The sequence below is a fragment of the uncultured Planktomarina sp. genome (assembly GCA_943788425.1).
GTDB lineage: Bacteria > Pseudomonadota > Alphaproteobacteria > Rhodobacterales > Rhodobacteraceae > Planktomarina.
Window position 1 is genome coordinate 1 of record CALSQF010000001.1, and the last position, 56,625, is coordinate 56,625.

Annotated in this window: 53 protein-coding genes, 1 tRNA gene and 4 pseudogenes; 28 read left to right on the top strand and 30 right to left on the bottom strand. The window is 53.2% G+C overall.

Annotated features, from left to right (window positions below; all coding sequences use genetic code 11):
- The 4 genes from ABLW18_RS00005 to ABLW18_RS00020 form a co-directional block, all read right to left on the bottom strand.
- On the bottom strand, positions 1-491 hold a 491-nt coding region (locus ABLW18_RS00005; protein ID WP_347822861.1), incomplete at its 3' end, for a YeeE/YedE thiosulfate transporter family protein.
- 214 nt (positions 492-705) lie between these two features.
- Entirely contained in the window at positions 706-1,761 is a 1,056-nt protein-coding gene (locus ABLW18_RS00010; RefSeq protein ID WP_347822862.1) for a YeeE/YedE family protein, read from the bottom strand.
- Between the two features lie 9 nt (positions 1,762-1,770).
- Entirely contained in the window at positions 1,771-2,106 is a 336-nt protein-coding gene (locus tag ABLW18_RS00015) for a metalloregulator ArsR/SmtB family transcription factor (RefSeq protein ID WP_271857030.1), read from the bottom strand.
- Between the two features lie 77 nt (positions 2,107-2,183).
- Positions 2,184-2,543, bottom strand: a complete 360-nt coding sequence (locus ABLW18_RS00020; RefSeq protein WP_347822863.1) for a hypothetical protein — start codon at positions 2,541-2,543, stop codon at positions 2,184-2,186.
- 70 nt (positions 2,544-2,613) lie between these two features.
- Here ABLW18_RS00020 and ABLW18_RS00025 point away from each other — a divergent pair, with 70 nt between their 5' ends.
- The 12 genes and pseudogenes from ABLW18_RS00025 (at position 2,614) to hemA (ending at position 12,540) form a co-directional block, all read left to right on the top strand.
- On the top strand, positions 2,614-3,354 hold the full coding sequence (locus ABLW18_RS00025) for a cytochrome c biogenesis protein CcdA (RefSeq protein WP_347822864.1): 741 nt from the start codon (positions 2,614-2,616) through the stop codon (positions 3,352-3,354).
- A 60-nt stretch (positions 3,355-3,414) separates the two neighbouring features.
- Positions 3,415-3,924, top strand: coding sequence for a thioredoxin family protein (locus ABLW18_RS00030; protein ID WP_347822865.1), 510 nt, complete (start codon positions 3,415-3,417; stop codon positions 3,922-3,924).
- Positions 3,925-4,050: 126 nt separating this feature from the next.
- On the top strand, positions 4,051-4,500 hold the full coding sequence (gene soxX, locus ABLW18_RS00035; RefSeq protein ID WP_347822866.1) for a sulfur oxidation c-type cytochrome SoxX: 450 nt from the start codon (positions 4,051-4,053) through the stop codon (positions 4,498-4,500).
- Between the two features lie 29 nt (positions 4,501-4,529).
- Positions 4,530-4,952, top strand: coding sequence for a thiosulfate oxidation carrier protein SoxY (gene soxY, locus ABLW18_RS00040; RefSeq protein ID WP_347822867.1), 423 nt, complete (start codon positions 4,530-4,532; stop codon positions 4,950-4,952).
- A 25-nt stretch (positions 4,953-4,977) separates the two neighbouring features.
- Entirely contained in the window at positions 4,978-5,307 is a 330-nt protein-coding gene (soxZ, locus tag ABLW18_RS00045; RefSeq protein ID WP_347822868.1) for a thiosulfate oxidation carrier complex protein SoxZ, read from the top strand.
- A gap of 27 nt (positions 5,308-5,334) precedes the next feature.
- Entirely contained in the window at positions 5,335-6,171 is an 837-nt protein-coding gene (soxA, locus tag ABLW18_RS00050) for a sulfur oxidation c-type cytochrome SoxA (protein ID WP_347822869.1), read from the top strand.
- Between the two features lie 101 nt (positions 6,172-6,272).
- Positions 6,273-7,980: pseudogene (gene soxB / locus ABLW18_RS00055) on the top strand (thiosulfohydrolase SoxB).
- A gap of 30 nt (positions 7,981-8,010) precedes the next feature.
- Complete coding sequence (gene soxC, locus ABLW18_RS00060; RefSeq protein WP_347822870.1) at positions 8,011-9,279, top strand: sulfite dehydrogenase; 1,269 nt, start codon at positions 8,011-8,013, stop codon at positions 9,277-9,279.
- Entirely contained in the window at positions 9,263-10,291 is a 1,029-nt protein-coding gene (locus ABLW18_RS00065) for a c-type cytochrome (RefSeq protein WP_347822871.1), read from the top strand. Before soxC ends, ABLW18_RS00065 begins: the two co-directional genes overlap by 17 nt.
- 71 nt (positions 10,292-10,362) lie before the next feature.
- Entirely contained in the window at positions 10,363-10,809 is a 447-nt protein-coding gene (locus ABLW18_RS00070; protein WP_347822872.1) for a hypothetical protein, read from the top strand.
- A gap of 122 nt (positions 10,810-10,931) precedes the next feature.
- The gene (locus tag ABLW18_RS00075; RefSeq protein WP_347823230.1) at positions 10,932-11,315 is read left to right on the top strand and encodes a DUF302 domain-containing protein; all 384 of its coding nucleotides are present in this window, start codon (positions 10,932-10,934) and stop codon (positions 11,313-11,315) included.
- Position 11,316: 1 nt separating this feature from the next.
- A complete protein-coding gene (gene hemA, locus ABLW18_RS00080; RefSeq protein WP_347822873.1) occupies positions 11,317-12,540 on the top strand; it encodes a 5-aminolevulinate synthase in 1,224 nt (407 codons plus the stop codon).
- 9 nt (positions 12,541-12,549) lie between these two features.
- Here the strand turns inward: hemA and ABLW18_RS00085 are convergent, their stop codons facing one another.
- The 6 genes from ABLW18_RS00085 to tyrS all read right to left on the bottom strand — a co-directional run bounded on the left by ABLW18_RS00085 (position 12,550) and on the right by tyrS (position 20,393).
- On the bottom strand, positions 12,550-13,494 hold the full coding sequence (locus ABLW18_RS00085) for an MBL fold metallo-hydrolase (RefSeq protein WP_347822874.1): 945 nt from the start codon (positions 13,492-13,494) through the stop codon (positions 12,550-12,552).
- 3 nt (positions 13,495-13,497) lie between these two features.
- Positions 13,498-14,415: an MBL fold metallo-hydrolase gene (locus tag ABLW18_RS00090; RefSeq protein WP_347822875.1), complete on the bottom strand. Its 918-nt coding sequence runs from the start codon at positions 14,413-14,415 to the stop codon at positions 13,498-13,500.
- Positions 14,416-14,538: 123 nt separating this feature from the next.
- Complete coding sequence (gene trpE, locus ABLW18_RS00095; RefSeq protein ID WP_347822876.1) at positions 14,539-16,050, bottom strand: anthranilate synthase component I; 1,512 nt, start codon at positions 16,048-16,050, stop codon at positions 14,539-14,541.
- Between the two features lie 5 nt (positions 16,051-16,055).
- Positions 16,056-17,915, bottom strand: a complete 1,860-nt coding sequence (locus ABLW18_RS00100; protein ID WP_347822877.1) for a SurA N-terminal domain-containing protein — start codon at positions 17,913-17,915, stop codon at positions 16,056-16,058.
- Between the two features lie 64 nt (positions 17,916-17,979).
- A complete protein-coding gene (locus tag ABLW18_RS00105; protein WP_347822878.1) occupies positions 17,980-19,146 on the bottom strand; it encodes an aminotransferase in 1,167 nt (388 codons plus the stop codon).
- A complete protein-coding gene (gene tyrS / locus ABLW18_RS00110) occupies positions 19,143-20,393 on the bottom strand; it encodes a tyrosine--tRNA ligase (RefSeq protein ID WP_347822879.1) in 1,251 nt (416 codons plus the stop codon). The genes ABLW18_RS00105 and tyrS overlap by 4 nt, the downstream gene beginning before the upstream one ends.
- A gap of 66 nt (positions 20,394-20,459) precedes the next feature.
- On the opposite strand from tyrS, the gene ABLW18_RS00115 reads away from it, so the two are divergent.
- Positions 20,460-21,545 carry an anhydro-N-acetylmuramic acid kinase gene (locus ABLW18_RS00115; protein WP_347822880.1) on the top strand — a complete coding sequence of 362 codons (1,086 nt, stop codon included), beginning with the start codon at positions 20,460-20,462 and terminating at the stop codon, positions 21,543-21,545.
- A gap of 89 nt (positions 21,546-21,634) precedes the next feature.
- On the opposite strand, the gene eno is transcribed toward ABLW18_RS00115, so the two are convergent.
- The 7 genes from eno to fabI all read right to left on the bottom strand — a co-directional run bounded on the left by eno (position 21,635) and on the right by fabI (position 28,322).
- Positions 21,635-22,912, bottom strand: coding sequence for a phosphopyruvate hydratase (gene eno / locus ABLW18_RS00120; RefSeq protein ID WP_347822881.1), 1,278 nt, complete (start codon positions 22,910-22,912; stop codon positions 21,635-21,637).
- Between the two features lie 79 nt (positions 22,913-22,991).
- Positions 22,992-23,867, bottom strand: coding sequence for a DMT family transporter (locus tag ABLW18_RS00125; RefSeq protein WP_347822882.1), 876 nt, complete (start codon positions 23,865-23,867; stop codon positions 22,992-22,994).
- Positions 23,860-24,282, bottom strand: a complete 423-nt coding sequence (locus ABLW18_RS00130; RefSeq protein ID WP_347822883.1) for a Fur family transcriptional regulator — start codon at positions 24,280-24,282, stop codon at positions 23,860-23,862. The genes ABLW18_RS00125 and ABLW18_RS00130 overlap by 8 nt, the downstream gene beginning before the upstream one ends.
- 342 nt (positions 24,283-24,624) lie before the next feature.
- Positions 24,625-26,013 (bottom strand): protein adenylyltransferase SelO family protein, encoded by a 1,389-nt coding sequence (locus tag ABLW18_RS00135; RefSeq protein ID WP_347823231.1) that lies wholly within the window; start codon positions 26,011-26,013, stop codon positions 24,625-24,627.
- Positions 26,013-26,948 carry a nucleoside hydrolase gene (locus ABLW18_RS00140; protein ID WP_347822884.1) on the bottom strand — a complete coding sequence of 312 codons (936 nt, stop codon included), beginning with the start codon at positions 26,946-26,948 and terminating at the stop codon, positions 26,013-26,015. The genes ABLW18_RS00135 and ABLW18_RS00140 overlap by 1 nt, the downstream gene beginning before the upstream one ends.
- A gap of 48 nt (positions 26,949-26,996) precedes the next feature.
- A complete protein-coding gene (gpt, locus tag ABLW18_RS00145; protein ID WP_347822885.1) occupies positions 26,997-27,500 on the bottom strand; it encodes a xanthine phosphoribosyltransferase in 504 nt (167 codons plus the stop codon).
- Between the two features lie 33 nt (positions 27,501-27,533).
- Complete coding sequence (gene fabI / locus ABLW18_RS00150) at positions 27,534-28,322, bottom strand: enoyl-ACP reductase FabI (RefSeq protein WP_347822886.1); 789 nt, start codon at positions 28,320-28,322, stop codon at positions 27,534-27,536.
- Positions 28,323-28,403: 81 nt separating this feature from the next.
- On the opposite strand from fabI, the gene pdxH reads away from it, so the two are divergent.
- The 6 genes and pseudogenes from pdxH (at position 28,404) to ABLW18_RS00180 (ending at position 35,433) form a co-directional block, all read left to right on the top strand.
- Positions 28,404-29,009 (top strand): pyridoxamine 5'-phosphate oxidase, encoded by a 606-nt coding sequence (pdxH, locus tag ABLW18_RS00155; protein ID WP_347822887.1) that lies wholly within the window; start codon positions 28,404-28,406, stop codon positions 29,007-29,009.
- A 241-nt stretch (positions 29,010-29,250) separates the two neighbouring features.
- Positions 29,251-29,788: pseudogene (locus tag ABLW18_RS00160) on the top strand (cold shock domain-containing protein).
- The gene (locus tag ABLW18_RS00165) at positions 29,785-30,255 is read left to right on the top strand and encodes a DUF192 domain-containing protein (RefSeq protein ID WP_347822888.1); all 471 of its coding nucleotides are present in this window, start codon (positions 29,785-29,787) and stop codon (positions 30,253-30,255) included. The pseudogene ABLW18_RS00160 and the gene ABLW18_RS00165 overlap by 4 nt, the downstream one beginning before the upstream one ends.
- 47 nt (positions 30,256-30,302) lie before the next feature.
- A tRNA-Pro gene (locus tag ABLW18_RS00170) sits at positions 30,303-30,379 on the top strand.
- 423 nt (positions 30,380-30,802) lie between these two features.
- Positions 30,803-34,450 (top strand): vitamin B12-dependent ribonucleotide reductase, encoded by a 3,648-nt coding sequence (locus ABLW18_RS00175; RefSeq protein ID WP_347822889.1) that lies wholly within the window; start codon positions 30,803-30,805, stop codon positions 34,448-34,450.
- A gap of 161 nt (positions 34,451-34,611) precedes the next feature.
- On the top strand, positions 34,612-35,433 hold the full coding sequence (locus ABLW18_RS00180; RefSeq protein ID WP_347822890.1) for an arginyltransferase: 822 nt from the start codon (positions 34,612-34,614) through the stop codon (positions 35,431-35,433).
- A 77-nt stretch (positions 35,434-35,510) separates the two neighbouring features.
- Here the strand turns inward: ABLW18_RS00180 and ABLW18_RS00185 are convergent, their stop codons facing one another.
- From ABLW18_RS00185 to ABLW18_RS00205, 5 genes are all read right to left on the bottom strand, one after another.
- Positions 35,511-37,865, bottom strand: a complete 2,355-nt coding sequence (locus ABLW18_RS00185; protein ID WP_347822891.1) for a TRAP transporter large permease subunit — start codon at positions 37,863-37,865, stop codon at positions 35,511-35,513.
- Positions 37,866-37,876: 11 nt separating this feature from the next.
- Positions 37,877-38,734, bottom strand: a complete 858-nt coding sequence (locus tag ABLW18_RS00190) for a TRAP transporter small permease subunit (protein WP_347823232.1) — start codon at positions 38,732-38,734, stop codon at positions 37,877-37,879.
- A 122-nt stretch (positions 38,735-38,856) separates the two neighbouring features.
- Complete coding sequence (locus ABLW18_RS00195; RefSeq protein ID WP_347822892.1) at positions 38,857-39,948, bottom strand: TRAP transporter substrate-binding protein; 1,092 nt, start codon at positions 39,946-39,948, stop codon at positions 38,857-38,859.
- A 767-nt stretch (positions 39,949-40,715) separates the two neighbouring features.
- Positions 40,716-41,252 (bottom strand): hypothetical protein, encoded by a 537-nt coding sequence (locus ABLW18_RS00200; RefSeq protein WP_347822893.1) that lies wholly within the window; start codon positions 41,250-41,252, stop codon positions 40,716-40,718.
- 264 nt (positions 41,253-41,516) lie between these two features.
- Positions 41,517-41,645: a hypothetical protein gene (locus tag ABLW18_RS00205; RefSeq protein WP_347822894.1), complete on the bottom strand. Its 129-nt coding sequence runs from the start codon at positions 41,643-41,645 to the stop codon at positions 41,517-41,519.
- 68 nt (positions 41,646-41,713) lie between these two features.
- Between ABLW18_RS00205 and ABLW18_RS00210 the strand changes: the two genes are divergently transcribed.
- The 4 genes from ABLW18_RS00210 to ABLW18_RS00225 all read left to right on the top strand — a co-directional run bounded on the left by ABLW18_RS00210 (position 41,714) and on the right by ABLW18_RS00225 (position 45,533).
- A complete protein-coding gene (locus ABLW18_RS00210; protein ID WP_347822895.1) occupies positions 41,714-43,465 on the top strand; it encodes an acetolactate synthase 3 large subunit in 1,752 nt (583 codons plus the stop codon).
- Between the two features lie 11 nt (positions 43,466-43,476).
- Positions 43,477-44,034, top strand: a complete 558-nt coding sequence (gene ilvN / locus ABLW18_RS00215) for an acetolactate synthase small subunit (protein ID WP_347822896.1) — start codon at positions 43,477-43,479, stop codon at positions 44,032-44,034.
- A 133-nt stretch (positions 44,035-44,167) separates the two neighbouring features.
- A complete protein-coding gene (locus ABLW18_RS00220; protein WP_347822897.1) occupies positions 44,168-45,319 on the top strand; it encodes an aromatic ring-hydroxylating dioxygenase subunit alpha in 1,152 nt (383 codons plus the stop codon).
- Complete coding sequence (locus ABLW18_RS00225) at positions 45,312-45,533, top strand: hypothetical protein (RefSeq protein ID WP_347822898.1); 222 nt, start codon at positions 45,312-45,314, stop codon at positions 45,531-45,533. Before ABLW18_RS00220 ends, ABLW18_RS00225 begins: the two co-directional genes overlap by 8 nt.
- Before the next feature lie 118 nt (positions 45,534-45,651).
- Here ABLW18_RS00225 and ABLW18_RS00230 read toward each other — a convergent pair whose 3' ends face one another.
- The 3 genes from ABLW18_RS00230 to ABLW18_RS00240 form a co-directional block, all read right to left on the bottom strand.
- Complete coding sequence (locus ABLW18_RS00230; protein ID WP_347822899.1) at positions 45,652-45,792, bottom strand: hypothetical protein; 141 nt, start codon at positions 45,790-45,792, stop codon at positions 45,652-45,654.
- A gap of 352 nt (positions 45,793-46,144) precedes the next feature.
- Positions 46,145-46,495 (bottom strand): DUF2852 domain-containing protein, encoded by a 351-nt coding sequence (locus ABLW18_RS00235; RefSeq protein WP_347822900.1) that lies wholly within the window; start codon positions 46,493-46,495, stop codon positions 46,145-46,147.
- A 161-nt stretch (positions 46,496-46,656) separates the two neighbouring features.
- The gene (locus ABLW18_RS00240; RefSeq protein WP_347822901.1) at positions 46,657-47,130 is read right to left on the bottom strand and encodes a YbaK/EbsC family protein; all 474 of its coding nucleotides are present in this window, start codon (positions 47,128-47,130) and stop codon (positions 46,657-46,659) included.
- 45 nt (positions 47,131-47,175) lie between these two features.
- Between ABLW18_RS00240 and ABLW18_RS00245 the strand changes: the two genes are divergently transcribed.
- From ABLW18_RS00245 to ABLW18_RS00255, 3 genes are read left to right on the top strand one after another with little or no spacing between them, the layout of a single operon-like run.
- Positions 47,176-49,434: a glutamine-synthetase adenylyltransferase gene (locus tag ABLW18_RS00245; protein WP_347822902.1), complete on the top strand. Its 2,259-nt coding sequence runs from the start codon at positions 47,176-47,178 to the stop codon at positions 49,432-49,434.
- Positions 49,376-49,930: a hypothetical protein gene (locus ABLW18_RS00250; RefSeq protein WP_347822903.1), complete on the top strand. Its 555-nt coding sequence runs from the start codon at positions 49,376-49,378 to the stop codon at positions 49,928-49,930. The genes ABLW18_RS00245 and ABLW18_RS00250 overlap by 59 nt, the downstream gene beginning before the upstream one ends.
- On the top strand, positions 49,920-50,219 hold the full coding sequence (locus tag ABLW18_RS00255) for a hypothetical protein (protein WP_347822904.1): 300 nt from the start codon (positions 49,920-49,922) through the stop codon (positions 50,217-50,219). The genes ABLW18_RS00250 and ABLW18_RS00255 overlap by 11 nt, the downstream gene beginning before the upstream one ends.
- On the opposite strand, the gene eda is transcribed toward ABLW18_RS00255, so the two are convergent.
- Both eda and edd read right to left on the bottom strand, forming a co-directional pair.
- Positions 50,179-50,811 (bottom strand): bifunctional 4-hydroxy-2-oxoglutarate aldolase/2-dehydro-3-deoxy-phosphogluconate aldolase, encoded by a 633-nt coding sequence (gene eda / locus ABLW18_RS00260; RefSeq protein WP_347822905.1) that lies wholly within the window; start codon positions 50,809-50,811, stop codon positions 50,179-50,181. The genes ABLW18_RS00255 and eda overlap by 41 nt on opposite strands.
- Positions 50,812-50,820: 9 nt before the next feature.
- The gene (gene edd / locus ABLW18_RS00265; protein WP_347822906.1) at positions 50,821-52,626 is read right to left on the bottom strand and encodes a phosphogluconate dehydratase; all 1,806 of its coding nucleotides are present in this window, start codon (positions 52,624-52,626) and stop codon (positions 50,821-50,823) included.
- Between the two features lie 121 nt (positions 52,627-52,747).
- Between edd and ABLW18_RS00270 the strand changes: the two are divergent.
- Both ABLW18_RS00270 and ABLW18_RS00275 read left to right on the top strand, forming a co-directional pair.
- Positions 52,748-53,945: pseudogene (locus ABLW18_RS00270) on the top strand (class I SAM-dependent rRNA methyltransferase).
- Complete coding sequence (locus ABLW18_RS00275) at positions 53,945-54,478, top strand: PIN domain-containing protein (RefSeq protein WP_347822907.1); 534 nt, start codon at positions 53,945-53,947, stop codon at positions 54,476-54,478. The pseudogene ABLW18_RS00270 and the gene ABLW18_RS00275 overlap by 1 nt, the downstream one beginning before the upstream one ends.
- Here ABLW18_RS00275 and ABLW18_RS00280 read toward each other — a convergent pair.
- From ABLW18_RS00280 to ABLW18_RS00290, 3 genes and pseudogenes are all read right to left on the bottom strand, one after another.
- Positions 54,473-55,162: a M48 family metallopeptidase gene (locus tag ABLW18_RS00280; RefSeq protein WP_347822908.1), complete on the bottom strand. Its 690-nt coding sequence runs from the start codon at positions 55,160-55,162 to the stop codon at positions 54,473-54,475. The two genes, ABLW18_RS00275 and ABLW18_RS00280, sit on opposite strands and share 6 nt — an antisense overlap.
- A gap of 108 nt (positions 55,163-55,270) precedes the next feature.
- Positions 55,271-56,453, bottom strand: a pseudogene (locus ABLW18_RS00285) (VWA domain-containing protein).
- Between the two features lie 3 nt (positions 56,454-56,456).
- On the bottom strand, positions 56,457-56,618 hold the full coding sequence (locus ABLW18_RS00290; protein WP_347822909.1) for a hypothetical protein: 162 nt from the start codon (positions 56,616-56,618) through the stop codon (positions 56,457-56,459).
- Between the last annotated feature and the right edge of the window lie 7 nt (positions 56,619-56,625).

The window sequence follows — 56,625 nt, forward strand, 5'->3', positions numbered from 1 at the left end:
AGAGAGCTGACGCCGTTCACAGGCAGGGTGACAGAGCCGAGCCATATGCGCAGGGGCGCAAGAACGCCTTTAAGGGTCGCATGGGCGAGTACCGCAAAGACGATCAGAACGGTGAGCGCCCGAAGATTGCCAGAGCCTGTCAGCACCGTGAGGCGCGAGATGCACCCTCGGGTGAGCACCATACCCATACCGAACATCACACCTCCGGTGAGGATTGCCAGAATGGGAAGATCGCTGTCCATTAAACGGTGATCGGTAAAGGCGATATAACCTGTCAGGGTCAGCAACTGCGTGACCAGAACAGCCGTTCCTAAGGCGACAAACCAAAGACCGCGTGCATTTTGGCCTGCGTTACCTGCACCGACAACGGCGCTGCGAAAGCAAAACTTGAGATGATGCGCAATCGCGCCGAACAGCGCCCCAAGGACCAATGCCAGGATCATTGATGCCTGGGTAGGGTTAAGGTTTTCAAAGCCGAGTTGTTCAAACATATCAAACACCTTTTGTCGTTTGATGATCGTTTGCCCCCAAAAACACAGAGATGCAAATGCGGCTGAGGTGATGAAATTCTGGCGCGCGCGGGATACTAGGAATAGAGTTCTGCAGGCCGGCTCGACCCCAGAACCGAAGCAAAGTCAGGCAAGTGAGATGCAGAAATTTTGTCCTAATTGCGGTGGAGGGAGATATATTGCGGCAGCAACAGCTTCAATCGATTTGATGAAACCCTTGAATCAATTGGCGCAGCCCGATAGCCGCGCCAATCACGATGCAAATGAGGGTCACAGGTGCACTATAGGCGAGGGTAGAGAATGCGGATAATCCCTGTCCCACACTGCATCCGAAGGCCAAGACCGAGCCGACGCCCATAAGCGCCGCTCCAAAGATTTGCCGGCGCAACTCGCGCGCATCGTCACAGGCCTCCCAACGGAAGTGACCCTTGAATATGGAGCCGATAAATGCGCCAATTAAGACGCCTAAGACCGATCCTGTGGCAAAGCTGACAGAATTGCCGCTGGCACTCATCAAGTAGATCAGGCTTTCTCCAATAGGGGCAGAGAAGGTATGGGTGACGACAGGCAGCTCTTCAAAACCATGAGTGGCGATCCATTGTGTGCCAATCCACCCAGACACGATAGCCCCCGCAACCAGCGTGCCCCACATCAATGTTTTGGGATGTTGCCAAACAGGACGACTGGCCGCAGCGAAGGCAAAGATGACAATCCCGATGGCCATCCCGATCCACGTTAGGGACAGCCCGATTTGCTGGGACAGCGCGAAAGCAATGCTGGGCGGGGTAGGGGCGGCACTGCCGCCGCCGAAGATCCAAATGCGCATATAGGCCAAGGGGCCGGCAATTGTCATATAGGCGAAGATGCCCATGACCAGAACAATGATAAAGGCACGGATATCCCCGCCGCCAAGTCGGGCCAATGCGCCATAGCCACAATTTCCCGCAAGGGCCATACCGTAGCCGAAGGCGAGGCCGCCCGCTATGCTGGCCCATGGGTTCCAAGTTGCGGAGAGATAGATCGAATTGGTCAGATCGACCCAGCCAAGCGCTTGGGCGGCGAAACTGGCCGTAATCGACACGCCAATGGCAATGCCCCACATGCGCACGCGCTCAACACTGCCGCCATAAAAAAGATCTTCCAGAGCGCCGAGGGTGCAAAACCGGCCAATGCGGGCAGCGAGCCCAAGAACCACCCCACCAGCCAGGCCGATCCATGCGACAATTACCGGTTCTGACAGTATGTCCAGCATGTCATTACCCTAGGATCCGCGGCAAAATAGATCATAGACGACCTCCATGATCTGCGTGGAGCGTTTGTCGGTCAAGCTGTAATAAATCACCTTGCCTTCGCGGCGTGGGGTTACGAGCCCCTCCATCCGTAGGCGCGACAATTGCTGCGACACAGCAGCTTGGCGGGCCGAGAGCAGTTCTTCAAGATCCGTGACTGATTTTTCACCAGACGCGAGATAGCACAGGATCATCAACCGCCCTTCATGGCTGATCGCTTTGAGGAAGTTTGCAGCTCGAACCGCGTTACTTGCCATTTTGTCCATATCTTCAGGACAAATATTCTTATCAAAAACTGGCAAAGCCATGGTCGTGTTCTGCCTCATAAGTCATACTTTTTAAACTGTGTGACATATAAGACCCTCAAGGGTCAATAACACGAATTTCATGGGCGCGTGGGCTCATCGGCAGCGATCAGCATCTGACCCAGCAGGCCCCAAAAGAAATCTTCCCCAGGGTAACCTTCGATCCGGGAGGCTTCAACCCCATCCACCATCAGCACAAAGGTTGGCGTAAAATGCAGGCTGCGGGTAAATTGCAACTCTGCTGGCAGGGTCTCATGCAGATCCAAGCGCAAAAGCGGCGCGGCGCGGCCTTCCGGGGTTTTGGGATAAATTGGGCCAATTTCTTCATTCCAGAGGGCACACCACACACAGCCCTCTTCCTCGGCCATAATCAAGCGTGTCTCTGCCATAGCTGGTAGGGCAAGAATTGCAAGGGTGAGGCTCAGTGCTTTCGTCCACATTTGGAAATTGACCTTTCGTATTCACAAACTGTAATATGAAATTATCAAATTGCAATATAGGCGGCCCGCTATGTTCGACATTTCCATCGTTTCAGCATTTTTTGCGGGTCTTTTATCCTTTGTTTCTCCCTGTATTTTGCCAATTGTACCTTTCTATCTCAGTTATTTGGCTGGGGTTGGGATGAACCAAATCAACAGCGACTCACAGATCGAAGCGGCCACGCGGCGCCGTGCCGTGCTTGCGGCGATGTTTTTTGCCGCTGGGGTGATCACGATTTTCATGGGTTTGGGAGCGGCTGCGACCACCTTTGGGCAAGTGGTGCGAGAATATTTTGATATTCTACGTTTGGTGGCAGCCGCCATTATCATCACGATGGGCTTACATTTCCTTGGGTTGATCAAGATTGCTTTGCTTTATCGACAGGTGAGTTTTGATACCTCGAAAATGTCTCATCTCAGCCTGGCCGGTTCCTATGTGGTCGGTCTGGCCTTTGCTTTTGGCTGGACCCCCTGTGTCGGTCCGGTTCTTGCGGCGATTTTATTTACCGCGGCGGGTGCGGAAACCGCTTGGAATGGGGCGTTGCTGCTCTTGACCTATGGGCTGGGCATGACGTTACCCTTCATCATCGCGGCTTTGTTTATTGCCCCATTCATGCGCTGGATGGCGCGGTTTCGACGGCACTTGGCCTTGGTGGAAAGAGCCATGGGGGTGTTTTTGATTCTCTTTGGATTGCTTATCGCGACAAACTCTATGAACTATATTGCGCAATGGATGTTAGAACTTGTGCCCAGTTTTGGGCGCATCGGATAGGAAGGGACTGCCATGAAACGTTTAATTTTGATCGCCGCTGCTGTTTTCATGAGTGCGACCATGGGTTTTGCCGAAATGGGCGACGATGGTTTGCATAAAGCGCCATGGATGCGAGACACGTTTAAAGATCTGTCAGAGGATCTGGCCGATGCCAACGCCGAAGGCAAACGACTCATGGTCATCATTGAGCAAAGAGGCTGTATCTATTGCAAGAAAATGCATCAGGACGTTTTTCCCGTTGCCAAAATCGCCGATTACATCGAGGAAAATTTCTTTGTTGTGCAGATAAATATGTTCGGAGACGTCGAAGTCACGGACTTTGACGGCACCATATTGCCCGAAAAAGAGATGGTTCGCCGCTGGGGCGCATTGTTTACTCCGTCGATCATGTTTTTTCCTGAAGAGGTGGCCGAGGATGTTTCGGCCAATCAGGCTGCTGTAGCCACCATGCCCGGTGCTTTTACAAAACATACAACATTCAATATGTTAAATTGGATTATTGAACATGGCTACGCCGGCGACGAGAGTTTTCAAAAGTACCATGCCCGCAAATTTGCCGAGCAAAGTTAGCAGTTTTCGAGGCCCGTTTCGAGGCTCGTTGGAAATAATAAATTCATTAAAGTGAATTTGTGGTTGATTGATACCCTGTTGGTAGACTACCGTACACATAAATAAAAAAGTGTTTCGGGAGGACGCATGAGAAATATTTTTACAATCGCCGCCGTGTCGGTGTTGAGTGTCACAAGCGCTGTTGCGGAAACTGTTCCGAGTAATGTCGCGTTTGAGGATGGCTCTGTGATGGCCTCTTTGAGCGGTTCTGCTGGGGATGCTGCCGTAGGTCGGAAAACCTTTATGAACCGCAAATTGGGCAACTGCCTTGCCTGTCATACGAATGATGACATGCCCGAGCAGCAATTCCATGGTGAAGTCGGCCCGCCATTGACCGGCGTTGGTGATCGCTGGGAAGAAGCTGAATTGCGTGGGATAGTCGTCAACGCAAAGATGATGTTCGAGGGAACGATCATGCCGGCGTTTTACATCGACAGCGGCTATGAGCGCCCGCTCAAGAAGTTTGATGGCAAATCGATCCTGACAGCCCAACAAGTTGAAGATGTGGTGGCATATCTTTTGACCCTTAAAGACTAAAGATCTGAATAAGATCAGGGAGACACAACATGGAATTTACGAGACGAAACATTTTGGCCCTCGGATCCGGCGCTTTTGCGGCCGCGAGTTTCGCGGGTATGCCAGCCTTTGCATCGAAAACAGATGATGCGATTGCGGCCTTTACTGGCGGTGCCAGCGTCACAGAGGGCGGCATTGATCTGACTGCCCCAGAAATTGCAGAGAATGGCAATACTGTGCCGGTATCGGTCAGCGCACCCGGCGCGGTGTCCATCATGCTTTTGGCGACAGGCAACCCAACGCCAGCGGTCGCCACATTTAACTATGGTCCAATGGCGGGCACGCGCTCCGGTGCGACGCGCATTCGTTTGGCAAAGACCCAAGACGTGGTTGCTGTTGCAAAAATGGCAGACGGCTCATTCCGCACGGCGGGTGCAACTGTAAAAGTAACAATCGGCGGCTGCGGCGGCTAAACTCAGAATTTAAGGAGAAGTACTGATGGCGAAAGGTGTAAAACCACGCGTTAAGGTTCCAAAATCGGCCGCAGCAGGTGATGTGATCACGATCAAGACTTTGATCAGCCATAAGATGGAATCTGGTGTGCGCAAAGATGGCGATGGAAACATCATCCCGCGCTCAATCATCAATCGGTTTGTCGCCGATTTTAATGGACAAAATATCATCGACGTGACTTTGGAACCTGCTATTTCCACAAATCCATACTTCCAATTTGAAGCCATGGTGCCCGAAGCCGGTGAGTTCAAATTCACATGGTATGACGATGATGGTTCTGTCTATGAGACCTCAAAGAAAATAAAAATAGCCTAATATCTTGTGGTCTAGGGAGGACTGAAAATGAAATTCAAGACTTTACTAACGAGTGCGGCCATTGTGGCTTTGTCCGCTGGGTTTGCGTCTGCACAAGACGACTCAATATTGGCGGTGGATGGGGATGTTATCAAGACTCGCGCGGCTGCACCGGCCTTTGCTGAGAACCTTGATACGGTCTATTCTGGATGGCACTTTAGAATTGGCGAAACCCAGTCGCTGCAAATGGATGATTTTGAAAATCCTGCTTTCGTGTTTGTTGATCAAGGCATTGATTTGTTTGACAAGGTTGAAGGGTCTGAGGGCAAGGCCTGCGCAAGCTGTCATGAAGATGTGGCCGATTTTGCGGGCCTGCGCCCAACTCTGCCACGGGTTGAAAATGGTGAATTGGTCACCATGGAAAACCTGGTCAATGAGTGCCGCACAGAGCGCATGGGGGCGGAGCCTTGGAAGTATACCGGTGGTCAAATGACGGCTGTGACTGCTTTGATTGGTCTGCAATCGCGTGGCATGTCGATCAATGTTGCGGTTGATGGTGATGCGGCACCTTTCTTTGAAGAGGGTAAGGACCTCTATTACCAGCGTGTTGGTCAATTAGATATGTCCTGCTCAAATTGTCATGAAGACAATTATGGTGTCATGATCCGCGCCGATCACCTGAGCCAAGGTCAAATAAACGGCTTTCCAACCTATAGGTTGAAAAATGCTAAATTGAACTCGGCCCATGCGCGTTTCAAAGGCTGTATGTCCAACATTCGTGCAACACCGTTCAAAGTGGGCGGCGACGAGTTTAAGGCTCTTGAGCTCTATCTCGCAGCTCGCGGCAATGGTCTATCTGTTGAGACCCCATCGGTCCGCAACTAATATAAATTCCGGAGAACCCATGTCCTATGAGGGGCCATGGGTTCTTTCACAGTTAAACGAATTCAATATCGTGCATATGTAGCGCGGATGTGAGGACCGAAATGATATCTCGTCGTGATTTTTTGCAAACCAGTATGGCCGCCGCCGCGCTTTACGGTGGATCTGGCTTCGGCAACTGGGGGCGACTGGCTGCACAGCAGTCGCTGACGCAAAGCAAGTTGCTTGAATTTGAGCCCTTCGGCAATGTCTCTTTAATCCATGTCACAGATATTCATGCTCAGATGAAGCCGATTTTCTTCCGCGAACCGGAGATCAATATCGGTGTTGGCGCCAACCGCGGACAGGTGCCACATGTCACCGGGGCGGATTTTCGCAAGCTCTATGGAATTCATGACGGCAGCGCCTCGGCCTATGCGCTGACCTACGATGATTTTTCCGCTCTGGCCAAGGGCTATGGGCGCGTGGGTGGATTGGATCGTGTCGCCACTGTCATCAACCATATCCGCGCCGAGCGCCCGGATGCTTTGCTGCTGGATGGCGGGAGATACTTGGCATGGCTCTTACACCTGCCACAAGACCGCCGGGCCAGGATATGGTCAATGTCATGAATGCTTTGCGCCCCGATGCGATGACCTTCCACTGGGAGTTCACCCTGGGCAGCGAGCGGGTCAATGAGATTGTCGAAGGCCTGCCTTTCGCGGCTTTGGGCCAGAACATATCTTTGACAGCGAATGGGATGAGCCGACCGATATGTTCCCGCCCTATAAGTTCTTTGAAACCGGTGGGGTGAAGGTTGCTGTGATTGGTCAGGCTTTCCCCTATATGCCCATCGCCAATCCAGGGTGGATGTTCCCAGAATATGCCTTCGGTATCCGCGATGAGAACATGCAAATGATGGTGGATGAAGTGCGCGCCAAGGGGGCGGATTTGGTGGTCTGTTTAAGTCACAACGGCTTTGATGTGGATAAACAAATGGCCGGCATTGTGGCAGGAATTGATGTGATCCTGTCTGGCCATACGCATGACGCTTTGCCCGAGCCGCTTTTGGTGGGCAAAACCATCATCGTGGCGTCGGGCTCTAATGGTAAATTCGTCAGCCGTGTTGATCTGGATGTGCGCAACGGGCAGATGATGGGTTTCCGTCACAAGCTGATCCCGATCTTTTCAGATGTGATTGAGCCAGATGCAGAGGTTGCAAAAGTTATCGACGCACAGCGCGCCCCCTATGAGAGTGAGCTGCGTGAAGTCATTGGCCGCACTGCAGAAAATCAAACACTTTACCGCCGTGGAAATTTCAACGGTACATGGGATGATCTCATTTGCAACGCATTGATCGAAGAGCGGGACGCAGATATCGCCTTGTCGCCCGGCGTGCGCTGGGGGCCATCAATCTTACCGGGCCAAGATATTACCCGTGAAGATATTTGGAACGTTACTTCAATGTCTTATGGAGAGGCCTATCGTACAGAGATGACCGGTGAATTCCTGCATATTGTCTTGGAAGATGTCGCCGATAATTTGTTCAACCCGGATCCCTACTATCAGCAAGGCGGGGATATGGTGCGGGTGGGGGGCCTTGGCTATCGGATCGATATCAACAAACCCCAGGGTCAGCGGATCACTGAAATGACTTTGTTGAAAACAGGCGAGAAGATCGAGGCTGCGAAAACCTATACGATCGCCGGTTGGGCCAGCGTCAACGAAGGCACTGAGGGGCCACAAATTTGGGATGTGGTGGAAAACCATATCCGCAAGCAAGGGACGATCTTACTGGATCCGAACAACTCAGTTGAGGTTATCGGGGCCTAAGGCGGCCCTGTATGATTGAAGGAAATTACCATGTCGAACCATACCGTCAAACAGCCATCCCGCCGGGCGTTCTTAGGGGGCGCTGCTGCGATTGGGGCAGGGGTTGTGACCTCCTCCGCCGCGCAAGCGCAAGCCGCTGACCCTTTGATCGTCAATCCACAAGATTGGGCACAAAGCTTCGGTGATGGCGTGGATGCCACACCCTATGGATTGCCGATTGAATATGAGGCGGATGTCATTCGTCGTAACGTGGAATGGTTGACCGCCGATACGGTCAGTTCGATCAATTTTACGCCCATTCATGCACTCGACGGCACAATCACGCCGCAGGGCTGTGCCTTTGAGCGTCACCACTCTGGCGCGATTGATCTCAAGAAAAGCGATTACCGTTTGATGATTAACGGGCTGGTCGATACGCCCTTGGTGTTCACTTATGAAGATCTGGAGCGTTTTCCACGGGAAAATCATGTGTATTTCTGTGAGTGTGCGGCCAATACTGGCATGGAATGGGCCGGTGCGCAGCTTAACGGTGCACAGTTTACCCATGGCATGATCCATAACATGGAATATACCGGTGTGCCTCTGCGCCTGCTGTTGCAGGAGGCCGGTTATGACACCTCTGGCAAATGGGTCTTTGTGGAAGGCGCGGATGCGTCATCGAATGGTCGATCCATTCCGATGGAAAAGGCTCTGGATGATGTTTTGGTCGCCTTCAAGGCCAATGGCGAAGCCCTGCGCAAGGAGCATGGCTATCCGGTCCGCTTGGTGGTGCCCGGTTGGGAGGGCAATATGTGGGTCAAATGGATTCGCCGGATTGAAGTGACAAATGAGCCGGTAGAATCCCGTGAGGAAACATCAAAATATACCGACACGCTTGAAGACGGCACCAGTCGGAAATGGACATGGGCAATGGATGCAAAATCGGTTGTGACCTCTCCAAGCCCACAAGCCCCCATCACCCATGGCCAAGGGCCTTTGGTGATCACTGGGCTTGCTTGGTCTGGAAATGGGGCCATCACCCGTGTGGATGTGTCCAGAGATGGGGGCAAAACCTGGGAAACTGCGCGCTTGGCCAAGCCTGGCGAGAAAATGGCGCTCACCCGCTTTTATCTGGATGTGGATTGGGATGGTTCTGAAATGCTTTTGCAATCACGCGCCATGGATGAAACGGGCTATGTGCAGCCGACGAAAGCGCAGTTGCGAGAGGTCCGCGGTCTCAACTCAATCTATCACAACAATTGCATTCAAACTTGGTGGGTGCGTGAAAACGGGGAGGCAGAAAATGTCGAAGTATCTTAAGTCCTTAACCATCGCATTGGCCGCTTCCTGCCTGACCGCGCCTGTTATGGCTGAAAAATTTGGTCTTGGTCGAGCTGCTTTGCCTGCTGAAATTGCCGCCTGGGATTGGGACATCAATGCTACGGGCGATGGCCTGCCTGTGGGCTCCGGTGACGTGCTGGATGGTGAAGAAATTTTTGCCGAAAAATGTGCTGCTTGCCATGGAGATTTTGCCGAAGGAGTCGACAATTGGCCAAAATTGGCGGGGGGAGCAGATACGCTTGACCATGAGGATCCGTTGAAGACTGTGGGATCCTACTGGCCGCATTTGACGACCGCCTATGATTATATCAAACGCTCGATGCCCTATGGTAACGCGGGTACATTAAGCGATGATGAAGTCTATGCGATTGTCGCTTATATTTTGTATTCCAACGACTTGATCGAGGAAGATTTCGTGTTGTCGAATGAAAACTTCATGGAATTCAAGATGCCAAATGTGGGTGGTTTTATCGTGGATAACCGCGCTGAGGCGGAATATGCGATTTGGTCTGGCGAGCCTTGCATGACAGCTTGCAAAGACAGTGTTGCGATCACCATGCGCGCATTGGTCTTGGACGTGACCCCTGAGCTGGATGGAAATACAGCCACCACAGCGGTCAGTGCCACCGCCGCACCAGAACCTGCCCCGGAGCCCGCGGCTCCAACGATTGATATGGAGCTGGCGGCTGCCGGTAAGAAAGTGTTCAAGAAGTGCAAATCTTGCCATCAGGTCGGTGAGAAAGCCAAAAACCGCTCTGGCCCCGTTCTCAATGGGATTGTGGGCGCCGCCGCGGGATCTGTGGACGGATTTAAATATTCTAAGGCGCTGCGCGTTGCGGCTCAGGATGGGCTAATGTGGTCAGAAGTGGAATTGGCCGCCTTCTTGGCGAAACCAAAAGCCTATCTCAAGGGCACAAAAATGTCCTTCGCTGGGCTGCGTAAGGAGGCAGATCAAACGGCGGTGATCGAATACTTGAAAACCTTCGAGTAAGACGTAGGATGATATTGTGATTTTCAGTGGGCTTTTTCGCTGAAAATTATTTTTAATCAGGTGGATACGAGATGAAACTTATTCTGAAACTTTCAGCAGTTTTGCTGTCTTGCGTGATTGGGGCTGCGGCCATGGCGCAGGACGGGCTTGCCGATCATAAGCTGGCGCTGCAAATCAGCGACAATAACCCACAAAAAATGAACACCGTGTTGAATGTGGCCGCCAATGTGGTGCGCCATTATGAAGGGCTTGGTGAGACAATCGAGGTGCGTGTCGTGGCTTTTAACGCTGGGCTGCATATGCTGCGGGAAGACACATCGCCGGTTCTGGAACGACTCCAGAGCTTCAGCGCCTCGATGCCAAACGTGAGTTTTGCCGCCTGTGCCAATACGATTTCCGGCATGACGAAAAAAGAGGGCAAAGCGCCGCCAATTGTGGCCATGGCGGAGACGGTTCCAGCGGGTGTCGTAGATCTGATGACCCTTGATGAAGATGGTTGGACCTTGGTGCGCCCATAGGCAGGCCACCCAGAGCGAGGCAGGGAGAGATTATGCGCAACATATGTTTTGGGTTCGGACTGTCCCTCAATCTGTCTCGTCATCTGGCCGTCGCTTTGGCCCTCAGTTTTGCGGCACCCGTTATGGCACAATCTCAGGCGATCACCTATGCTTTTGATGGCTCTTTCGATGATGCGACCTTTAGTGTCGAGAGCGCGATTTTAGATGCGGGTTTGGTGATCGATTACGTCAGCCACACAGGTGAGATGCTTGAACGCACCGGTCAAGATCTTGGTCGTGAGGTTAAGATTTTTGATGCTGCGGATATCTTTTTGTTTTGTTCTGCGGTGTTGTCGCGCAGGATGATGGAAGCTGATCCAATGAATATAGCGCATTGTCCTTATTCGATTTTTGTTACTGATCGAGAAGGCCAAGTGTTGATTGGATATCGCAGATACCCCGATGGAATTATGCAAGAAGTTCAAGCGTTGCTCGACGCCTTGGTACAAGACGCGCTTGGAGATTGACATGAATTACGACGCATTTTTCAAAACATCCCTAGAGACATTGCGCGCAAGCGGTGACTATCGCGTGTTTGCCAATTTGGAGCGCCATAATGGCAATTTCCCTCATGCAACCTCGCTTGGGCAGGACAATCCGCAGGAGGTGACGATTTGGTGCTCCAACGATTATCTCGGCATGGGGCAGCATCCCGATGTGTTAGATGCCATGCATGCGGCGATTGACTCATGTGGCGCGGGGGCAGGCGGCACACGCAACATCTCTGGCACCACCGACTATCACGTTCAGCTTGAAGAAGAATTGGCGGATCTGCATGGCAAGCCTGCCGCACTATTATTTACCTCCGGTTATGTGTCAAACTGGGCGGCACTTGGCACTTTGGCGGCGCGTATTCCGGACTGCTTGGTGCTGTCCGATGCTCTGAATCACGCGTCGATGATTGAAGGCATTCGCCATTCGAAAGCGGAACGACAAATTTGGAAACATAATGATTTGGTCGATCTTGAGGCCAAATTGGCTGCGCAACCTTTGGATCGTCCGAAGCTGATTGCCTTTGAAAGCGTCTATTCCATGGATGGTGACATTGCTCCCATTGCTGAAATTTGTGATCTGGCTGAGAAATACAACGCAATGACCTATCTGGATGAGGTTCATGCAGTGGGGCTCTATGGTCCGCGGGGTGGGGGCATTGCCGAGCAAGAAGGCCTCATGCATCGCGTGACCGCTATTGAGGGCACTTTGGGTAAGGCGTTTGGGGTGGTTGGCGGCTATGTTGCGGCCTCTGCCGAGCTCTGCGACTTCCTCCGCAGTTTCGCCAGTGGTTTCATCTTTACAACGGCGCTGCCGCCGGCTGTTGCAGCGGGTGCAACGGCCTCTGTGCGACATCTAAAAGCGAGCCAGAAGGAGCGTCAGGCCCATGCCGAGCGTGTGGCTGAGGTGCGGGCGCGTTTTGACGCACTTGGTATTCCTCATGTTCAAAATCCGGGTCATATTATACCGGTGATCGTAGGGGATGCAATGAAATGCAAGTTCATATCCGATATCTTGATGAAGGATTATGGCATTTACATTCAACCGATCAACTACCCAACCGTTCCGCGCGGGACCGAGCGTTTGCGTATCACCCCGTCGCCGGTGCATTCTTCCGCCGATATCGACGCTTTGGTTGCGGCATTAAGTGATCTTTGGACACAATGCGAATTGGCTCGCAAACCCATGGCCGCGCAGTAGCGGCGGCCGCTATTCAAATTCCATTTGCTCAAAAACCCGCCCTGCGTTTCTCGTCGCCAATTCTTCAAATGTGTCGAGATGGGTGTAAGGGCTTTGGTCGACATAATAGGCGCCAGCTAAATCGCCGCCGGCGTCAAGATGTTCTCCGACCTTCTCGCGCAGATAGACAAGATAGTCACGGGTGTATCTGCGCACTTGCGCCATATTTGTTGGGTGTCCATGGCCGGGAATGACATAAGTGGCCGCAAGTCTTTCGAACTCTTCTTCCCAAGTCTCTAGCCAATCAATTGTGATGGTATCTTCGAAAATTGGCAGCATGCGCTCATGGAATGCGATGTCACCTGCAATCACCAGGCTTTGCTCAGGCATCCAGACCACGATATCACCCGGGCTATGCGAGGGACCCAGATGCAGTGCTTGGATGTTCATATCGCCAAACGGGACGCGATAAACATCTTCGAAGGTTTCATCCGGCAAAACCACCTGGCTGCCTTGCGCGCGATCTTGCAAACGGTTCTCCGCCCCGCTGAGGCTCTGTCCGCCGCGATCTTCAAACTCATGGGCCGCGTCGATATGGGCGACAATCTTAACTCCCTGATCTGCCCAATAGGAATTTCCGAGCATAGCATGCCCTTGGCCATTCTCATTGATCACAAGTCGCACGGGCTGATCTGTCAGGGTTTTAATCTCCGCATGCAGTGCTGCTGCGAGCAGATAAGAGCCACCAGCATTGATCACCACAACCCCGTCGCCGGTGAGGATGAAACTTAGATTGTTATTATGTCCGGCGTTTTCATAGGTCGAGGGCGCCGTGGCGCCGATCGCGGAAAAGACATGTGGGATCACCTCAACAGGTTTCGAATAGAGCAAAGAGGCGGGATATTGATCTGCGATATCTTCGCTGGCGAGAGCCGGGCTGGCCAGAAGGCTACACAAAACAATTTTTTTCAGCATGATTTAGATCTCCGCGATGAACCTATAACCCTCATTGGCTTTCTCAACTCTGCCAATGCCGCCCTGATTGATATGAAATCCAATGAGCGGCATCTGCTCTGTTGCAATTTGATCAAGCAGGCTGATCCTGCTGGCCGCGCCAGTCTCCCCATCTTGATCGGACCCTGAGATCCAAGCGGGGCGTGCCAGCGCCACATGATCGTTGCCTATGGCATCGCCGACGACCATGGCGGCTTTGCTGCCAGAGCGAATTTCAAAGGCCATATGTCCAGGGGTGTGACCGAAGCTGGCGCGCGCGGCCACTCCGGGTAAAATCTCTTCGCCATCTTTGAAAAATTCAATATTATCTTCAATGGCTTCGAGGCGTCGTTTGGCGCCCACCGCGAAAGGCACGCGGTCGCTGGAAATGTTGTCGACTGTATTGGGATCGATCCAATAGTCCCATTCGGTTTTGCCAATCAGATAGGAAGCTTCGGTAAACAATGGATCATCAAACTCATCGAGCAAGCCCCACAGATGATCTGGGTGCCCGTGGGTAAAGGCCACATCGGTGATGTCTTCGGGGGCCAAGCCAAGCGCGTCCAGCGAGTCGAGCAGCAGCCCGGCCGTAGGAGCGAAATCCGGCCCAGAGCCAACATCAAACAAGATATTGCGATCGCCGGTGCGCAGAAGTGTCACGTTACAAGGTGGGGTAAGCAGCTCGGGCGATTGATCATAGGCCTCCAAAATTGGGCCCAATTCGTCTTGTGGCATTGTGCCAAAGATAAAACTGCCTGGCAGGCGTAGGCTTCCATCGCTGAGCACATCGAGGCGCATATCTCCTAAAGTGAGCTGCGCATGCGCCGTTTGCGGCGCCCAAAGCCCAGCACTGGCGGCCAACGCGGCCCCTCCGCTGGATTTGAGAAAATCACGTCTTGTCATTGGCACAGCTTGGGTTCTCCACTTATTCCACAAATTGAATGTGATGCATGGTTCTTGTTTTTACAAGCCCTGATATCGCTTTCAACCAAACGTTTGTCTTAAGCGCCCGCCAAATACTGATCTCTATCCGTTGCCTTTGCCCGCGAAATTTGCAGCATCTGCCGCAGCGGTCCACACGGCTTTGGCCTTGTTCACAGTCTCTTGGTATTCTGCCTCGGGATCACTGTCATAGACAACGCCGCCGCCGGCCTGTGAATAGAGCTTGCCATCTTTGAGCACAGCTGTTCGCAGCGCGATACAGATGTCCATATCGCCACCAGCAGAGAAATATCCGCAACCGCCGCCGTAAACACCGCGTTTTTCCGGCTCCAACTCATCAATGATTTGCATGGCTCGAACTTTGGGCGCGCCCGAGAGCGTGCCGGCGGGAAGGCCCGCCAACAGTGCAGCCACGGCATCATGCGCCGGATCTAGCTCACCCACGACATTCGAGACGATATGCATCACATGGCTATAACGCTCCACAGTGAATTTTTCTGTCGGGCGCACCGTGCCAATTTTAGCAACCCTGCCAACGTCATTGCGCCCCAGATCTAAGAGCATGAGATGTTCAGCCAGCTCCTTCGGATCCGCCAAGAGGTCAGCTTCTAGGAATTTATCTTCTTCAGCATTGGCGCCGCGTTTTCGCGTGCCGGCGATGGGACGAATCGTAACTTCATTGTCCATCAACCGCACCAGAATCTCCGGGCTTGCGCCGATGATTTGGAAGTCGCCGTAATTAAAAAAGAACATAAATGGCGAGGGGTTCACGCGCCGCAACGCCCGATACATGGCGAAAGGCGGCAATGTGAAGTCTTGCGCCCAGCGTTGGGCCGGCACCACCTGGAAGATATCTCCGGCTTTGATGTAATCCTTCGCTTTTTCAACAGCCGCGAGGTAGCCCTCTTTGGTGAAATTTGACTCGGGCGCACCCACATGCGCCGCTCCGCTGAGTTCTCTATGGGTTGAGCTCACGGGCCGCTCGAGATCACGCAACGCATCCATAACCCGTTCGGCCGCTTGGGCGTAGGCTGCGCGGGCAGAGAGACCCGAGTTGACCCATGCCGGCGAGACAAGCGTCACCTCACCTTTGACGCCATCCAGCACGGCCACAACCGTTGGGCGGATCATGACCGCATCGGGCACGCCGATGGGATCTGGGTTGATATTCGGCAAATGCTCCACCAAGCGGATCATATCATAGCCGAGATAGCCAAAAAGGCCGGCCGCTGCAGCGGGTAAATCAGTCGGCATATCAATGCGGCATTCTGTAATTAATGCGCGCAGCTCATCCAGGGGATTGCCATCCTGTGGCGCAAAACTGTTGCCATCAAACCGGGCTTCACGGTTGAGTTCACTGGCCGTGCCCCGGCAGCGCCAAATCAAATCTGGCTTAAGCCCGACAATGGAATAACGGCCTCTGATTTCTCCGCCGGTGACACTCTCGAGGATAAAACTATCTTTCTGCGCCTCAGACAGTTTGAGCATGACCGAGACGGGCGTGTCGAGATCGGCGGCGAGGCGTGAATAAACCAGCTGATTTTCGCCCGCCTCATATTTGGCGGCAAATTCTTCGTAAGACGGTGTGAGTTCCATTGGGGTTACCCACCGCCCAGCAGGCTGTTGTTGATAGAGCGCAGGGTTGTTGGGTTGATCTCGACATCGACGGCACCGCGCGCAGCGTTGCTGAAGGCTTCGAAGACATCGCGCGCCAGGGTCGTGTCAATGCGATTGCCCAGTATTTTTTGCAGCGATTGCACTTGAGGGTCTTCAAAATCGGCGACATGGATGGCGCGCGGAATGACGATGATCACGCCGTCGCCCGCGTCCAGCACAGAGGCTTTACCCAGCCCTGTTTCAAAAGCCGTTATTACCAAAGCCGGCGGCGTTCCTTCTACGCTGTCACTGCGGTTCATATCGTCTTGTAGATTTTCTGTCAGGCCGAAGCTGGCCAGGGGCGCGGCGAGTGAGACCTGCGGCGCGATGCGGTCGGCCATCGCAAGCAATTGCTGCTGAATTTGTTGGGCTGTCCAGCTTTCGACGGCGGCGTCTTGGACGCTTGCGAGGGGCTGCAACTCTGCGGGCAATTCTCCATCAAGCCGCAGAGCAAAGATTCCAGTATCGCTCAAAGTTTTAAGAGCTGGAAAATCTTCTGCTGTGACAGCGGCCGCAGCGGTCTGAAACTCCTCATAATCAGAGATGTCACCTTCTGATTGCACATGCCAATTCACGGTGGCCAGTTGCAGATCTGTCTCTGCGGCCACATCTTCCAAGGTCGCGCCACCGGCCAAAAGATCATCGACCTGTTCAGCGATATCGGCGATTTGGCTCGTGGCCCGATCTAAAGCAACATCGAGATTCAATTGCGCGCGTACGGCGTCAAAGCTTTGCACATTTCCGTCCAAAATTGCATTAATGCGGAACAATGCAGGGCCCAAGTCCGTCTGCGCTGGACCAATCACACCAGGCTCTTGTACCGAGAACACTACGGGACCAGCTTCGCCCAGTTCTGCTTCTGTCATATCGCCAAGATCGACATCTTGCAGCGTCAAACCGCGGCTCTCGACCACCTCTTCAAAGGTGGTGGCTTGTTCAGTGATGGCCTTCATGGCGTTTGCAGCCATTTCTTGCGAGGGAAAAATCACCCGTTCGACCATCCGGCTCGGCAATTGGATAAATTCATCACTGCGGGCTTCATAGGCGGCGCGTAAGTAGCGCTCCTCAATTTCAATGGCATCTGCCAACATGGCTGGAGTCAGCCAAATATAGCTGATTGATTTGGCAGCTAAGGTTGTGAACTCGAGTGGATTTTCGCTGTGATAGGCGACCAAATCTTCTTCGCTAGGCTCGGGCACCGCACTGACCAATATGTCCTGCGTGAGGCGCGCCCAAGAGAAATCCCGCGTTTCGGCAAGATAGCCGACCAAAGCTTTCGCATAGGCTTGCGGCGCGGTGACCCCCGTGAGAACCGCCTCTTGCAAGATACGGCGCGCAGCGTCTTCGCGCAGGGAGGTTTCAAAATCCTCTTCTTTGAGATTGTTGCGTTGCAAGACTTCCGCGTAAGCTTCACGGTCAAACTCGCCATCAAGCCCTTGGAACGCGGGAATTTCAACCACTTGCTCGCGCACGCGCGCATCACCCGAAGACAGGCCAAGGTCGGTGACCAATTGGTCCAAAGCGCGCGTGCTGATCACCCGGTTCAATGCACGTTGATCGAGGCCAATGGCTTGCATTTCTTGTGGCGTTATAGTGCGGCCAATTTGCTCTTGAAATTGCGCCATTTCGCTTTGCAACGCGTTGCTATAGGAGGAAATGGACACGGTTTTATCGCCCACTTTTCCAAGGCTGCGCTGCGTGCCATTAATACCGGCCGCCCCAAATCCGATCATGCCAAACACCAATAGCCCTACGATAACCCAAACTGCGAGTTTGCTTGCACCAGATTTTTTCTTCGTAGCCATTGGGGCGATCCCTTTAATTTAGTTCCAAAATGCATAAGCCAACAACAGCAAAGCAGCAAGCCAGTTACTGGCTTACCTGCGCCATTCTGTCAAACAAAACAACGATCATTTCTGTGCTGATGTTTGCAAATGCGATACGCAGCTGACGTCGACCGTAGTCATCCCCTTCGGGCACGAACATAGATCCTGGGAGTGCAAGGACATCAGCCTCCTCGACGAGTTGCTTTGCGAGTTCCGTTGCGGAGACGTCAAACGGATGTTCCAGATACGCAAAATAAGCACCAAGCCCCAACAGACGCCACCCTTTCGCGGCCAAAGTGGGGAAGTGATCCACGATGGCTTGCCGGCGGGCAAAAATTTCCAGCCGCTCTTTAGCCAGCCAGTCGCCCAAATTTTGCAAGCCCCAGAGCGCTGCTTTTTGACCCAACTGACTTGGGCAAATGGTCACCGCGTCGAGAAATTTTTCAATCTCTGCCAGCCGCGTCTCACAGGTGACAATCGCCCCAACCCGATGGCCGGTCAGCCGATAGGCTTTGGAGAAAGAATAGAGCTGAATGAGTGTGTCTTGCCAATTTTCTTGTTCAAATAAGCGATGGGGCGGGCCGCTTTGACTGTGAAAATCGCGATAGGTTTCATCGATGATCAGTGCAAGTCCACGGGATTTGGCGAGATCATAAAAGGCTTGAATAACATCTGCTGGATATTCCACCCCGCAAGGGTTGTTGGGAGTAACCAGCACAATGGCCTTGGTGCGTTCGGTGATGCGCCGGGCTGCCTCAGCAGGATCAGGAATCATATCTCCTTGGCACGGCAAAGCGCAGCAGCGCACGCCGCTCATATCAAGCCACATTTTGTGATTAAAATAGAAAGGCGTGGGAAGAATGACCTCATCACCATCGCGGCATAGCGTTGCCACGACCGCGCTGAACGCTTGATTGCACCCTGATGTGATGGCCACCTGCTCGGTCGTGACCTGGCCTTGATACAGTGCGCTGCTGTGATGGGCCAGTTTTGCCCTTAAAGGCTCAAGCCCCAAAACGGCCCCGTACAGATGGGTGTCAACCTCTTCTATCACCTTGGCCATATGCGCCCTCAAGGGCGCCGGGGGCGGAGCCACGGGCGCGGCTTGACTGACATTTATCAACGCACGCTGCGAAAAATCCTTGCCTTCCAGCCAGCTATAGGCCTCCACCACCGGTGGGGCGAAGGTTTGAGCGGTGCGCCCCGTCATCCCAGCTGAACCAACGCATGTTTCTTTTTTCCTTTTGACAATTTGATCGGCTTGGTGAAATCATCTGCATTCAGGACCAGACTGGCGTCGTTAAGTGGCGCATCGTTTAGCTTTGCCCCTTCTTCAGCAATCAAGCGTTTCGCCTCTTTGCCGCTGCCGGCCAAGCCAGATTTCACCAAAAGTTGCACGATGGAAATACCATCTGCGAGATCGGAGACAGCCAGGGTCAGAGTGGGCAAATCATCACCAACACCGCCTTTTTCGAAGACGTCGCGCGCGGTGGCCTCTGCCGTCTTTGCGGCGTCCGGTCCATGCAGCAGAGTTGTCACCTCATTGGCCAAAATAATTTTTGCGCGGTTGATCTCTGAGCCCTCTAAGGCGCCAAGACGGTCGCATTCATTGATGGGCAACTCGGTGTAGAGTTTCAAAAACCGCCCAGTATCCGCATCCGTGGTGTTGCGCCAAAATTGCCAAAACTCGTAAGGTGAGAGCATATTGGCATTCAGCCAGACGGCGCCATTTTGGGATTTTCCCATCTTCTTGCCGTCGGATGTGGTCATCAACTGTGAGGTGAGGCCGTAGATCTCATGATTCAGAACCCGGCGGGTGAGGTCAATCCCATTGACGATATTGCCCCATTGATCAGAGCCACCCATTTGAAAGAGACACCCATATCGGCGGTTCAGCTCCAGAAAATCATAGGCTTGTAAAATCATGTAGTTGAACTCAAGAAAGCTTAAAGATTGTTCCCGGTCGATGCGCGATTTTACCGATTCAAAGCTCAGCATCCGATTGACCGAAAAATGCCGGCCGATGTCGCGCAGAAAATCCAAGTAATTTAGACTGTCGAGCCATTCGGCATTGTTGAGCATCAAGGCGCCGGTTGGGCCGTCGTCATAGCTGATATAGCTCTCGAATACTTTTTTGATTCCGGCGATGTTGCTGTCAATTTGCGCTTCGTTCAGCAAAGGGCGTTCATCGGCGCGGAATGACGGATCGCCCACCTTTGTTGTGCCTCCGCCCATGAGGGTGATGGGCTTGTGTCCCGTTTTTTGCAGCCAGCGCAGCATCATAATCTGGATCAAACTGCCGACATGCAGTGACTTCGCCGTGGCATCAAATCCGATATAGGCTGGTGTCACCCCGCGGCTCAAGGCGTCATCGAGGCCTTGATAATCTGTGCAATCGGCAAGAAAGCCACGTTGCATCATGACAGCCATGAATTCTGATTTAGGGTGATATGTCATTGATCTCTTGTTCCTCAAACGCCTTCGGGTCAGTGTATAGTCAAAGCCAATACATAGGGAAAGAGCATGGGCGGTAATAAGCCAATTTGGGTGACGGGTTTCATGTCTGGCACCTCGCTGGATGGGGTGGATGCGGCCTGCCTTTTGACAGATGGGGTGGATATTTGCGAATTCGGCCCCAGTGTCTATCGGCCCTACAGCGCAGCGGAGCGCCAGATGTTACAAGGCGTACTGGGAAAATGGCCCGGCGCGCCCGGGCTGGAGCCAGTATCGAAGTTAATTATGGCGGCGCATCTGGAGGCGTGGTCGCAATTGCCGCCGGCGGAGCTGATTGGGTTTCATGGACAAACACTGTGCCACGATCCACAAAATTCCCGTACGCACCAGCTGGGCAGTGGCTCAGAATTAGCGCGGCGCGCAGGCACGGCCGTTGCTTGGGATTTTCGCTCTGAGGATGTGGGCTGCGGTGGACAGGGTGCGCCCTTGGCGCCGATATTTCATTGGGCATTGGCTCGCTACAAGCAGATAGAAGAGCCTATGGCGATTGTGAATCTCGGTGGTGTCGGCAATCTCACCTGGATCGACGCCCGCTTGCCAGCCGAACAAGGCCTGCTGGCGTTTGATACGGGTCCGGCCAATGCGCCCTTGAATGACTTCATGATGAAAACTACTGGACACCCCTATGATGTGGGCGGTGCTTTGGCCGCTTCCGGTCGGGTGGATGAAGAGCTTGTCGCCCTCTTTTTGCAGCGGCCGTATTTTTCGCGTTCCGCACCGAAATCTTTGGATCGTGACAGTTTTAGCGACATGGTGGAGCTGGTGGCGCAGCTGGCCCCGGCGGATGCAGCCGCGACACTGACAGCCCTATGCGTCGCGGCAATAGAGGCAGCCCTGCCGCTCATACCGGTTCAACCCAAACAGGTTTGGATCAGTGGTGGAGGCCGAAAAAACATTGAAATAATGCGGCAATTGGCGATGAAATTGCCGATGAAGGTGTATGACATTGATGATATCGGGTTGGATGGCGATATGCTCGAAGCGCAGGCCTTCGCCTATCTCGCAGCCCGTGTTGCACGCGGTCTGGCAACGTCATTTCCCGCCACAACCGCGACCAAGGCGCCGCTCTGTGGAGGAAAAATCAGCCTTCCTTAAACACGCAGGAGAGCGGCCATTGCGGATTTGACCAAGGACGGGAATTGACAAGATCGCGGGCAAAACCCGCCCGTTTCAATGTTGCCGCCTCAAGATTTTAGGATCGAGCGACCCGCATAGATGGCGGTGTCTCCCAACTCTTCCTCAATACGGATCAGCTGGTTGTATTTGGCAAGCCGGTCTGACCGCGCCAGTGAGCCAGTTTTGATTTGCCCACAGTTGGTGGCAACGGCCAAATCAGCGATGGTCGCGTCTTCGGTCTCGCCAGAGCGATGGCTCATCACATTGGTAAAGCCCGCTCGATGTGCCATTTCTACGGCCCGCATGGTCTCGGTCAGCGATCCAATTTGGTTGACTTTTACCAGCATTGAGTTCGCGGACCCACGCTCAATGCCCATGGCCAAACGTTCCGGATTGGTTACAAAAAGATCGTCTCCGACCAATTGGCACCGATCACCTAGGGTCTCAGTCAAAAATTTCCAGCCGCCCCAATCATCTTCATCACAGCCATCTTCAATGCTGATAATTGGGTAATCTTCCACCAAGGCGGCCAGATAGGCGACATTTTCTGCCGAGTTGAGCGATTTACCTTCGCCTTTCATCTCATAGATGCCATTTTTGCAATATTCGCTGGCAGCGCAATCTAAGGCGAGGTAGATGTCTTCACCGGGCTTGTAGCCGGCCTTCTCAATGGCCTGCATGATGAAATCCAAGGCTGCCCGTGACGAAGAAATATTGGGGGCAAAACCGCCCTCATCGCCGATACCTGTTGAAAGGCCCGCGGCAGCGAGATCACCTTTGAGTGTATGAAAAACTTCTGCACCCATTCGAACCGCATCGCGGATGTTTTCAGCGGCAACTGGCATGATCATGAATTCTTGAATATCTATCGGGTTATCCGCATGCTCGCCGCCATTAAGAATATTCATCATGGGCACAGGCAAAACCCGTGCTGATGTGCCACCGATGTAGCGATAAAGCGGCTGACCACAATAGTCCGCAGCGGCTTTGGCGACGGCCAAGGAGACCCCCAAAATCGCATTGGCGCCCAAGCGCGCTTTATTGGACGTGCCGTCCATTTCTATCATGCCCTGATCAATTGCGACCTGTTCATCGGCTTCAAAGCCAACCAATGCATCTGAAATTTCTCCGTTCACATTTTCAATCGCTGTCAACACACCTTTGCCCATATAACGATTTTTATCGCCATCGCGCAGCTCAACGGCCTCATAAGCACCGGTTGAGGCTCCCGACGGGACGGCAGCGCGGCCGAGGGTGCCATCTTGTAAGATCACATCGACCTCAACCGTAGGGTTGCCCCGGCTGTCAAGAATTTCGCGGGCGTGTATATCGATAATCGTGGACATAGATGCAACTCCGGTAAAGCTCAGTTGCGTGCGCTTTAACAAGTGGGGGCTGCGAGCGAAAGAGCGTTTTGACGCAAATCTATCCCAGTAAGGATTCGCGCCACAGGGCGTAGAGGCCCGACAGGACGACAATGGCTGAGCCGACGAGTGTCCAGTGATCAAGCACCTCGCCAAAATACCAAACGCCGATGGCCACGCCAAATACCAAACGTGAATAACGAAAAGGCACCACAGCGGAGACCTCGCCGATGCGCATGGCGGCGATAATGCAATAATAGCCCCCAATGGCGATCAAAATGCTGACCACAATCAGTGAGGAGTCTGTTGGTGCGGGCACAACAAGGCGGGGATCGAAGATCAAAAGGATCAGCCCCGCTGGGATGGTCGCGCCAAAACCTAATGTCGCGAGTGCCAAACTGGGTGTAGATTTGGCAATGCGCCTGGTCGCCACATCGCGTGCAGACAGGCCAACCACCCCCATGAGTGCCAAAAGTGCGGAGGCCTCAAAAGTCGCAGACCAAGGTCTTAGGATCACGGCAACGCCAAAGAGCCCTACAAGAATAGCAGACCAACGCCTGATCCCAACTTTCTCACGCAACACGACAGCAGCGCCCAAGGTCACCAGCAGCGGGCTGACCTGAATGATGGCGGATACTGTGGTGATGGGTACTAAAGCTAAGGAGAGCACAAAAAATGCCGTGCCGACCAGCTCCGACAGGGTGCGGCCAATGACCCAGGGGTTCCGAATAATCTCACCGGTCAAACCCTCGCCTTTATGGCGGCTCCAGATAAAAAAGCCCAAAGTCCCGCCAAAGCCAATCATCAATAGGATTTGGCCCGAGGACAGGCGGGTTGAGAGAAGTTTGATCAACGAATCTTCCACCGCAAAAGCGGCCATGGCCAGAGTGATGAAACCAATACCGAGAAGATTTTCGCGTTTTATTCTTTCAGACATTTTCGCCGCGCTTAATTGGCACGCCGTATAGCTCCAAACGATGTCCTTTAAGGCGATAGCCCAGGCGCTCTGCAATTTTTTCTTGCAAAGCTTCAATATCTGGGTCGATAAATTCAATCACCTCGCCGCTGTTCATATCTATCAGGTGATCGTGATGGTCACGCTCTGCATCCTCATAGCGCGCCCGACCATCGCCAAATTCTAATTTTTCCAGAATGCCTGATTCCTCGAACAATTTGACGGAGCGGTAGACTGTCGCGATGGATATCCGTGGATCCAGTTTCAGCGCGCGCGCATAGAGCTCTTCAACATCGGGATGATCTTGTGAATCTTCCAAGACTTGAGCAACGATGCGACGTTGGTCGGTCATGCGCAGCCTATTTTGTGCGCATCTTTGTATTATGTTTTTCGCCATATAGTCACCCACGCCCCAAATGCCCGGCCAACCTCAGCGCGGATCAGGATTATCGCCCAGCCGCCGGGCCATTGGCGCAACGGTGGGATCTTTTACGATGATCAAGAACAAAACCACAATATAGGTTACGAGTAAAATTAGCGATTTGAATTCAAATTTCGGCACAGAGAAGGACAAAGCCACTGAAATAGTGAAACAAATTACCCCCAGTCTATAATTGACACAATGCCTTGCGAGACGTCATAAAACCTACGCGGGCGGCGATGATCGACAAATTGGTCATGCAAAAAAGTCCGATTAATGGATGTCACAGGCGCGGAAAACTTTCTAACCTGCGTCACACTAAGTGCCGCAAAAAGTTTGTGTTACAACGTCTTGCGGATAGGGGGCAGCGATGAATCTCGGGGTGTCACAGCGCGAAAATGGTGCCTTGAGCGCCTCATGCAGCGCGTGAAACAGCTGCATATCGCCGGCGACTGCATCGGCGATCATGGCCTCCATCAGGTGATTGCGTGGGATAATGGCCGGGTTGACCTGGGCCAACGCTCCCTGCGCGGGTCCGGCTGCCTGCCAACGGGCGTGCCAATTGGCAAAATCAGGATGCGCGCCCAGATGCGCATGGCTTTCCCCCGTGGCCAATGCTCGAAAACACAGCGTATAATCTGCGCCAATATTGGCCATCATTTTTAGCAACCCATCGACCAGAAAATCCGTTTCTTGGCTTTGCGTCAAACCGAGCTTGCGGGCAAAAACCGCGGTATATTCTTTGTCAAAAATGTCACCAAAGCCCTGCACAATTTCGGTAAAGCGGGCGATGCTGGCGTCGCGATCCTCGGTTAGGGGCAGCAGCGCCGTGGCCAGTTGAGCCATATTCCACGCGGCTAAATTTGGCTGATTGCCATAGGCATAGCGACCCAGCCGATCAATAGAGCTAAAGGTTTTCATCGGCACAAACTCATCCATAAACGCACAGGGGCCATAATCAATTGTGATCCCCCCCACATGGCTATTGTCAGTGTTCATCACCCCGTGGATAAAGCCCAGCCCCATCCATTGCGCAACAAGGCGTGCTTGTGCGGCCACGGCTGCGCTCAAAAAATGCTCGACCGTTCGGGCTGTGTGATAGTGCCGCTCTATGGCTTGGTGCAAGAGCGCTTCCAGCGCTTGGGTATCATCGCGCGCAGCGAAATATTGAAATGTACCTACCCGAATATGGCTTGAAGCTGTTCTGCATATGACCGCGCCGGGCAGGGGGCCTTGTTCACGCAGTATCGTCTCACCTGTGGCAACGGCGGCTAGGGCGCGGGTCGTCGGAATGCCGAGCGCATGCATGGCCTCGGAGATCAGATACTCGCGCAGGACAGGCCCATACCAAGCCCGCCCATCGCCATTACGTGACCAGGCCGTGCGTCCGGCGCCTTTGAGTTGAATGTCAACGCGCCCCTGCGGCCCGATGACCTCGCCCAAAAGCACCGCCCGCCCATCGCCCAGCTGCGGGTTCCAATGGCCAAATTGATGGCCAGCATAGGCCTGGGCTATCGGGTCTGCGCCCTGAGAAATTCGATTGCCCGACATAAACAGCGGCCAATCTTTATCAAAGGTGATGCCTAACTCCTCTGCATGTTCAGCATTGAGCATTAAAGCTTTCGGGGCTGCTACTGGCACAGGCGCTTGTCGTGTAAACATTTGCGCCGGTAGGGCTGCATAGCTATTGTTCCAATTGGCCTGCATCACAAGCGCGCCAGGCGTTTTGTAATGAGCTCAAAATATTTCACTGCATCGATATGCCCGAGAAACATGGCATTGGACGGACGATCCGTGACGCGCCACCAATCGGCAACTGTCATGCCGCGGGTCAGGTCGGATTGGGTTTCAATCTCCACATTGATCTTCCGTCCAGAGAAAAGCTCCGGCGCGATCAAATAGGCAATGACACATGGATCGTGCAGCGGCGCGCCTTCGGAGCCATATTTCTGAGTATCGAACCGCTCAAAGAATTCCGTCCAGCCGGCCACCACGTCGCAGACCGGATGGTTTTTGGCGCGCAGCGCAGAACTCCAAGCTGGGCTTGTCAGTGCCTTATGGGTCACATCTAGGGGTGCTACAACCAAATCCAAGCCAGATTGAAACACCAGTTGAGCCGCTTCCGGGTCGACAAAGATGTTAAATTCAGCTGCGGGTGTGATATTGCCAACCTCAAAATAGGCCCCCCCCATCAAGACAACTTGCGCGATGCGATCCGCGATATCAGGCGCGCGCTTGAGGGCGGTGGCGATATTTGTCAGCGGGCCAAGTGGGCACAGGGTGATGGTTTTTGGTGGCGCAGCGCGGAGGCTGTTGATTATAAAGTCTACGGCGTGGGTGCTTTGCACTGCCATCATGGGCGCCGGTAGCGGTGCCCCATCCAATCCGCTGTCCCCATGCACATGTTCTGCCGTGACCAAACCGCGGCCCATAGGGCGATGGCACCCGGCAAACACTGGTATATTGGCGCGCCCTGCCAATTCACAAACCTGTCGCGCATTGTAGCTCGTGCGCTCTAAAGGGACATTGCCCGCAACGCAGGTCAAACCCAGAACGTTGAGCTCTGGAGACGCCAAGGCGAGTAAGATTGCGACCGCATCATCTTGGCCAGGATCCGTATCGATAATGATGTCGCGGCACATTGGCTGACCTCGCTGCGCGGTTTTGGAGCCACTCTTGACCCTTATTTATCAATCGGTCCCGCGATAGGGCTGCACATATTGCAAAGCCATATCCCATGGAAAGAAGATCCAAGTGTCTTGGCTAACTTCAGTAATGAAAGTATCGACCATCGGCCGGCCTTGTGGTTTGGCATAGACCGTAGCGAAATGGGCCTTGGGGTATTTCGAGCGCACCAGCTCTAGGGTTTTCCCACTGTCAACCAAATCATCAATAATCAAAATACCTGCCCCATCGCCCATTAGTTCAGTGTCTGGTGCCTTGAGAATGACGGCATCGGCGCGTTCTTGATGATGATAACTTTTCACGCTGACCGTATCAACATTGCGCACGTCCAATTCTCGCGCCACAATCATCGCGGGGGCCATTCCGCCGCGTGTAATTGCCACAATTGCGCGCCATGCGCCATCTTCCGGACCTTTGCCATCGAGGCGCCAGGCCAGTGCCCGCGAATCTCGGTGCATTTGATCCCAACTGACATGGAAGCCTTTCTCATGTGGTAGCCGATCTGACATGATGTTTCCTAACTTTTAAAATCACTTAACCTGCTATCCAGGCAGCTCGAGACCCTTCATTCCGATGATATGGTAGCCAGCATCGACATGCAGAATTTCTCCCGTCACGCCAGAACCGAGGTCTGACAGCAGATAAAGAGCCGATTTTCCGACTTCTGACTGGGTCACTGTGCGGCGCAATGGGCTGTTGGTTTCATTCCATTTCATAATCTCACGAAAATCGCCAATGCCGGAGGCGGCTAGGGTTTTGATTGTTCCCGCTGAGATAGCGTTAACGCGGACATTATTGCGCCCCAAGTCTTCGGCCAAATAGCGCACTGAGGCTTCTAAAGCCGCCTTCGCCACGCCCATGACATTGTAGTTGGGCATTACTTTTTCGGCACCGTAATAGGTCATGGTCAGGCAGGATGCGCCGGGTGTCAAAAGCTCCTGAGCCGCTTGCAATATGGCGGTGAAGGAATACGCGGAAATATCCATCGTCATCAGGAAATTGTCCCGCGACGTGTTGATATACTGCCCACGCAACTCTGATTTGTCTGAAAAACCAATGGCGTGCACGATGAAGTCGATCTGCCCCCATGTGTCTTTTGCGTGTTTCATCAAAGCGGCAATTGAATCTGGGTCTCCGGCGTCACATTCAACCACGATGGTCGCAGCGAGTTGTTCGGCCAGCGGCAAGACGCGTTTTTTCATCGCGTCCCCCATATAGGTCACACCGATCTCGGCACCCTCGGCGCGCAAAGTCTCTGCGATGCCCCAGGCGATTGATTTATCATTGGCCAGGCCCATGATTAGGCCTCGTTTTCCGGTCATCAGCCCCATTGGACTTTCCCCCATCGAGAATTATATAAGAATTGTCTAAGCGAACACCTTCTATGCATCAACCCAAAGGCTACCTCTGACATGGAAAAAAGAACTGGAATTTTCGAAGGCAACGATCCCTTTGCTCTGGCGCGTGATTGGATGAGTGATGCGGAAGCGGGGGAGTTGAATGACCCCAATGCTATGGCGCTGTCGACCGTTGACGCCCATGGCATGCCCAATGCGCGAATTGTGTTGCTTAAGTCTATCGAGGATGGTGCTTTTGTCTTTTATACCAATTATGAGAGTACAAAAGCGCAAGAAGCCTTTGAAGCCGGGCGCGCAGCCTTTGTAATTCACTGGAAATCTCTGCGTCGACAGATCCGATGTCGCGGTTTTATCGAGCGGGAGGATGGTCCGCTGGCAGATGAATATTTTATGAGCCGGTCGCCGCTTTCGCGGATCGGGGCGGTGGCTTCGGTCCAGTCACAACCACTCGAGTCGCGGCAAGCGTTGATGAATCGCGTTGAAGCTGTCCGCGCAGTGCAGGGTGATTCTGTCGCGCGGCCAAGTTTTTGGGGCGGGATCCGCATAAAACCTGTCGAGTTAGAGTTTTGGGCCGATGGGGAGGCGCGTCTCCATGATCGTTTCCGCTGGACTCGGTCCAAGCCGGGAGCAGCTTGGGATGTCCAACGCTTGTATCCTTGAGCTGTTTTTACCTTCGGTGAGGCGCAAGACGCCTGCCGTCGAGCGTCATCACCGATGTTTGGCCCATCATGGTATTCGCCGCAAACGCAGCTCCAGCTTAGGCGCATTTGGCGCATGGCAGTGCGAGAATTTCCATTGTCGCGCTGCATATTTGGTTGAGTGCGCCTCTAAAATAATTTAAGGTATAAACAGTAAAGTATTAGATATTTAAAATTTTTGGTTTTAAATTTGATAGATAAACATGCTCCGAGACACTGTTAATAGATATTTGATGCTTAGCGGCACAATTAATTGGTTTGATCCCGTAAAAGGCTTTGGTTTCATCGTTTCTGATGAGATAAAAATGGACATTTTTTTGCATACCAAAGTGCTGCGCAACTTTGGGCAAAGTTCGATTGCCGATGGTGTTGAGGTCAAAGTGATTGCCCATCGCTCAGATAGGGGAACCCAGGCCTCTGAGGTCTTGTCTGTTGCATCGCCCAGCTTGTTCAACACCTTTGGCTATGGATAAATGGACGCGCTGGATGATGTGGCCCTGTCGGAAATTGAGCTACAGCCTGGGCGGATCAAGTGGTTTGATAAGGCCAAGGGTTTTGGCTTTGCCAATGTGTTCGGAAAGTCTGACGACATATTTGTGCATATAGCATATAGATGTCTTGCGGCGCTGCGAACTTTCCGGTTTGGTTGGTGGTGAAGGGGTCGCCCTGAGAGTTGTGGAAGGTAAGCGCGGCCTTATGGACGTTGCGATCCTAAGCTGGGAGGCGGCGCAGGTAAAATGACCCGAAATATTGCAATCCTCGCTGCGGTTATCTGTTTGATTGGCAGTTTCGGGGTCGCGGATTGCAAAGAAGGTCACGTTCACCTGTTTGGGCCTTGGGGCAGCGCAAAATTTCACGTCGAAGTGATGGATGATGAGCGCGAGCGGGCGCGCGGCTTGATGCACAGGCCGCAGCTGGACAAATTTTCGGCCATGCTGTTTGTTTATGAGCGTGAGCGCAGCCTATCTTTTTGGATGAAAAACACGTTGATCGCTTTGGATATACTGTTTTTCGATTCCGCCGGTCGCTTGGTTAATATTCACGAAAATGCGATTCCCGGCGATGAGACGCCATTGCGCAGCACTGGGCCCGCGCAATATGTTCTGGAGATCAACGCGGGGCTTACTGCAGCTTTAAACATTGGTCCGGGTACGGTTTTGAGCGATGCTCGGCTGGCTGTGGACGAAAAAACCCCAAGCTGTTTGTGAAAACCCCTTTTCTTTCTCAAACCAATTGCCTAAAGAAGCCGCAGTGTCGGGGCGTGGCGCAGTCTGGTAGCGCACCTGTTTTGGGTACAGGGGGTCGTGAGTTCGAATCTCGCCGCCCCGACCACTGTTTCAAAAAATCTCGCAATAAGATGCAGTACCGTGCCGAGCTTCTGTCTTGCCCGGTCTTTGGTTGAGCGCGCGCGCGACTTTAGTCATATCGCAAGCCCTGTGCGAATATTCTAAAGTCGCAGAGTTTGTTTTAGTTATCCGCAGCGCTAAATTACGGGCAGGCCCGCCATATGGCCTAAACCCTAGGACAGAATTTTAGCCGTTTTCTAAATCAAGAAAATTTTCCTGTCAAAAACGTTAAAAAATCGTTGACCTGCCCGTGGAAACTAGATCTGTTAGTGGTGGCAGCAGAGAAATACACAAAATGTAGTATTTAAAACTAGGCGGCGAGGCCCCTGGACCTAAACAGGTTTCAGAGATCTGCGAGCTGATTGATTGTTTAAAGAGCCGTATTTAAACGGCAAAATGAGGCAGAGATATGAAGATTGAACGGCGATTTACCAGCCCTAATGAAGATGCATATAGCTCAATTGAGTTCACAAAGACCACAAGCGAGATTCGCAACCCGGATGGCACCGTGGTGTTTCATCTCGCTGATCTAGAGGTCCCGGCATCATGGTCGCAGGTTGCGTCGGATGTTTTGGCGCAGAAGTATTTTCGGAAGGCGGGTGTGCCGTCTGACACCAAGGCTGTGAAAGAATCAGGCATGCCGAGTTTCTTGCGCCGGCGTGTGGCCGCCGAGAACGCGACATTCGGGGGGGAAACCTCCGCCAAGCAAGTCTTTGACCGGCTAGCTGGTGCATGGGCCTACTGGGGTTGGAAGGGTGGCTATTTTACCACTGAAGAAGATGCCAGCGCCTATTTTGACGAGATGCGCTATATGTTGGCAACTCAAAGAGCCGCTCCGAACTCACCGCAATGGTTTAACACTGGGCTTCATTGGTCTTATGGGATTAATGGTCCGGCACAGGGTCATCACTACGTCGATTATAAGACCGGCAAGCTGACCAAATCGGACAGCAGCTATGAGCATCCGCAGCCGCACGCTTGTTTTATCCAGTCCGTATCCGATGATCTGGTGAATGACGGTGGGATCATGGATCTTTGGGTGCGTGAAGCGCGTTTGTTCAAATACGGCTCGGGCACAGGAACCAACTTCTCTTCGCTGCGCGGCGCCGGTGAAAACCTCTCTGGCGGCGGAAAGTCTTCCGGCCTGATGGGCTTTTTGAAAATTGGCGATCGGGCCGCGGGGGCTATTAAATCCGGCGGTACCACCCGTCGGGCGGCCAAAATGGTGATCTGTGATGCAGATCACCCTGATATTGAAGATTTCATCAACTGGAAGGTGATCGAGGAGCAAAAAGTAGCCTCCATCGTGGCCGGCTCCAAAATGCATGAAGAAAAGCTCAATTTGATTTTCGCCGCGATTAAATCTTGGGATGGGGCCGCAACCGACGCCTATGATCCCAAAGTGAACGCTGCTTTGAAAGAGGCGGTGAAAGCGGCAAAGAAAGTCGCCATCCCGGAGACCTATGTCAAACGCGTGTTGGATTACGCAAAGCAGGGTCACACCAGCATCGAGTTTCCAACCTATGACACAGACTGGGATTCTGAGGCCTATAATTCTGTTTCTGGACAAAATTCGAACAACTCTATCCGCGTCACGGATGCATTTCTCTATGCGGTGCAAAAAGATGCAGATTGGGAATTGTTGAACCGGACGGATGGATCCGTTGCCACGACCATAAAGGCGCGCGATCTTTGGGCGCAGGTCGGGCATGCGGCATGGGCCTGCGCCGATCCAGGAATTCAATACCATGATACGGTCAACGCCTGGCACACCTGCCCAGCGGATGGAGAAATTCGTGGTTCCAACCCCTGTTCGGAATATATGTTCCTTGATGATACGGCTTGCAACCTGGCCTCAATGAATTTGCTGACCTTCTATGAAAACGGTGAATTTCAGGCGGATGACTATGTGCATGCCACACGCCTTTGGACGGTCACTCTGGAGATCAGTGTCTTGATGGCGCAGTTTCCCTCGAAAGAGATCGCGCAACGCTCCTATGAGTTCCGTACGCTGGGTCTTGGCTATGCCAACATCGGCGGCTTATTGATGAATATGGGTTTTGGCTATGACAGTGATGAGGGCAGGGCGCTTTGCGGTGCGCTGACAGCTGTGATGACCGGTGTGGCCTATGCCACTTCAGCCGAAATGGCTGGCGAGTTGGGACCCTTCCCAGGTTATAAGAAAAATTCTGACAGCATGCTGCGTGTCATGCGCAATCATCGCAATGCGGCCTATTGTGAAAGCGACGGCTATGAAGCTCTTGCCATCAAGCCCGTGCCGCTCGATCATGCGAATTGCCCAGATCAAAGCCTGGTAGCCTTATCAAAACAGAGCTGGGATACAGCGATCGCCCTGGGGGAGGAACACGGCTATCGCAATGCGCAAGCCACCGTGATTGCCCCGACCGGCACGATTGGTCTGGTCATGGATTGCGACACTACCGGGATCGAACCAGATTTCGCTTTGGTGAAGTTCAAAAAACTTGCGGGTGGTGGATACTTCAAGATCATCAACCGATCGGTGCCGGCCGCATTGGCCAAACAAGGCTACCGCAGCAATGAAATTGAAGAGATCGTTAGCTATGCTGTGGGTCACGGGTCGCTGGGCAACGCGCCCGGTATCAATCACACGGCTTTGATTGGACATGGCTTTGGTCAGGCTGAAATTGACAAAATCGAGTCTGCTTTGCCCTCAGCCTTTGACATCCGCTTTGTGTTCAATCAATGGACATTGGGCGCAGACTTCTGCACCGGTGTTCTGGGCATTCCAGCCACCAAGCTCATGGATCCAAGCTTCGACCTGCTCACGCATTTGGGCTTTAGCCGCGCGGAGATTGATGCGGCCAATGACCACGTTTGTGGCACAATGACCTTGGAGGGTGCGCCGCATCTAAAACAAGAGCATTACAGTATCTTTGATTGTGCCAACCCTTGCGGCAAAAAGGGCAAACGGTATCTGAGCGTTAACAGCCACATCTACATGATGGCAGCAGCACAGTCTTTTATCTCAGGCGCAATTTCTAAAACCATCAATATGCCCAATGATGCAACCATCGAGGAGTGTCAGGCGGCCTATGAATTGAGCTGGTCGTTAGGGATCAAGGCCAACGCATTGTATCGCGATGGCTCCAAATTATCTCAACCTCTGGCCGCTTCGCTTGTCGAAGATGATGAGGAAGCCGAAGAGGTGCTCGCCACCGGTTCGGCGCAGGAAAAAGCAGCTGTTTTGGCCGAAAAAATTGTAGAGAAAGTGGTGATCAAAGAGGTGATCCGCTCCAACCGCGAAAAAATGCCGCAACGGCGCCGGGGTTATACGCAAAAGGCGATTGTTGGCGGGCATAAGGTCTATCTGCGCACTGGTGAATATGAGGATGGCCAATTGGGCGAAATCTTCATTGACATGCACAAAGAGGGTGCGGGCTTCCGCGCGATGATGAATAATTTCGCCATTGCGGTCTCCGTCGGCCTGCAATACGGTGTACCGCTCGATGAATTCGTGGACGCTTTTACCTTCACCAAATTTGAGCCAGCTGGAATGGTGCAGGGCAACGACAGCATCAAGAATGCGACCTCTATTTTGGATTATATCTTCCGGGAATTGGCGGTCTCCTATCTTGACCGTGAAGATCTGGCCCATGTCAAACCCGAGGGCGCATCATTTGATGACATCGGCCGCGGGGAAGAGGAGGGCGCATCCAACCTGCGTGCTGTTGAAGATAGCAAAGCGGCCAAGGGAATCGAAGTACTCAAGCAGATGGTTTCCACAGGTTATCACCGCAATCGAGTGCCACAAGATTTTGTGGTCTATCAGGGCGGTCAAATGCAAGGCGCCGTCTCCACAGCGGCAATGCCAATGGATGCCGCGCTGGACACGGCTATTGCTACGGCAACACGCGGATCCGAGGTGTCGGCTGCCGCGGTTATGGATGATCGGACCAAAGCAAAAATGCAGGGCTATGAAGGCGATCCATGCGGCGAATGCGGCAATTATACCTTGGTGCGCAACGGCACCTGTATGAAATGCAACACCTGCGGCGGCACATCTGGCTGTAGCTAAGGTCATAGGATTGCAAAAAAATTGGGCTGGCTTCGGCTGGCCCCTTTTTTATGAGCCGCAGATTGCCTCAAGGGCAGTCATTTTGAACGTATAATCGAAAAATCACCCTTGGCGCTTATTCCTTGGATTGATAGGCTTTGAAAAAAACCTAACTGGATATCATGCGGCATACTGTTCCCATAGCGTCACAATTCTACGTCACCGCCCCGCAGCCTTGTCCCTATCTCGAGGACCGGTTCGAGCGAAAGCTATTCACCTCTTTGCAAGGGATGGATGCGGGAGTTTTGAATAATAGTTTGTCAAAACAAGGGTTCAGGCGGTCGCAAAATGTTCTGTATCGTCCAGCCTGCGCCTCTTGCTCGGCCTGCCTTTCGGCACGGATCGATGTTGCCAAGTTTGCGCCCAGCAGGTCGCAAAAGCGGGTTTTGAGGCGCAACGCCCCGCTTCGCCGCTTGCGCATCGCCCCTTGGGCCACCGAACAGCAATATGATCTGTTTCGCAGCTACCTTGATGCGCGCCACGCGCAGGGCGGCATGGCCGAAATGGATATTTTCGAATTCGCCTCAATGATCGAAGAAACCCCTGTGACCAGCCGCGTTATGGAATATACGCGGTCGGTCGGGGAGCTAACAGCGGTTTGTCTGACAGATATTTTCGATGATGGTCTGTCATTGGTCTATAGTTTCTTTGACACGTCGCGGCCGCAAGACTCGATTGGCACCTATATGATCCTTGATCACATCGAGATGGCGCGTGAAACTGGCTTGCCCTATGTCTATCTCGGCTATTGGGTGCCTGGCAGTCCAAAAATGGATTACAAGGCACGTTTCAAAGGCGTGGAAATTTTTCGAGATGGCCAGTGGCGGCAGCTTGATTCTGAGGATGATTTCAGCCGCGATAAAAATCTGTGTGAGTTTAAATCGATCTCTCAGCAGGTCGCTCAAATCGCTATGCCTGAGGTGAGACATAGCCACGAGACCTGAAACTGTCTCGTAATATAAGCGTATTATGTAAAAAAAGGCGCCCTACGGGGCGCCCTTTTTGGTGAGAATTATCGAAGCTACCCCGCCAAAAGGTTGGGGATGATTGTTACGACCCATGGGAACCAGAACAAGAGCAACAGCCCTAAAACTTGGATCAACACGAAAGGGATAACACCGCGGTAGATATGCCCGGTCGTCACCTCTTTGGGCGCGACACCGCGCAGGTAAAACAGAGCGAAGCCAAAAGGCGGCGTCAAGAATGAGGTCTGCAAGTTTACCGCAATCATAATCGTCACCCATTTTGGATCCATTGTTCCGCCATAAATCACAGGGCCAACTATGGGGATCACGATATATATGATCTCGAGAAAATCGAGGACAAAGCCCAGCACAAAGAGAACCAGCATCACGATCAAGAAGACTGTGAATTCACTGTCAAAGCTCTTGAGGAAGTCTTGGATATAGTGTTCGCCTCCAAAACTAATCACCACCAGGTTGAGCAACTGCGACCCAATCAAAATGGTGAATACCATAGAGGTTACCTTTGCCGTCTCGCGCACCACCGGGCTTAGGACGCCCGAGCGGAACAACGTCCAACAGGCATAGAGCAGCCCGAAGAGCGCATAGAGATAGGCCGCCTGAGCGACAAAGAAGGCAACCCAGCTTTCCAAGGACACCGCATCTTGCCGCACGCGCAGATCAAAGTTCATCCCGGCCAATAGCATGATCACCAATGCGAAGGCCGAACCGATGATGATCTTGGGTGATTTATTTTCATCTTTTAACTTGCGGAAGGCCGCCAGCATGATCGCTCCGCCCGCACCAAGCGCCGCAGCGGGCGTTGGGTTGGTGATGCCCCCAAGTATCGATCCCAGCACGGCGACGATGAGAATGAGCGGCGGGAAGACCACTCGGATCAACTCATTTTCTGCCAAACGCGCCACCGCAGTGCGCAGCCCGTAGAATATGAGCGCCATAGGCAGCACCATAAGGATCAAGGTGACGCCTGCTGATGTGCGTGGAGTGACGAAAACGATATCCATAACCAGGCCCAAAGCCACCCCAGCAAAGCCGATGGCCAGCGGTTTGAAGTCCTGCCGTGGCGCCACACCCCGTGCCGTGGTGAGAACCAGCGTCATCAGGATCAATCCAATTGCAATCCCGAGCCCGATGGGCGCAGCATCTGCGACGCGCTGCGAAATATTATCTTCAATCTCCTGGTCAGTGAGGGCACGGCTTTCCACCGCACCGCCCGCGTCTGCGATCGCTTGCTGTTCTGAAATCGCCAAATCCCAGGCCTCTTGCCCGTGCAGCTCAATCATCGCCGCCTGGCAGTCGGGCCCGACATTGGTTCGAAGCGAAGCGCCTTCTGAGAGTTCAGACCGTGATGAGACTGAAATGTCCTGCGAGCCAATCATATTGGCCTGCCCCAGAAGGATGGCCCCCCCGATTAAGGCGATGGGGGCGGCTAAGAACCATTGTAACGCGTGATTCCGGCCGATGGACTCCCCAGATCCGCCATCCATTTGCACCGCGGGCGCCTTGGACGGGTTGATCAGCGCATAGACAAAAGCATAACCGGCATAGAGACCGGCCAGCAAAATGCCAGGCAAAAGGGCCGCTTGGAACAATGTGCCGACCGAGACCACCGCCGGCTCACCCAGATAGGTCAAGGCATCGGTACAACCCAAAGATTGCGCCCGCACCTCTTGGGCCCGCGAGTAAAGATCACCGGCAAGCGTGCCCAACAACACAATCACAATAGAGGGCGGAATGATCTGCCCCAAGGTACCAGAGGCCGCGATCACGCCGGTGGAGAGCTCGGGTGAATAGCCGTTGCGTAGCATGGTTGGCAAGCTGAGCAGCCCCATGGTGACAACCGTCGCGCCAACAATGCCGGTTGAGGCAGCCAGAAAAGCGCCCACGACGACCACAGAGACGGCGAGACCACCGGGTAGGGGGCCAAAGACCCGCGCCATGGTAGTCAAAAGATCATTGGCAATTTTGGACCGTTCCAGAGTGATGCCCATCAAAACAAACATCAAAACCGCCAAAAGTGTCTCGATAGATTGTCCCGCCAAGACCCGCTCGTTGATCCGGTTGACAATGAAAGACACATTCCGATCCAGCGCCACTTCCCAGCCATTGGCGAAGACAGGTACCTCAATGCGTGGCAAATCGGGGTATCGGAAGACGCTTACCGTATCCGCTTTAATACCTTTGCCCATCAGCGCGCCAAACTCAGCAGAGGATTTGTCAATTGCTTGGTGGATCAACAGCCCACCGCTGTCCAAAGCAGCAATGATGCCAAAAGAGATGACAGCGGCGCCACCAATGGCAAAGGCCACCGGAAAGCCTGAGAGAATCCCGCCAAATAGGCAGAGAAAGACGATCAATAGGCCAATTTCGACGCCATCTAATCCAAAAATCATAGCTCTAGCCCCTAATGAATGTCTGCGGCCAATTCGGCCTCTGCGTCGCCAAGTTGATCTCGATCGAGGTATTTGCCGTCAGAGGCTTCGCCCTCATTCATTTCCAAATATGACCGGTAGAAAAATGCAATCGCTTGCAGAATGATCATGGCACAGAAAAGCACCAGCAAAATTTTAAACAGAAAATATGCGTTGAACCCATTGGGGGAAAACCCAATTGTTTCCACATTCCACTTAAACGCGCGTGATTTTCCGTCAACCAACCGTTGCAGCGTGTCACTGGCCGATACTTTTGGCGTGACCAGGTGCCGCCAGAGAAAATACCAAGAGTACATCCAAGTGAGCACCGCAGCTGGCACCATGAAAAACAGGCTGCCCAGCATATCAATGATCCGTTTGGCGCGATAGCTGACGACCGAATAAATTAAATCCACCCGCACATGCCCGCCTTGAACAAAGGTATAGGCGGCGCAAAGGCACACGATCATCGCGTTGTAAAATTTAAGCTCTTCTGCGTACCAGCTGATGTCCTTGCTTAAACCAACGCCAAATCCGAAGGTGATTTGTGCCTCCAAGAAAATCCGTTGAATGAAGACAATCACAATTTGCTGCAACACCATCAATAGGCCGGCCCAAGCTGCAAAGCGGCCGACGGTATTAGCAAATCCTTCCAGGATCCGGACAGCACCCCAAAGGATGGCGTTGCGCCACAGGCCCAGAGCCGTGAGGGTGAGAAATAGGGCTAGAACTGCGAAAAACAGTTCTTGAGAGGCCCCATAATATATGAACCGCATGACCGCTTTGCCTTCGGTCCAATCCAGCCATAGGGCGGGATGTGTGATCGCATAGCCAATATTGTAGAAAGCCATTACGAGGCTTTGAAAAAACCAGATGAACCAGTCCAACACCTATCCCCCCAAATCTTTGCATTCTGAGCCCGAATGCCGGGCATGAAAAAGGGCCCTGAACTCCCAGGGCCCTCTCTAAAGATTTAGCCGTTGGCCAAAACGCGGTTGCGCTGAGACACAAATTCACCGTCAGATTTCAAGATCCAATCGGAGGATTTCGCCAAAGATGCGTCGAAAGAGTTGCGGATACGCGCGAAGAGTTCGTCGCCCATATTTTCGTCCAGAACTTCTTTTGAAGCTGCGCCGAATGCATCCCAAACATCATCAGAGAATTGCAGCGTTTGCACGCCCTGAGCCTGCAAACGAGCCAAGGCAGCGCCGTTGTTGGCCAAAGTCTGCGACAGTTGATAATGCGTTGTAGCTTTTGTTGCATTGTCGATGATGGCTTTGTGCTGATCTGACAAATCGTTCCAGACATCCAAGTTCATGCCGCAGGCAAGCCCGGAACCTGGCTCGTGGAAGCCGGCTGTATAGTAAATTTTCGCGACTTCTTGGAAGCCTGCACGTTCATCAGCAAATGGCCCAACCCACTCAAGACCATCCAAAGCGCCAGAGGAAAGCGCTTGATAAAGCTCGCCGCCTGGGATGTTTTGTACCGAAACGCCCAGTTTCCCCAGAACCTGACCACCAAGGCCCGGCATACGGAACCGCAAGCCGGCCAAGTCTTGTGCTGAATTGATTTCTTTGCGGAACCACCCACCGGACTGTGAGCCGGAGTTACCCGCCAAGAAAGACTTCAAGCCAAAAATGCTGCCCAATTCGTCGTGCAGGTCTTGACCGCCATCGTGGTAGTACCAATTGGTCAGCTCTTGCGCCGTAGCGCCAAATGGAACGGCTGTGTAGAAGGCGTATCCGGGGTGTTGGCCCAAGAAATAGTAATCGGCTGAGTGATACATATCGGCCTGACCGGAGGTCACAGCATCGAACACTTCGAATGCGCCAACCAATTCACCAGGTGCTTTTTTCTCAATGACCAATTCGCCGCCGGACATGGCGTTCACCGCTTCATTGAAATAGGTCGCAGCATCGTCAAGAACCGCAAAGCCGCGGGGCCAGGATGTAACCATTGTGAGCGTGCGTGCATGACCGCCCGCGATTGCCGGAGCTGCCAGTGAGGACACTGCAGCCGCGCCGCCGCCAAGAGCAGAGGCCTTTAGAAAAGAACGACGATCCATATATTTTCCTCCCATAGAAATATCGGGCGGCGTACAACACGCCTCCGACTGATCGTTAATAGAACATCAAAGATAGCAGCAAAAAATCAACAAACAACATGTTATTCCTTTACCGGTTATTTTCGGGGAGTTTTCAGAGTGAAAGGCCGTGTCGAAAACCATATCGCGGTCAGGGCTGTCACAAAGTCGCCCAGCACAAGGCAATGGCCTATGGGAATGAACTACGGGAGCTGGGCGGGCAACCAAATGTGCATGGGTGGAAGCGGCGGTCGCTGATGGGCCAGCTGTCACAGCTAAGGGCTGCGACGGCGGGCGTGCATGGTGTCACGACGCATGACTTTGGCGCATGGCCCCGGTTCTAAGCTATTGCAAATATGTCATATGTTTTGCGTTTTGACCTAGACCAATCCCTAGGGGATTGATCTAGGGTTTAGGAGTTACCGAATAAATGCGATGCGGTAGGCTTTGGTTTGTGTATCAGCAATCGCCCGTTCCGCATTGGGAGCATCACCGAAGGACCAGTTTAAGGTTAACGAAATATCAGTGTCTGATGCGCCGCTCTTACGGTGTTGACCTATGACCACGGCCAAGGAGTTGTGGTCTGTGACATCGTAGGATCCGCCAAAGCCAAAAGCCAGGAGTGTTGCGCTATTGTCATGGCCTCGTTGGCCAAATCCAGCTAGAAAGTGCTCGTTTTCAGATTGATAGTCGCCGGATAGGGCGTACTTCCAACTATGATCGTCGTCGGTTTCGCGGGAGGTGGCGAATTATAAACCATTTGTTTGTGTTTCATAGCTCGCGACGATATCGAAGGACGTATCGGTTTTCGTTGGCGTGCGACTTTGGTAGCGAACTATTTCGCTGAACACCCTCGGCAAGGCTTCAAAGGTGGAGTAAATTCTGGTATTCGCCTCTTCATCATCCCATGTACGGTAAAAAGCGCCAAGCCGGCCAAGTGATGTTTGATATTCTGACCGAAACCCGTAGCCGCGGTTGTCAGAGGTATCGCCCTTCTTGGAGGATACCATGCCTTCGATGAACAATCTGTTAGTCAAATGCGATCCAAAAGAGATGTTCGCTTCCTGCGTGCTTGGGTTGTTCGCAGAGTTGCGGTGAATGTAGCGCAGCCCATATTGGTTCCCGCCAGCTTCAAATCCAAGGTTCAGATTTGCACGCCGTGCGATGTTGCTGTTCGATTCCTGATTTTGATAATTCAACCGGCTTTCATAATAGGTCAATTCCGGTGCTGATGCGCTGATCTGAATTAAGGATATTACCGCCAGTGTTATGCATGTCTGTTTCATTTTTATCTCCTGCTTTTGCGCGCAGACCAAAGCCCTCAGCCCATGGTGATGACCCGGAGCCAGCTCTACCGCGTCTTGCGCCAATGCCTCTGTGGGCTTCATAACCTTGCAGTGATGAAAGAATTGCTAATAGTAGACGAAAAAATTCATCCCAATCGGAGCGTTTGCTTTTGAATTTTGCAACCGGATGAATTTCAATTCTTTCTGAAATGTGGATCTTTACGAAATAAAAAACCCCAAACCAGTCTTTTTTTGTCAGAAAATTTACAAAACCCGGTTGACGCTCTCAGTGGCGGGCCATAAGTTAGCGTCAGAATAGGAAACCAAGGCATGATCGACATGAATAAAATCGTCGTCCTGCGGCAAGAGGGCCGCTGCTGATACCGGACCCATGGTATTCGCCTCGCCCATGCCCCCTGAAAACGGGGGTTTTTTTATGCCAAGAATGAAAGTGAATTAAGATGACCCAAACAATGTCCGGCGCAAAAATGGTGGTACAGGCCTTGATTGATCAAGGGGTTGATACGGTGTTTGGATACCCCGGCGGCGCTGTTCTGCCGATTTATGATGAAATTTTTCTACAAAATAGCATCAAGCATTTTCTGGTGCGTCATGAACAAGGTGCGGTGCATGCTGCTGAAGCCTATGCGCGCTCGACCGGCAAGCCTGGAGTGGTTCTTGTCACCTCAGGTCCGGGCGCAACCAATGCGGTCACAGGTCTGACGGATGCTTTGATGGACAGCATTCCGTTGGTTGTGCTGACAGGGCAGGTACCGACCTTCATGATCGGCTCCGATGCGTTTCAAGAGGCAGATACGGTTGGCATTACGCGCCCATGCACGAAACACAATTGGTTGGTCAAAGACACGAACGCTTTGGCAAACACTCTTCACACTGCTTTCCATGTCGCTTGTTCCGGTCGGCCGGGACCGGTTTTGGTGGACATCCCCAAAGATGTGCAATTTGCCAATGGCACCTATGAAGGGCCGGCAAAAATGAAATCGCATTATCAACCTCAGCTCAAGGGTGATCTCGATGCGATCACGGCCTTGGTTGCGGCGATGGAAACTGCGCAGAAACCAATTTTCTACACTGGTGGCGGGGTTATCAACTCGGGTCCGGTTGCTAGCCAATTGCTGCGCGAACTGGTTGAGGCCACTAATTTCCCGATCACTTCGACCCTTATGGGGCTTGGCTGTTATCCCGGTAACGGCGACAACTGGCTGGGCATGTTGGGCATGCACGGTCTGTATGAAGCGAATATGGCGATGCATGATTGCGATCTGATGATTAATATTGGCGCACGATTTGATGACCGGATCACCGGTCGCCTCGATTCTTTTAGCCCGGGGTCAACCAAAGCGCATATCGATATTGACGCCTCCTCAATCAACAAAGTGATCCGTGTCGATATTCCGATCCTAGGAGACGTGGCGCATGTGTTGGAAGATATGCTTAAAGTGTGGAAGGCCCGTGGGCGTGAGACAAATTCCAAAGCGCTGAAAACTTGGTGGGCGGAAATTGATGGGTGGCGTAAAATTCGCTGCCTTGATTATGCCGCAGACAGCAAAGTCATCAAGCCGCAATATGCGCTTGAGCGTCTCGAAGCGCTGACGAAAGATCATGATCGTTACATCACGACAGAAGTTGGCCAGCATCAGATGTGGGCGGCACAATATATGACCTTTAACGATCCCAATCGCTGGATGACCTCTGGCGGGCTTGGCACGATGGGGTATGGGGTTCCGGCCTCCATTGGGGCGCAGGTGGCCCATCCGAGCAGCCTGGTGATCAACGTGGCTGGCGAGGCCAGCTGGTTGATGAATATGCAAGAAATGGGCACGGCTATGCAATATGGCTTGCCTGTGAAACAGTTCATTTTGAACAATGAACGCCTTGGCATGGTGCGCCAATGGCAAGAGTTGCTGCATGGCGAGCGTTATTCGCAAAGCTGGTCCGAATCCTTGCCTGATTTCGTGAAACTGGCGGAGGCTTTTGGTGCCAAAGGCATTCTGTGTTCAGACCCGGCGGATCTCGATGAGGCCATTATGGAAATGCTGGCCTTTGATGGTCCGGTGATCTTTGATTGTTTGGTGGAAAAACATGAAAACTGTTTCCCGATGATCCCATCAGGCAAAGCGCATAACGAAATGCTTTTGGGCGACGCTGCCATCAAAGGCGCTATCGACGCCTCCGGTTCGGTATTAGTTTGAGGATAGATCACATGAACGCATTGAACATTACTAAAGGTATGTCTTCGAAATCTGCCTATAACCTGCGCTCTGGTCATGCCGATCTGAATGAGCGTCACACCTTGGCGGTAATTGTGGCAAATGAGCCGGGCGTTTTGGCGCGTGTCATTGGCCTGTTTTCGGGACGCGGTTATAATATTGAGAGCCTGACTGTGGCAGAAGTGGATCACGAGGGGCACACCAGCCGGATCACCATTGTCACCAGCGGCACGCCGCAAATCATCGAGCAGATCAAGGCGCAGCTGGGCCGGATCATTCCGGTTTACGATGTGCATGACCTCACAGTTGAAGGCCCCTCGGTGGAGCGGGAATTGTCTTTGTTCAAAGTCAGTGGCAAGGGCGAAAAACGGGTTGAGGCGCTGCGCCTTGCCGATGTTTTCCGCGCCAATGTGGTGGACAGTACTTTAGATAGCTTCACGTTTGAAGTTGTTGGTAGCCCAGAAAAAATCGATGCTTTCGCAGATCTTATGCGTCCACTTGGATTGTCAGAGATGGCCCGCACGGGTGTGGCAGCACTCTCGCGCGGTTAACTTTGCGCGTTGTAAATCTGGGTCGGTGAGGTCAAAAATCGACATCCAAGCGTCGCAGAGGCGGGGTTTTGGTCGCGCCGAGAAAAGTTTTCCGCGCAATTCGGGCGTATCTCCAAAGAAAACGGAGATAGCTATGGCCAAAGATTATATACAAACCGATATTGCTTCGGTTCAGCAATCGGTGGAGCGGGCCAACGGTTTGGCCAATGTCCATTATATTGATCCAGCTGTCTTTGCCGAAGAAAGCGAGGCCGTGCTCAAGGCCACTTGGGCTGGTCTTGCGGTCGGTGCGGATGTGCCAAATCCAGGTGATGCCAAACCGATCCAATTTCTTGGCATGCCCCTGCTGCTAATGCGAGATAAGTACGGTGATTTACGGGTGTTTGAGAATATCTGTCGCCATCGTGGTATGCAATTGGTGCATGAAGCGAAAACAATTGAAGGGGCAATTCGCTGCCCCTATCATTCTTGGTGCTATTCAACCAAGGGTGAGCTGGTCTCCACTCCGCATGTGGGTGGCGCGGGCCACAACACCCATCCAAGCATTGTTAAAGAAGATCTCGGCCTCAATGAGGTGCGCAGCCATGTTTGGCGCGATGTGGTTTTCATCAACATATCTGGCGCGGCGCCAGAGTTTACCGAGGTGCATTCCAACCTTATCGCGCGTTGGTCCGAATTCGACAGCCCCCTATACCACGGTGGGGCAGACAGCTGCTTTGAGCTGGAGCTTGCGGCCAATTACAAACTTGCGGTGGAAAACTATTGCGAAAGCTATCATTTGCCCTGGGTACATCCGGGGCTCAACAGCTATTCGCGGCTGGAAGATCACTACAACATCGTCGAATACGGCAAATTCTCTGGTCAGGGTACGCTGGTTTACCGGCAATTTAAGGCGGAGGATGGCGCTCCTGCCTTTCCAGATTTTCCGGGTCTATCTGAGAAATGGAACGAAGGTGCGGAATATATTACCGTCTACCCCAATGTCCTTTTGGGCGTGCAGCGTGATCACGCCTTTGCCATCGTGCTTGAACCGAAAGCGCATGATAAAATGGTTGAGCATATCCATCTATACTATGCCTCCGACGACACTGAGGCGAAAAATCGCGCGATGAATACGCAGCAATGGAAAGAAGTCTTTGAGGAAGACATTTTCGTTGTCGAAGGCATGCAATCAGGGCGGCACGCGCCAACCTTCGACGGGGGGCGTTTTAGCCCTGTCATGGATGAGGCGACCCATTGTTATCACGATTGGGTGGCGGGCAAAATTGCAGCCCATCGTGGCTAAAAGGGATGGCGCGCTCGATGCTTTGATTCTCAAAGCCCATGCCCGAGATGATCGCATCGCGCTTGTGACCCTTTATACGCAGGCGGCAGATCTGGCTCGCGACGTGGATCGCGAATGCTTCTTTCTGACCTATGCGCATATATACGCCCTAGAGCTTGGCCACCCAAGCCGAGAGAGCCTGCATGCCCGGCTTTCGGCCTTAGGGCGGGAATGAGCTGACCGTCATACGGGCGGCACAATATTTGATTGCGCCGTTGAAAAAAAGAGGCTGCCCGCCCGGTGTCGCCACCGGGCGGGGACTATCTGCCATAATGTTCTGTTGGGCAGAGGTCTTAGATCTGATCGGACAATTGACGCGCCGCTCGGTTAACAACCGCCGTTGCCAAAATAAGATCCACCAAGCCCTGTTTTCGAGAGGTGATCAGCATCAAGATCACCGATACGATTTGTAAGCTGATGGCATAGGCGATCATTGTACCGACTGTATGCAAAAGTGCATAAAGCCCATCGAAGGGGCGACCGTGTCATTGGAGAAATTCGATGCCGGTCATCCGCATACCCATCGTGGAAGAGTATACAGCCAGGCCAAGGAACCGATAGAAAAATCCCACAATGAGCCAGAGACCCGAAAAAAGAAAAACCCAATCCCCAAGGTAAGCAGTCTGATAAGGAAAGTGATGGCCACGGTGTCAATAAACCAAGCGATCAGACGCTGAGGTTCACATCGTAATAATAGGCTGCGTGTTCAATAGGATCAGGTAAATCGGTCATAATCAATTTTTCGCAATGCCGCTCCGCCCCAGAGGGGCGGAGCGGTGTCGTCGGTTAAGCCTCAGACTGGGCTGCTTTATCATGTGTCTTGCGGCTCCGGTCTTTCATGAATTCGTCAAATTCTGTTTGATCCTTAGCCGCCCGAAGACGGTCCATGAAGGATTCAAATTCGAGTTGCTCTTCCTCAAGCCGGCGCAGGGTGCTGGCATTATAGGGGTCAAATGCAGTATTGCCGCTCGCTGCATCGCGTCGGTAAAAAGATTTTGTACGTGAACAAGACTTAGAATTTGAAAACATGCGATTGCTCCAGATCATATAAAACAGAAGGGCGAGACCCAGCGGCCAAAAAAGGACGAACCCAAGGACCATCGCGGCGAGCCAGGCGCCTTTGCCTCTGCGATCCATCCAGTTTTCACAAGCCGTTACCCATCAGTCTTTTGCAGAGTGGTGCGAGGCTTCTTGGGCGAGGGGTAGTCGTTGTGGTCTCCTTTGTTGATGTAAATAATGTTTACATTTGCAAGGTGGGAGGGGGCTTCTGGTTTTGCAAAAGGGTATGTAAATCTTTTTTACATTTGCCGACTGAAGGCAGAAATCAGCCCCTGACACAGATATGCCATCTGCAGGGGCGCGCAGCCAAATACATGAATAGGCGTGCCAGCGGCCGCGTATATCTTTTGATAATTGAGCAGCGTCTCATCGAAAAATGTACTTATCTCGGTTAGATGCCCCACAGGGCTCACCCCGCCAATGGCAAAACCAGTTACGGCGCGTATGCTGGCAGCATCTGTTTTGCCCAATGGCTCATCGGCCAATAGCGCCGCTTGTTCGAGATCGACCTGCCGCGCGCCAGCTGTCACAAACAGATAAAGATGTCCGCTTAAGTCACCTTCGAAGAGAATAGATTTTGCAATCTGATCGACTGCACAGCCCAAGCTTAATGCGGCGGCTTTGGCTGTGGTGGCCTGACCTGTTTCGATAACCTCAAGGGACGGATCGGCGGCAAAGAGTGCAGATTTTACCCGTTTTAGGCTTTTACTCATGGCGACCCCATTGACCTTGTCTCACTTGCTCCGCAGTTTGGCGTTATGTTACTCATCGAGTCAATCCAACGCAGTCCCATTGCAGTCGAAACCGCCCGAGGCCAAGCGCTTGCGGCCGATTGGGGTGCACGTGGCGCTTTGGCGGAAATTCTGACGGGTATTGGCGGTTGCAGCCCCTATCTTTGCGAGCTGCTGCGCAAAGAGCAAGACTGGCTCGCGGAGGCTGTCACTTTGGCGGCGCCGCTGCAAGACGTGCTGCCTAAAGACAGCGACAATGATATCGCCGCAGGGCTGCGACGCGCCAAGCGGCGGGTTGCAGGTTTCTTGGCTATGGCGGAAGTCTCTGGCGCCTACTCATTGACGCAATCGACGCAAGCCCTGACAGATTTCGCTGACCAAGCGGTGAGTTTGGCCTTTCAGGCTGCATTGGCTCCCTATCAAGCCTCGGGCAAGCTGCCTGAAGAGTCTGGCTTATTCGTCATAGCCATGGGCAAAATGGGGGCGGGAGAGCTGAATTATTCTTCAGATATTGATCTCGTGGTGATGTTTGATGATCGTGATATGGATCATTTTGAAGCAGCGCAACGCCGGCAAATCTTAGTTAGGGCCACCCGGGCGGCAACCAAATTGCTCAATGACATTACGGAGCATGGCTATGTGTTTCGTACGGATCTGCGCTTGCGGCCTGATCCCTCCGTGACGCCGATTTGCGTTGCGATGAGCTCTGCACTGGACTATTATGAAAGTCTGGGCCGCACATGGGAGCGGGCGGCGTTTATCAAAGCGCGGGTTTGTGCAGGGAATCGCAAGGCTGGTGCGGAGTTCCTAGATCAGATGGTCCCCTTTGTATGGCGCCGTTATCTTGATTTTGCCGCGATCGAAGAAGCCCATGCGCTACGGTTGAAAATCCGTACGAAAACCGGCGCGCGAGGAGCGATCCACGTGCCCGGTCATGATGTGAAATTGGGCCGTGGCGGTATTCGCGAGATCGAATTTTTCACCCAAACGCGGCAGCTCATTTCAGGGGGACGGGATGCGGGGTTGAGATCGTGCCAAACTCTCGTGGCATTGGACCAACTGGCAGCAAAAGACTGGATCACCGAGGCCACCAAGAACCAATTGCAGCGCAGCTATCGAATTTTGCGGCACACGGAACACGCCATTCAAATGGTCCGCGATGCGCAAACCCAAAGCGTTCCTACATCGGATGAGGGAATTGGACCTGTTGCGGGATTGTTGGGACTGTCCGTACCTGAATTTCTGACTCAGACTGGAGCGCATTTGAATGCAGTTCATGCCATCACGGAGTCATTCTTCGCGTCCGCGCCAACCCATGCACCAGAGGTCGCGTTAGATGACCACCACGAGATTACCCAGTATTGGCCAAGCTATGCGGCCATGCGTTCAGAGCGGGCGACTGTGTTGTTTGATACATTGCGCCCTGACATCTTGTCACGATTGCAAAAGGCACCAGACCCAAAAGAAGCTCTCATTCATTTTGATAATTTTTTGCGAGGATTGCCGGCAGGTATTCAAGTATTTTCACTCTTTGCGGCCAATCCAAAACTGGTTGAGCTCTTGACGGATATTGTGGTGAGTGCCCCGGCTTTGGCGCAATATTTGGCGCGCAATTCCGGGGTGCTGGATGCCGTGCTGAGCGGAGAGTTTTTTGCGCCCTGGCCTGGTCCGGAGGTTCTGGCAGAGCAGCTGGCCAAGCGACTTGCGGCGGCGTCAGATTATGAAACCGCTCTGGATTTGGCCCGCATTTGGACCAAAGAGTGGCATTTCCGTATCGGCGTGCATTTGCTGGAGGGCCTAACCCTGCCCCATGAAGCCGCAAGCCATTATGCGCAGCTGGCAGAGGCGGTTTTGACTGCGGTCTTTGATCTCGTTCACCAAAACTTTGCCCTTAAATATGGGCATATTCCTGAGTCTGATTGCGCCATATTGGCCATGGGCTCGCTGGGCGCGGGACAATTGAATTCTCAGTCAGATCTCGACATGATTTTGATTTTTGACGCGGATGTGAACCTGCCAGTCCAATGGCGCCAAACCCCTGTCGTGCCGCCAATATTTTTCGCGTTTGACCCAAGCTCTCATCACCGCCTTGACGGCTCCGACGGCCCATGGGCGGCTTTACGAAGTGGATATGCGCCTGCGCCCTTCGGGCAGAGCCGGGCCGGTGGCGACCTCCCTTGCTGGGTTCGAGAGCTACCAGCGCTCGGAGGCTTGGACTTGGGAGCATTTGGCGCTCACCCGCGGGCGTGTCATCACAGGCGCCGCTGCATTTCGCGAAACCGTTGAGCGATTGCGTCAACAGATTTTGGAAGAAAAGGCTGACTGGCCCAATATATTAAAAGGGCTGCGCGACATGCGGGCCCGGCTGGCAGATGGAAAGCCGCAATTGGGGCTTTGGGATCTCAAGCGCGGGTCTGGGGGCTTGCAAGACATTGAGTTGGTGGCACAGGGCATGGCGCTGATGCAAAACTGCCCAGACGGGGCTACCGCTGCCCAACTGCACAGCGCACAACATGGGCAAACCCCTGTGATCGCCGATTTCGCCTGTTTGGCGCGATCACACGATTGGCTGTCGGATTTACGCCTTCTGCATCATCTTATGTGTGGCACCGATGTTCAATCCGAGGCCAGTGCCGAAGGTGGCCTTGCCCGCGTGCGCCGGATCATGCAGATGGGACCAGAGGTCGATTTCAAACAGGTGATCGCAGAACACCGTCAGCGATGCGCGCAGGTGATCGACCAAGTATTGGGACAAAGTGAAGGGCAGGGCAGTGAAGGTTGAAGATGTGGATCCCAAAGGCTTGATCCGGGAAAGTTACCGGATTGAGGGAATAACTCCGCCGGAGTGTAAGACCATCTTCTTTGATTGGGCTGTTCAAGTACCACAGGCGGCAGATCCAGCGGCCCATATTGCTTTTTGTATCGCCCATTACGGCGCGGAGCAGCCCGATCACCCGATGACAGCGGTCTTGCAGGCCGCATTGGCCCCGGCGCCTGAAAAAGTCAGGCGCGGGGGACGGGCGGGTCGTGTCACGCCAGAAGGTCAGCGGCGCGACGGGCGATCTGTGTAATTTGATCCCAATCTCCCGCGTCAATCAACGCCTTTGGTGCAATCCAGCTGCCACCGACACAACGCGTATTGGGCAGAGCGAGATAGGTTTTCGCATTTTCGGGTGTCACGCCGCCCGTGGGGCAAAAGGTAATTTGCGGCAAGGGTCCGGCCATGGATCCAAGGGCCGGCGCGCCGCCAGCGGCTTCTGCCGGAAAGAATTTTTGAAAAACGAAACCTTGCTCCAAGAGCCGCATCGCCTCCGTTGCAGTGGCCGCACCGGGCAGAAGTGGTAAATCATAGTCCTGCGCAGCTTGAATTAAAGTTTCTGTTGCGCCGGGCGAGACGCCAAAGGTTGCTCCGGCAGACTTTGCATCGCGGATGTGCGCGGCGGTGAGCAGCGTTCCAACCCCAGCCATGGCGCCTTCAACCTCAGCGACGGCAGCAATCGCCTCCATCGCGGCTGCGGTGCGCAGGGTGATTTCCAAAGCAGGTAACCCCCCCGCCACGAGGGCGCGGGCCAGGGGCTGCGCATCCTCCACCCGGTCGATGGTTAAAACCGGAATGACAGGGGCGGCATTGCAAACTTTTGCGATCATATCTGAATGTGTCATGTCTTTTTCCTAAATTACTACGCCGGCACCTTGTGACGCGGCCCCTGCTGTACGCCGAAACATTGAGAACAACTCGCGTCCCATGCCAATCTCATTATCCGATAGGTCAGGCTTGGTGGGGGTGCGTGCCTGCCAATTCTCAGCCAATGTCTCTAATGTCCCGGCCACTGCGTCCAAGCGCAGCATGTCGCCATCTTCGATCTGCGCAATTGGCCCACCATCGGCAGCCTCAGGCGAAAGGTGGATGGCCGCAGGCACCTTGCCCGACGCTCCGGACATCCGGCCGTCTGTGACCAAGGCGACCTTATGCCCGCGGTCCTGTAGGATTGCGAGGAACGGGGTGAGGTTGTGCAGTTCTGGCATTCCGTTGGCTGAGGGGCCTTGGTAGCGAACAACGACAATCACATCGCGGTTCAAGGCGCCAGATTGGAACGCTTTTTTCACGGCGGCCTGACTATCGAAGACCGCTGCAGGTGCCTCGATGAGGCGCTTATCTTCGGCCACAGCCGAAATCTTAACGACGGCGGTACCGAGATTTCCAGTAAGGTTTTGCAAACCACCGCTGGCTTGGAACGGATCGTTGATCGGGCGCAGGATCTTGTCATTGAGACTTTGCTTTGGCGCCGCTGTATAACCCACGGCGCCTTCTTTCAGAACCGCTTGACGAGCAAAATTATGAAGGCCTGGGCCCATGATGGTCATCGCATCTTCATGCAGCAGGCCAGCGCTCAGCAGTTGATCGATTAAATAGGGCAGGCCACCGGCCGCATGGAAGTGATTTACATCCGCAAGCCCATTGGGGTAGACCTTGGCCAAAAGCGGTACGATCTGCGAAATATCGGCAAAATCCTGTGGTTCTAAGATTACGCCAGTAGCGCGGGCCATGGCTGGGATATGCAGCACAAGATTGGTCGAGCCCCCAGTTGCCATCAGGCCAACGATACCGTTGATCCAGGCCTTTTCGTCCAGAATTTTCCCGGTCGGAATGAAGTTGTCGCCAAGCGCGGTATTGGACAAGACTTGCGCTGTACCCTGCTCGGTGAGGGCGCAGCGCAGCTCACTTGTGGGCGGAACGAAGCTGGCGCCGGGAAGATGCAGCCCCATGAATTCCATCAGCATCTGATTGGAATTGGCCGTGCCATAGAAGGTACAGGTGCCGGGTCCGTGATAGCTGGCCATTTCTGCTGCCATCAGCTCGTTTCGGTCGCAAAGTCCGTCCGCAAAGCGTTTGCGCACTTCGGTTTTCTCGTCGTTGCTAATGCCCGATGGCATGGGGCCGGCTGGCAAAAAGATGGAAGGCAGATGCCCAAAGGTGGCAGCTGCGATAACCAGGCCAGGAACGATTTTATCACAAACGCCCAAGAAAATAGCCGCGTCAAACGTATTATGCGACAGGCCGATGGCGGCGGCCAGTGCGATTGTATCGCGTGAAAACAGGCTGAGCTCCATCCCGGGTTGCCCCTGTGTGACCCCATCACACATGGCTGGTACCCCAGCGGCCACCTGTGCTGTTGCGCCAAGCGCGCGGGCGGCCGTCTTGATTTGTTCTGGATAGGTCTCAAACGGTTGGTGTGCGGACAGCATGTCGTTATAGGCGGTGATGATCCCAATATTTGGCGCGCGCTCTTGCAGTAGCGTTGATTTATCATCACCCATAGCGGCGTAGGCATGAGCCTGGTTGCCGCAGCTGAGATGGGCGCGGCGGGGACCGTTTTGTGCGGCACGCGCTATTTTTGCCAAATAGGCGGCACGGCTGTCTTTTGAGCGCTCAACAATCTTTTGCGTTACGTCTGCCAGTTTTGGATGCAGGGGCATAGGTATCTCCATAATTATGTTAGCGCTATCATCACACTTTACGCCATAAATCAATACACATCTGCCCTTGTTGTTAAAGTTTCACTGAATTAGGCCATGTTCAACCATAAAGGGGGCAGAGATGCACAGTGACCATCCGGTGATCCGATTAAAGCCTAAAACCAATGCCCAACGCCTCCGGCAAGGGTTTCCCTGGGTCTATGACAATGAATTGGTCACTGATCGCCGCACAAAGGCCATAAAGCCCGGCAGTCTGGCGATCCTGCAAGATCATCGGCATAACACTCTTGGGCTTTTTGCGGTCAACCCCAAGTCGAAAATTTTCGCGCGCAAGATCTCGGATGATTTGAACTGCACGGTCGATCAGGCCTGGTTCGCGCAAAAAATCGCCAAGGCGCTCTCGCTGCGTGAGGCTCTGTACGGTAAACCGTATTATCGTTTGATACATGCAGAAGCCGATCACCTGCCGGGGCTCATCATTGATCGTTTTGCTGATCTATTGGTGATTCAACCCAATGCGGTCTGGGTTGATCAGCGTCTTGTCGTCTTTGGTGGCGGCTTTGTGCGATATTTTGAAGCCCAAATCCATTGTGGTGAATGGCGCAGGCCGGGCGCGGGTTCTGGAAGGTTTAGATGACGCGCGCTTTATGGCCTTGGGCTACATGCCTGCCGAGGCAATAGAAGTGGCCATGAATGGCGCCGTGTATTTTGCCGATGTGGCAGAGGGTCAGAAAACTGGAATTTTTTACGATCAGCGGCCCAACCATAAATTTGTGCAGGATTTGGCACAGGGCAAGTCCGTTTTGGATGTCTTTTCCCATGTCGGCGGGTTTGGTTTGGCGGCCATGGCCAATGGCGCGGCCTCTGTTACCTGTGTGGACGGCTCTCAGCCCGCTTTGAGTCTGGCAAGTCGCGGTGCAGTGGCCACGCGGGCTGAAACACCCTTTGAAGCGATCAAGGGTGATGCGTTTGATGTGATGGGCGAACTGGCTGGGCAGGGCAAAACCTATGAGCTTGTCATCTGCGACCCCCCGGCCTTCGCCCCTCAGAAAGCTGCGCGCGAGGCGGGATTGCGCGCCTATGAACGCGTGGCGCGTTTGGCCAGCGCTCTTGTGGCCGAGGGTGGCTACTTGACCCTGTGCTCTTGCTCGCATGCTGCTGATCTAGATCGCTTTCGGGCCGCTTCCATCCGCGGTATTGGCCGGGCCGGGCAGCAGGCACAGTTGATTTATACCGGCGGAGCCGGCCCCGATCACCCTCATCACATGGCGCTTGCGGAATCGAGTTATCTCAAAACTCTTGTGTTTCGTCTGCAGTGATGCGGGTTGTCCTTGATACCTGCGTGTTGGTTCCCAGCTTTTTGAGAGAGGTTTTGCTGACCTGCGCGCATGTGGAATTTATTGAGCCGCTGGCGACACCCCGTATCTTAGAAGAGTGGCGCCGAGCGGCTAAAACACCGCTGCAAAAGCTGGAAGCTGAAAATGCGATCCGGCAATTCGTGAATGATTTTCCCGAGGCGATGCGCCCCGATCCCGTGGATCTGCGACCCTATTGGTTGCCCGATCAGGGCGACTTGCACATTTTGGCCCTCGCGGTCCAGCACCACGCGGATGTGATCGTCACCCATAATAAGAAAGACTTCCCGCAAGAGGCCTTAAGTCCATATGGCATAAGCCGAATAGATCCAGACGCGCAGCTTATGCAGCTTTATCGCCGTCATGGCTCCGCCTTGATCGATCCTTTGCGCCCGATTCTCGCCGATGTTCAGGCCGCCCATCCGCAGATGCGGGCGCTGGAGCTTTGGCGCAAGGCGTGGTTGCCGCAATTTGGCCGTAAATTTGATCGGCTATGACTTGGGTCCGGTCCAGCGTTTTTCATTGGCCTCGATTGCTTTGATGCGGTCTGCCGTCTTGGGATGGCTTAGAAACCAGGCGGGCATCGCCCCGCCATTGCCGGTCAATTTATCCAGTTTGGCAAATAGGCTTTTTTGGGGCGCGGCGCCAAGCCCGGCTTTGATCATCAAGGCGGTGGCATAGGCATCGGCTTCAAACTCATCATTGCGCGACATACCGGCAGCGATCATGTTCACGGCTAAATTGGCGATCCAAGGGCCAATAAAGGGAATAAAGCGATTGAGAGTGACCGCCAGCGCCGTGCGCACAGCATTTTGTCCGGAAAAATCAATCATCCGCCGTTTGGTATGCCCAAGGGCCACATGCCCGAGTTCATGGGCAATGACAGAGCTGATTTCCGCGGCGGTTACCTCGCCTGACAGAAATTTCTTCAAAAATCCGCGTGTGATATAGATTTGCCCATCGGGGGCGGCCAAGCCGTTGATCGGATCAATTTCATAGACGTTCACATGCAAGCGTTTGAGATCCAGCGCATTAGCAAGCCTCGCGAAATGCGCTTCCAGCGCCGGGTTGCGCAAAGGGCTGGATTGGGCCGCCAATGTGCGCTTTGTTTGGCTTGCCGAGGTTACATAGGTAAATACGCCTACAACCACGGCCAGGCCTATTGGGATCAATACTGACATGCCCTTTATATGGCGCAGTGGCGGCCGCCTTTCAATGCCTCTCAGATTTGGGGAAAACAGTGTTTCCTAAACCTGTTTCAATGTGATTAAAATCTTTAAAACAGAAGATTAAGTTAACAACTTCATCCCATCAGATATGCCATCGAGGGTCATGGGCGCCATGCGATTGTCAAAAATTCTCTGTATCATTCCAATGGATTGCGTGTAGGGCCAATATTTTTCGGGTACGGGGTTGAGCCAAACAGAATTGGGCCAGTGGTCCTGCGCACGGCGCAGCCACGCGTCGCCTGATATGGCGTTCCAATGCTCATTTGCTCCGCCTGCATAAGCAATTTCATAGGGAGACATCGAGGCGTCCCCCACAAAAATGCATTTGTAATCTGCTCCATAGGTGCGAAAGAGGTCTTCTGTTGGGATTTGTGCATCCCAACGCCGCGCATTGTCGCGCCAGACCCCTTCGTAAAGGCAGTTGTGGAAATAATAGCTTTCGAGATGCTTGAATTCTGATCGGGCCGCAGAAAACAACTCCTCAACCATTTTGACATGCGGATCCATTGAGCCGCCAATATCAAGAAACAAAAGCACCTTCACCGCGTTGCGCCGCTCTGGTCTGCGTTTGGACGTCAATATAGCCATTTTCTGCGGTCTTGCGGATTGTGGCGTCTAGGTCCAACTCCTCCTGCGCCCCATCGCGTGCCCATTTTCGCAGGCGTTTCAAAGCGACCTTGATGTTGCGGGTGCCCAGTTCCACATCGCCATCCAGATTTTTGAAACTGCGTTTATCCCAAACCTTGACCGCCCGCTGGTGGCGGCTTTCAGCTTGTCCAATTCTCACGCCTTCTGGGTTGTAACCATAGGCACCAAAGGGTGACGTACCGGCGGTGCCAACCCATTTGCTGCCGCCCTGGTGGCGCCCTTTTTGCTCTTCCAGCCGTTTGCGTAGCGTCTCCATGAGCTTATCAAATCCGCCCAGAGCTTCAATCTCTGCCTTATCGGCTTTAGAAAGCGTTTTTTCGGCCAATTTGCGCAGCCAATCGTCCGGTAAATCCACTTGGTTGAGCATTTCTTGCGGGCTAATATGCTCAAGACCTTCAAAACTTGCTGCAAAAGCGCGGTCATATTTGTCAAGATTGCGCTCATCTTTGACCAATATGGACCGTCCCAGCAGATAGAAATGCTCCATATCATAGGTTGCCATGCCCGCTTTCATCGCCTCCAGAAAACTCAAAAATTCCCTTAGGGACACGGGAACTTTATGGGCCCTAAGCTGGTCGAAGAACGGCAAAAACATCAGTTAGCCCATGCGCAGAATAACGATATTTGCAATCAACGCCAAAAGCCCACCGATAATGCCGCATGCCGCGCCATATTGGAGCATATCCAACAGTTTACCCTTGCGTTTTGCCGCAAGCGCAGCGCCAAACATGGCACCGACAGCCAAACCAAAATATGTCATCTTTCGT

Bases quoted from the DNA above. Each gene is read 5' to 3' on its own strand.
- ABLW18_RS00010 (WP_347822862.1), bottom strand. From the start codon at position 1,761: ATGCTGGACATACTGTCAGAACCGGTAATTGTCGCATGGATCGGCCTG.
- ABLW18_RS00015 (WP_271857030.1), bottom strand. From the start codon at position 2,106: ATGGCTTTGCCAGTTTTTGATAAGAATATTTGTCCTGAAGATATGGAC.
- ABLW18_RS00020 (WP_347822863.1), bottom strand. From the start codon at position 2,543: ATGTGGACGAAAGCACTGAGCCTCACCCTTGCAATTCTTGCCCTACCA.
- ABLW18_RS00025 (WP_347822864.1), top strand. From the start codon at position 2,614: ATGTTCGACATTTCCATCGTTTCAGCATTTTTTGCGGGTCTTTTATCC.
- ABLW18_RS00030 (WP_347822865.1), top strand. From the start codon at position 3,415: ATGGGTTTTGCCGAAATGGGCGACGATGGTTTGCATAAAGCGCCATGG.
- soxX (WP_347822866.1), top strand. From the start codon at position 4,051: ATGAGAAATATTTTTACAATCGCCGCCGTGTCGGTGTTGAGTGTCACA.
- soxY (WP_347822867.1), top strand. From the start codon at position 4,530: ATGGAATTTACGAGACGAAACATTTTGGCCCTCGGATCCGGCGCTTTT.
- soxZ (WP_347822868.1), top strand. From the start codon at position 4,978: ATGGCGAAAGGTGTAAAACCACGCGTTAAGGTTCCAAAATCGGCCGCA.
- soxA (WP_347822869.1), top strand. From the start codon at position 5,335: ATGAAATTCAAGACTTTACTAACGAGTGCGGCCATTGTGGCTTTGTCC.
- soxC (WP_347822870.1), top strand. From the start codon at position 8,011: ATGTCGAACCATACCGTCAAACAGCCATCCCGCCGGGCGTTCTTAGGG.
- ABLW18_RS00065 (WP_347822871.1), top strand. From the start codon at position 9,263: ATGTCGAAGTATCTTAAGTCCTTAACCATCGCATTGGCCGCTTCCTGC.
- ABLW18_RS00070 (WP_347822872.1), top strand. From the start codon at position 10,363: ATGAAACTTATTCTGAAACTTTCAGCAGTTTTGCTGTCTTGCGTGATT.
- ABLW18_RS00075 (WP_347823230.1), top strand. From the start codon at position 10,932: ATGGCACAATCTCAGGCGATCACCTATGCTTTTGATGGCTCTTTCGAT.
- hemA (WP_347822873.1), top strand. From the start codon at position 11,317: ATGAATTACGACGCATTTTTCAAAACATCCCTAGAGACATTGCGCGCA.
- ABLW18_RS00085 (WP_347822874.1), bottom strand. From the start codon at position 13,494: ATGCTGAAAAAAATTGTTTTGTGTAGCCTTCTGGCCAGCCCGGCTCTC.
- ABLW18_RS00090 (WP_347822875.1), bottom strand. From the start codon at position 14,415: ATGACAAGACGTGATTTTCTCAAATCCAGCGGAGGGGCCGCGTTGGCC.
- trpE (WP_347822876.1), bottom strand. From the start codon at position 16,050: ATGGAACTCACACCGTCTTACGAAGAATTTGCCGCCAAATATGAGGCG.
- ABLW18_RS00100 (WP_347822877.1), bottom strand. From the start codon at position 17,915: ATGGCTACGAAGAAAAAATCTGGTGCAAGCAAACTCGCAGTTTGGGTT.
- ABLW18_RS00105 (WP_347822878.1), bottom strand. From the start codon at position 19,146: ATGACGGGGCGCACCGCTCAAACCTTCGCCCCACCGGTGGTGGAGGCC.
- tyrS (WP_347822879.1), bottom strand. From the start codon at position 20,393: ATGACATATCACCCTAAATCAGAATTCATGGCTGTCATGATGCAACGT.
- ABLW18_RS00115 (WP_347822880.1), top strand. From the start codon at position 20,460: ATGGGCGGTAATAAGCCAATTTGGGTGACGGGTTTCATGTCTGGCACC.
- eno (WP_347822881.1), bottom strand. From the start codon at position 22,912: ATGTCCACGATTATCGATATACACGCCCGCGAAATTCTTGACAGCCGG.
- ABLW18_RS00125 (WP_347822882.1), bottom strand. From the start codon at position 23,867: ATGTCTGAAAGAATAAAACGCGAAAATCTTCTCGGTATTGGTTTCATC.
- ABLW18_RS00130 (WP_347822883.1), bottom strand. From the start codon at position 24,282: ATGGCGAAAAACATAATACAAAGATGCGCACAAAATAGGCTGCGCATG.
- ABLW18_RS00135 (WP_347823231.1), bottom strand. From the start codon at position 26,013: ATGCAGGCCAATTGGAACAATAGCTATGCAGCCCTACCGGCGCAAATG.
- ABLW18_RS00140 (WP_347822884.1), bottom strand. From the start codon at position 26,948: ATGTGCCGCGACATCATTATCGATACGGATCCTGGCCAAGATGATGCG.
- gpt (WP_347822885.1), bottom strand. From the start codon at position 27,500: ATGTCAGATCGGCTACCACATGAGAAAGGCTTCCATGTCAGTTGGGAT.
- fabI (WP_347822886.1), bottom strand. From the start codon at position 28,322: ATGGGGCTGATGACCGGAAAACGAGGCCTAATCATGGGCCTGGCCAAT.
- pdxH (WP_347822887.1), top strand. From the start codon at position 28,404: ATGGAAAAAAGAACTGGAATTTTCGAAGGCAACGATCCCTTTGCTCTG.
- ABLW18_RS00165 (WP_347822888.1), top strand. From the start codon at position 29,785: ATGACCCGAAATATTGCAATCCTCGCTGCGGTTATCTGTTTGATTGGC.
- ABLW18_RS00175 (WP_347822889.1), top strand. From the start codon at position 30,803: ATGAAGATTGAACGGCGATTTACCAGCCCTAATGAAGATGCATATAGC.
- ABLW18_RS00180 (WP_347822890.1), top strand. From the start codon at position 34,612: ATGCGGCATACTGTTCCCATAGCGTCACAATTCTACGTCACCGCCCCG.
- ABLW18_RS00185 (WP_347822891.1), bottom strand. From the start codon at position 37,865: ATGATTTTTGGATTAGATGGCGTCGAAATTGGCCTATTGATCGTCTTT.
- ABLW18_RS00190 (WP_347823232.1), bottom strand. From the start codon at position 38,734: ATGGCTTTCTACAATATTGGCTATGCGATCACACATCCCGCCCTATGG.
- ABLW18_RS00195 (WP_347822892.1), bottom strand. From the start codon at position 39,948: ATGGATCGTCGTTCTTTTCTAAAGGCCTCTGCTCTTGGCGGCGGCGCG.
- ABLW18_RS00200 (WP_347822893.1), bottom strand. From the start codon at position 41,252: ATGAAACAGACATGCATAACACTGGCGGTAATATCCTTAATTCAGATC.
- ABLW18_RS00205 (WP_347822894.1), bottom strand. From the start codon at position 41,645: ATGGGTCCGGTATCAGCAGCGGCCCTCTTGCCGCAGGACGACGATTTT.
- ABLW18_RS00210 (WP_347822895.1), top strand. From the start codon at position 41,714: ATGACCCAAACAATGTCCGGCGCAAAAATGGTGGTACAGGCCTTGATT.
- ilvN (WP_347822896.1), top strand. From the start codon at position 43,477: ATGAACGCATTGAACATTACTAAAGGTATGTCTTCGAAATCTGCCTAT.
- ABLW18_RS00220 (WP_347822897.1), top strand. From the start codon at position 44,168: ATGGCCAAAGATTATATACAAACCGATATTGCTTCGGTTCAGCAATCG.
- ABLW18_RS00230 (WP_347822899.1), bottom strand. From the start codon at position 45,792: ATGATCGCCTATGCCATCAGCTTACAAATCGTATCGGTGATCTTGATG.
- ABLW18_RS00235 (WP_347822900.1), bottom strand. From the start codon at position 46,495: ATGGATCGCAGAGGCAAAGGCGCCTGGCTCGCCGCGATGGTCCTTGGG.
- ABLW18_RS00240 (WP_347822901.1), bottom strand. From the start codon at position 47,130: ATGAGTAAAAGCCTAAAACGGGTAAAATCTGCACTCTTTGCCGCCGAT.
- ABLW18_RS00245 (WP_347822902.1), top strand. From the start codon at position 47,176: ATGTTACTCATCGAGTCAATCCAACGCAGTCCCATTGCAGTCGAAACC.
- eda (WP_347822905.1), bottom strand. From the start codon at position 50,811: ATGACACATTCAGATATGATCGCAAAAGTTTGCAATGCCGCCCCTGTC.
- edd (WP_347822906.1), bottom strand. From the start codon at position 52,626: ATGCCCCTGCATCCAAAACTGGCAGACGTAACGCAAAAGATTGTTGAG.
- ABLW18_RS00275 (WP_347822907.1), top strand. From the start codon at position 53,945: ATGCGGGTTGTCCTTGATACCTGCGTGTTGGTTCCCAGCTTTTTGAGA.
- ABLW18_RS00280 (WP_347822908.1), bottom strand. From the start codon at position 55,162: ATGTCAGTATTGATCCCAATAGGCCTGGCCGTGGTTGTAGGCGTATTT.
- ABLW18_RS00290 (WP_347822909.1), bottom strand. From the start codon at position 56,618: ATGACATATTTTGGTTTGGCTGTCGGTGCCATGTTTGGCGCTGCGCTT.